This is a genomic window from Streptomyces atratus (assembly GCF_040655115.1).
In the GTDB taxonomy this organism is placed as follows: Bacteria; Actinomycetota; Actinomycetes; order Streptomycetales; family Streptomycetaceae; genus Streptomyces; species Streptomyces atratus_D.
Window position 1 is genome coordinate 45801 of record NZ_JBFAJH010000004.1, and the last position, 55790, is coordinate 101590.

Consider the following 55790-nt stretch of genomic DNA (forward strand, 5'->3'; position numbering starts at 1 on the left):
GCCCCGCCCGCCCGGGCTTGTGCCCGGGACCGGGCGGGGCGCGCTCACCCGGGCGCCCCCCCCGCTCCCGGAACCGGCCGCTCCGGCCTCATGAGGTGAGACGGGAACCCGGCGCAGCTGCGGTGCCGTGCATGCCGACATCCGGCGCCCCGGCCCGCAGGACCTGAACGACAAACCCGCCGAAGAGGCCGGCTGTCCTCCACGACACGGCGGGCCGAACGCAGGCTGCCGGTCGGCGTCAGCGGGGCCCGGGTCTCCCCTGACCCAGACCACGTGTCGCGTCGTGGACCGACCCACGGGCGCGGCAGGATTCCCGCAGGTCCGCGCGCCCACGCGTCAGCCCGATGCCGCCACGAACACGATCGTGGCAGCCTTTCACGGTCCCCGCCCCTGTACGGCGTCCGATGCGCGCGATCGCACGATGAAGAATCACCCTCGTACGGAACGTACCTGGTGATCCCGGCCGCGCAGAGCGTGTGTCTGCCGGACGCCGCGGCGCACACGTCAGCCGGGCTGGCTGTTCTCCTTGAGCGTGCCCCAGCCGTGCCAGCGGTCGATCTCGATCCAGGCACTGACCCGGCCGCGGTCCCGCTGGGGGTACGGCTTGCCGAGGTACTGCTGGGCCAGCCGGTCGATGCCGGTGAAGTCCTTGTCCTCACGCAGTTCGGCGATGCGTCCGATGATGCTGATGTGGGTGTACCAGTTCTCCTCGTCGAGTACGGTGAGCGTGACCCGGGGGTCGTTCCGGATGTGTTCGAGCCGCTTGCGGCCCTCATCCATGTTGACCAGGATCCGGCCGTCGTCCCAGAGGTACCAGGTGGCCGTGGACACTGGTTGGCCGTCGGGCCGAAGCGTCGCGATGACGGCTGGGTTGGGCTTCTTCAGCATGGCGACCGCGGTCTCGGGAAGCGGTGGATTCGACACGGAATCTCCTTCTCGGTGATCCATTCTCGGTGATCCATTGACAGCATGTTCACCGTGCCACATCCCGGCGTCGCGTACGCCTCACGCCCTGTCGGACCGGTCGCGCGCCGCGGGAGGCTTCGGCTCAACGGATGGCGGATCGCCGCGCACCCATGGGACGTCGGCGGCGAGCAGATCGCAGTCGGCGCGGGCCAGCCGCATGAGCTCGAAGGAACGCGCCCACCACGCGGTAGGGACGTGCGCGTTCCTCTTCGCGGTGCGGCCGGGCGGGGGTCCGGTACCGAAAGGGGCAGCAGGGTGCCCGGACCGGCCGCCGAACTTGACCACACGCATGGGGGCACCCCGCCGGTCCTCTGGACCCGGCAGGAGTACGGCCCGTGATCGGAGGCAGGAGGAAAAGTGGTAGCAAAGGGTGTCCGTACCCCGGGGGATCCGCTGCCTCCCCCGGCGCCGCCAGGCCGCGCCGTGCCTGACCACGTCCACCGGAGACCAGCGTGCCCAGCAAGACCGCACCCACTGCCTCAGGACGCGTCCCCCGCCAGGGCGCGCCCTCGGGGCGGGCGGCCCACTACCGGGCCGCCCTGCGCCGCACCCCCGTCTCCCTGTGGAACGACGACCTCTCGGACTGGGCCGCCGCCCTGACGTACTACGCCATCCTCGCCCTGCTCCCCGCGCTGCTGGTCACCGTCGCCCTCATCGGCGTGGCCAGCCCCCGGGCGACCGGCGCGCTGATCGCCGACATCACGGCCATCGCCCCCGCGGAGTCCGGCGCCGCGCTGCGCGGACCCCTGGAGGCCGCGACCCAGGAACGCGGCGCCGTGTGGCTGCTGGTCGCGACGGGGACCGTCAGCGCCGTCTGGTCCGCCTCCAGCTATCTGGCCGTCTTCCGCCGTGCTCTGCACGCCCTGTACCACGTACGCGACACACGGCCCGCGCTGCGCAGGGCGCACATCATCGTGACCACCGCCGTCGGACTGCTCCTGCTGCTGATGACCAGCGCGTTCGCGCTCGTGCTGACCGGGCCGTTGGCCCACTGGCTGGGACACCGGATGGGCCTCGCGCACGCAAGTGACACGGTGTGGACAGTGCTCAAGTGGCCCATCCTGCTGTTCCTCGTCGCCTGTCTGATCACGGTGCTGTTCCGTACCGGTCCGGCGGCGGCCAGGGGCCTGCGGCGCGGGCTGCCCGGAGGGGTGCTCGCCGCGTCCCTGTGGCTCGTGGCATCGGCCGGGTTCACCTTGTACGCCACCCACATCGGTTCCTACAGCCGGTTGTACGGATCGCTCGCCGGGCTCGTCGTCTTCCTGATCTGGGTCTGGTTCACCAATCTCGCTCTGCTGGCCGGGGCCCAGTTCAATGTCGAATTGGAACGGCCGGTCCAGACCCTCCGCACCAGTGTCACCGCGACGGTGGGCCGGTAGCGGCGTCGCAGGGCCGCCGTCCGCAGTCAGCGCCGTCCGGCCGGGCCAGTTCGGCATCGGCTCGTTCTTCGCCTCGGACAACGCCTGCCCGATCTGCCAGGCGGGTTACCAGACCTCTTGCCGGCACCGCGAGTTCATCAACGGCTGTCAGGCAGAGTACGTCCGCGTCCCGCTGGCCGACGACACGCTGGTCGCCACCCCCGGGCAGCCGGACGAGGCGCTGCTCCCCAGCCTGCTTCGAGCGAGGCGGGTCACTCCACCGGCGGGGGCCGCGGCACCCGTATTCCCTCGATGCCGAGTCCGGCCCGCAGTCGGCGGAGCACGGCGTCGCCGATGCGGTGCTCGTCGCGGCGGCGGACGATGGCGCGATTGCGGGCGAGGGGGCGTGGTGCAGGGCCGCGTACTCCTCGGGGTGCCGCAGCGCGGGGTCGTCGTCGGCCGCGTCGTAGCCCGCACGCACGAACATGAGGTGCGTCTCGTGCTCGGTGCGCAGCCGTTCCACGACGCCGGGAACGGCGCAGGTTCCCGCAGAACATGCACGACAGGTCGGTCGTCGTGCCCCGTCTGATCACCCAGCCGGGCCGCATCCCTTCCGGGGGCCACAGCGACGCCCCGCTGTCGCAGTCAACCGGCACCGGCAGGCACTTCCCGACCCAGCGGACCGCGGGCTCACCGCCCGGGAAGGCGGGTGCGTCACCGGCCCTTTCCAGCGGTGGGACGGCAAGCGGGTGGCCGACAGCTGCCTTCTGCCCTGAGACGGATCTTCGCGGTCAGTCCGCCGCGGGACGGGCCGCGGGCGTGATCCCTTGCCGGACGGGGCTTTTTTGCGAGCCCCCGGCCGGGATCCGCACGATCGTGGGGCTCCGCCGCGACGACCCGATTCAGGTCCTCATCCGCGTCGGCCCGGGGCGTCTGCGCGGTGCCCAGGTGCTCCCAGGTGCCGTCGACGGCCCGCTCCGCAGCCGGTTGTGGCTGCCCCTCGAGTTGCCGTACGTCTCCGGCAGATGGACCCACCGAGAGGCTTTGCGCAAGGGCAGCACATGGTGACCTCGCCGCGGCGAGTCGTGCGCGGCTACGGCGCCGGCGCCGGCCCGGCACGCTCAGCAGGCGACCATTTCGGCCGCGTCCGCGGTGAAGACAGCCTGCCCGGCGGCGATCCGTCGGTCCCGCTCGGGGCCGGCGCGCAGCAGCCGGTCCAGTGAGCGGAGCAGCGCGGTCTCGTCTGCAGCATGTTCGGTGAGGCCTGCGGTGGCCATCTCAACGACGCCGTCGGCGCCGTGGCCGGGGATCGGCCGGTATCCGACGACCGGTACACCGGCGGCGAGGGCCTGCACGGCCGTCTGTCCCGCTGCGTTGTCCACCAGGGCGCTCGATGCTGCCATGAGGTCGGGCAGGTCCTCGACCCAGCCCAGCGCCAGGACGCCGGGGAGCATCGCAGCGCGGGCCCGCAGCCGTTCGTCCTTGCCGCACAGCAGCACCGGTAGCCGGCCGGTACCGGCGAGCAGGAGCGCGGTGGCCGTCAGCCCCTGGCCCACACCCCAGGCGCCGGCCGAAAGCAGCACAGCCGGACGGCCGGAGCCGCGCCGCGCGAACTCCCGCGCCCAGCGGGACGGCCGCCCGCCCGGGTTCTCCTGCGCGGCGGCGGCGAAGGCCGGGGGCACGACGGGGCCGCACACCTCCGCCGGGCGTCCGGTCCTCGCGCGGACTCGTGCGGCGGCGGCCTCGGTCAGGCACAGGTGCAGGTCGTTGCTCGGATGGAGCCACTGCCGGTGCACGGCGAAGTCGGTGACCACAACCGTGCTGGGCGGGCAGTCACCGCCCCGGGCGCGTAGCCGCCCCGCGACCTGAGCAGCCTGGTGGAAGGTGGAGACGAGCGCGTCCGGGCGCCAGCGTTCGACGACGTCGCGCAGGCGTGGCTCCAGGGCTGCGGCCAGCGGCCCGGTGCTCGGCGCCCAGCTGTTCCGGTCGCCCTGGTCTCCGCGATCGCGGAAGAATGCCGAGTAGACCGCCGCGTACGCCCATGGGCAGCGGCGGAGAGTCGTACGGTACCCGGCACGCAGCCCGCGCCCGGCGCCGGGGGGCAGCATGTCGAGGAGGTCCACGCGAGCGGTCAGATGGCCGTCGGCCCGCAGCCGTCCGGCCAGTTCGGCGGCCACCGCGTCGTGTCCGGCGCCCATGCTCGCACTGACGATCAGAATCCGGCGTCCCATTCTTGGATATTCCTCTTCCTGGATATCCCTCGCATTGCGGCCGGTGCGCCACCCCGGACGGGCAGGCCGTTAGCCCAGGTGCGGCCGAGCGCGTTTGCCGCTGCGCTGGTTGCATGAAGGATGACTCGGTAAGGGCCGGTACAGGCAGTGCTTCACCAGGATGTCGGCGGCCCCGGAGGACGGAAGCCCATGCGCAAGAGCCCCCCACCCCACGCCACCCCCGCAGCCAAGGCTGACGTGACGCAGTCGTCTGCGCCCGGTCCGCCTGCCAACAGCCCGCGGCCGGTCGTGCTGATCACCGGGGCCTCCTCCGGTATCGGCGCCGAAATCGCGTCACGGCTCGCGGCCGACGGGCGATGGGAACTGCTGCTCAACGGGCGGGACGAGGGCCGGCTCGGCAGTGTCGCCGCCCGGACCACCGGTGCCGCGCTGCCGATGGATCTGGCCTCCGAGGAGGGCTGCCGGAAGCTGGCCGGGGCGGCACTGGCGCACAGCGGCAGGGTCGACGCGCTCGTCGCCGGAGCAGGGCTCGGCTGGGCGGGCGCGTACACCGACATGCCGCCGGCCACGGTGGACCGCCTGGTCAGTGTCAACCTCAGCGCCGTACTCCACCTCGTCCGCCTGGTGCTGCCGCAGATGGTGGCCCGTGGGTCGGGCCGGCTGGTGCTGATCGGCTCTGTCGCCGGCCGGTTCGGTGTTCGGGACGAGGCGGTGTACGCGGCGACGAAGGGCGCGCTGATCGCGTTCGCGGAGAGCCTGCGCTACGAACTCCGGGGCACCGGCGTCCGCCTCTGCCTGGTGCTGCCGGGTCCCGTGGACACGCCGTTCTTCACCCGTCGCGGCACCCCGTACACCCGGTCCTGGCCACGACCGGTACCCGCCGAGCGGGTGGCGGCGGCGGTCGAGAAGGCGCTGGTCGGTGGCCCGGACGAGATCACCGTGCCGCGCTGGCTGGCCATGCCGGGCCGACTGCAGGGCATGGCCCCGCAGCTCTTCCGCAAGCTGGCCATGCGCTTTGGCTGAGCGGGCCTCCGGCCACGGACACGCGCGGAGGGTGGGTGACACGTGATCACCGTCTCCGTGGTGGTGGCGCTGATCGCCGCGCTCGGGAACGCCGCAGCTTCCGTGCTGCAGCGCCACGCCGCGACGGCGGACCTGCCCGGTCTCACGGGCAGCCATCGCCTCGGGAGGCTGGGCTTTGTCCGCCGCCCGGCCTGGCGCTGGGGTGCGGGACTGCTGATCGTCTCCGGGCTGGCGCAGGCCCTCGCTCTGGCGACCGGGCCACTGGCTGTGGTGCAGCCGGTGATGACGACGGAGCTGCTGTTCACGCTGGTGCTGGCTGCGGCCCTTTTCCGGCGGCCGCCCGGGGCGCGGACCTGGGCAGCGTTCCTCGGAATGGCGCTGGGCCTGACGGTCTTCCTCCTGCTGGCCAGTCCGACCGGCGGCGTGGACACCGTGGAGCCGCACAAGTGGCTGGTCAGCGCTGTGCCGACCGCCGCTGTGTCGATCGTGCTGATCATGGTGGGAATGCGACTGCGGAGCTCCGCCCGTGCGGCGGTACTGGGGTCAGCGACCGCCATCGGCTTCTCCTTCACGGCGGCGCTCATCAAGGACTCGCTCGGCTCGGTGTCCGGCGGAGTCGGGGTGCTGTTCGCAACGTGGCAGATCTACACGGCGGCGGCCGTCGGCCTGAGCTCCTTCCTGATGCTGCAAGCCACGTTGCGGGCGGGCTCGCTGGCCGCGTCGCAGCCCGCGCTGACTCTCGGCGACTCATTGCTGAGCGTCATTCTGGGCGTCTTGCTGTTCGAGGAGCGGATCGAACTGGGCTGGCGGGTGCTGCCGGAGGCTGCGGCGCTCGGGCTCATCGCATGCGCCAGTGTGCATCTGAGCAGTTCACCCGTGGTCTCCGGAAAGGACGGGCAGCGATGGTAAGACCCTCCGGCGCAGGGCGGACAGCACTGTCAACCGGCACGGCGGCCCGCGTTCTGGGTGTGGCCGCGGGTGCGGCTGCCGCGTGGCACATGGGACCCGCCGCCACCTGGCTGCCGCCCGTTCGGAGGATCCTCAGCCCCGCGCTGGACGGCCGCGGTCATTCTTCCCACGTGGCACTGACCTTCGACGACGGGCCGGACCCGGCCAGCACCCCGCACTTTCTGCGGGTCCTGGACGAGTACCGGGTGCGGGCCACCTTCTTCGTCGTCGGCGAGTCGCTGGAACGTCATCCAGCCCTCGGCCGGGCGCTGGTGGCGGGCGGTCACGAGGTTGCGGTGCACGGCTGGCATCACGAGCGCCCCTGGTTCCCCACACCGCTGCGCGACGTACGGGAGGTGACGCGAACCGCCGGCGCGGTACGGCAGATCTGCGGGACCGTCCCGCAGTGGTACCGGCCGCCCTACGGCATCCTCACCGGCGGCCGCCTGGCTGCTGCCCGCCGTGCCGGGCTGCGACCGGTGCTGTGGTCGGCATGGGGCCGGGACTGGACGGCGCATGCCGATGCCCGCTCCGTAAGGGCATCGGTCCTCGCAGATCTGACCGGCGGTGGCACCGTGCTGCTGCACGACGCGGACGGATGGAGCACGCCGGGCGCGTGGCGAGCCACGCTCAGTGCGCTGCCCGGCCTGCTCTCCGAGTGCCGTCGCCTCGGTCTGAGTGCCGGCCCGCTGGCCGAGCACGGCATCGGACACGCCGACACCGGCACACACCTTCGCCGGACACCACATCACCGGTGACGGCGCCATCCGGTGCGGCGTGAGCCGCGTCCGAGATGAGCCGGACCCGTCGGATGTGCGAAGCCGGGCCGCTCGGTGCCGCGTGGAGTACCGCTGACGTGCTGGCAGCTGCGCTGGTGCACCGGTACGCACCGTGCGCAACCCGTCATCGACCGAGGGCTCGCGGTACCGCCTCTCCGGATCATCCAACCGGCGTACGCGAGCCGCGGGCGCTTGCCGATCAGGTCGCCGAGGCGGCCGACGACCGGCACACGGACGGCCGCCACCAGAAGGGTGGCGGTGATCACCCAGGTGGTGTTCGACGCGGTGTGCAGGATCTGCAGCTCCGCGATGAGCGGCGCGATGCCGGTCAGCCTGCCGATCGGGTCCACGACTCACCCGAAAGAGATCCCTCTCGTTCCACGGACGGTCGGAACATGACGAGGGCGAGCCGCTGCGCAGGGTGAGGCTCAGCTCACTGCCACGCCGTAGGGGCTTGCGCCGACGATGACAGTCGCGATGACCTTGTTGGAGGTCGGATCGATGACCGTGAGGGTGCCCGCTCCCTGGTTCGTGACGTAGACAGCCTTGCTGGTGACTTCCAGGTTGAACGGGTCGGTGCCCGGCGGCCCCAGGGCAATGGTCGTCGAGACACGGTGACGGCCTGTGTCGATCACGGAAACGTTGCCCGGGCCGAGATCGGCGGAGTAGGCGAAGCGGCCGTCGGGCCCGACGGCCACGTCAAAGGGGCCATCGCCGACCTGCACGGCAGTCGCCTTGCCGGTACGGGTTGCGACGACAAGGACCTGCTTTCCCACTTCGTCGGCGACGTAGGCCGACTCCCCGTCCGGCGTGATGGCAACGCCCACCGGGGAGCGCCCCGCGGAGAGGTGCCGGGCGACCCGACGCGTGCGGGTGTCGATGACCGACAGGTTGCCCGACCCGGCGTTCGCCACGTAGGCCCTGCCACCGTCACGACTGAACGCCACGCTCACCGGAGACTTACCGACCGGAATGGTCGCGGCCACCCGGCTGGTTCGGGTGTCGATCACCGAGACGGTGTTGGAACTGCCGTTGGTGACATAGAGGGACCTGCCATCGGGGCTGAGGCCGATACCGGTCGGGCTCTTCCCGACCGGCACGGTTGTGACGATCTTGTTGTTCCGGGCGTCGACGACCGAGACCCGGGCCGAGCCGCTGTTGGCGATGTACACGTGCTTGCCGTCCTTGGCGACCGCGACGCCTTCCGGCGCCGCACCCGCCGGCACGGTTGCGACGACCTTGTAGGTAGCGGCGTCCACCACCGAGAGCGTGTTGTCCTGCTGGTTCGTGACATACACGCGGCCACCGGTACCGGAACCCGTACCGGTACTGGCACCGGTACTGGTACTGGCACTGGCACTGGCACCGGTACCGGGCACGGCCGGCGCGTGGGCAGAGACCTTTTTGGCTGGGGCGCTGGGCGTGCAGGAGATCAACAGGATCCCGATGCCCGCGGCGAGTGCCGGCCGGAGCGTCCTACCGGGTCGCCGGCGGCCGCTGCCGACTCGGGTCCGCAGGGCAGAGAACATCTCGCCTCCTGTGCGCATTGCGATGGATCGGTCCGGGATCGGGCGAGTTCCCGCCGACGGCTGCCCGGCGGCGGGGGTCGGCTCAGGTCAGGCCAGGAGCCCGCGGGCGTAGTAGTCCTTCTCGTCCCGGACGCCAGGAAGTGCGAAGAAGTAGCCCCCGCCCCGTGGGCTGATGAACGGCACCAGCGCTTCCCCTTCCAACCGGGTCTGCATGGCGATGTAGGAGTTGAGTTCTTGCTGGAAGCAGACGAACGCATGCCCCATGTCGAGTTCCGGCAGGTTGGGGCTCCGGTCGTAGTCGTAACTGCGACGCAGGATGGTGCTGGTCGCCGCGGTCTGCGGAGTCTGGGGATTGGCAAGGCGGATGTGAGAGTTCAGCGGGGTGATCACGCCCAACGGGTCGTTGGTGTAGATGGGGTCGAAAAGATCCGTGTCGTCCTGGCCCACGCCGTACATGGGGGCACCGCTCGCCTTGCGGCGGCCGAAGATCCGCTCTTGTTGGGCAACGGGCACCTTCTGCCACGCCTCGATGAAGAAATGTACGATACGCACCACGTGGTATGTGCCACCCGCGGTCCAGGCGGGTTCGGCGCTCTTCGGCTGGACCCAGACCACCTGATTCATCTGGGCGTCGTCGGAGACGGATGGGTTGGAGATGCCGTCCTTGAAGCCGAACCAGTCGCGCCTGACACCGAACGGACGCTCCGGATTGCGCTGGCCGTCGATGCGCCAGCGCAGCTTCATCGCGGACTTGGTGTGAATCAAGATGTCGATCAGTGCGTGCACCGTCGTGTCGCGGTGATCGGCGCAGATCTGGATCAGCAGGTCACCCTGGCTCAGCGCGGGGTCCAGGTCGTCATGGCGGAAGGGAGTCATCGTGACGAGCTGGACCGGCTTGCGCGCGCTCAGTCCATAACGGTTGTCGAAGAGGGATGCGCCCACTCCGACTGTCAGAGTGAGACCATCCGCCACGACCGTGGGTCCCAGGATGCCATTGTCCGTCGGCGGTGCGGTCGGGGGCACCTTCGGTGGCCTGCCGCCCGCCGTGAGGAAACGGGCTCGCGAGGTCAGCGTGCGGAACAGGTTGGTGAGTGCCGCACGGTCGGAGGCGGTGACGTCGAACGAGACGAAAATCGCGTCCTGTTGGGGCAGAGTGGCGATGCCTGCCTGGTGATAGCCGTGGAAGGGGATCACACGAGATTCCGGTTGCGCCCTGGGGACAGCCACCGTGTCGGCGCGCGCCGCGCCGCTGCCCAAGGCGGCCCCGCCCGCCGCTCCGGCCAGGCCCGCGGCAGCACCGTGAAGAAACGACCGCCGAGCAAACGCACTCGCCGGGCACCCTTCGCCGCTCCACCCTTCATCCAGGGTCGCGACTGTCTCGTCAGTCATGGTTCCCCTCAGGCAGGAGCCAGGTGGCAAGCCGTACGGCTCTGGCGCGATCGGATTCCGTGTGCCGGCCGACCCAGCAGGGCACGACCGTAGGCGGCAGTTCCCAACCAACGCTTGGAGGACCGCCGGCTGCATAGCCGCCCATAGAACGGAATATATTCGACATTTCCGCTCGCGCCACCGGGAAGTGCGGCGCGGGTCAAAGGGAGTGACGGGGTTTGGAGCGGCCGGCGGCGGAATCGGCCGTGCCCGTGCAATGCCACTGCGAGAACAGCGGCACGGCGGCTTCCCGGCAACCGGATCGCAAGCCGTCGGCCGTCCGGGGGAAGCCGCCCCAGACCCGTGATCACCGTCGGCCGGATCGCCGGTTTGTCCGATTTCCGGCGTCCGGCACGTCCGATCCCGCTTGACGCGATCTGGCGGCGGGACCGAGAGATCCTTGAATCAGCAGTGGACTCGAAGGCGAGAGGATCGGCCATGGATACACCGGCGAGCACGCCTCGTGACCCCCGCACCTCCGCCGCGGCTCTGGCCGTGGTGACTCCGGATGGGATGCTGACCAGCTGGAGCACCGGTGCGGAACAGTTGCTCGGCTACTCCGCCGGTGAGGCCGTCGGCCAGGCCGCGACGGCGCTGCTTGCATCGCCCCTCCCCACTGGTGTCCGTGAGCGTTTCGATCGGCAGGAGGATTGGACCGGTCGGGTGGTACTCCGCCACCGGAACGGCAGCGCGGTCGAGTGCCGGTTGCGGGCGCGTCCGCTGCCCACGGGTGACGGGCGAGCCGATTGGCTGCTGGAGGGCGTCCAGGTGCGGGAGGAGGTGAACCGCGACATGGACCCACTGCTCTGCTGGTCGTTCGACCAGTCCCCGTTCTCCCTGGCGATCTGCGACACCGAGGGCCGGTTCCTGCGGGTCAACGAGCCGATGGCAAAGCAGCTCGCCGCCTCGGAGCAGGATCTTCGCGGGCTCCGGATCACCGAGCACATGTCCGATCCTGCCTTCCGGGCCCCCGAGCGGTCCGTCGATCGCGTGTTGCGTACCGGTGAGCCCGAGCAGATCGAGAACTACGTCAAGGTGCCGGGAGAGCCCCATGCGCACGCCTGGGTCATCCACTTCACCCCGCTCAAGGACCCCCTCGGGCTGGTACACGGCGTGCAGTTGGCCGCTCTCGACTTCTCCGAGCAGCACGCGGCCCGCGAACGTCTGGCGCTGCTCGATGAGGCCAGCAGGCGTATCGGCAGCAGCCTGGACGTGGCCCGCACCGCCCGGGAACTGGCCGACGTAGCCGTGCCGGCCCTCGCGGACTTCGTCTCGGTCGATCTTCTCGACGCCGTGCTGCACGGCGACGAGCCTCCGGCTGTTCCCACCGACGGTCCCTTGCTGCTGCGGCGTGCGGCCGCCCGCCCCGACGTGAAGGCTGTCGTCGCGGACGGCGAGTTGGCCCGCTACCCGGATTTTTCGCCGGTTGCTCGCTGCCTGGCCACCGGTCGTGGCACCGTGCTCCAGGTCGACGATCCCGACATCACCCGCTGGCTGGCCCACGACCCGGACTGGACCGCCTGGGTGGGGCGGCACCGCGCGCACTCCCTGATGGTGGTGCCGCTGCGCGGCCGCGACACCAACCTCGGCGTCGTGCTCTTCGCCCGTTTGGGTCCGTCCACCGCGCCGTACGCGCAGGACGACCTGCAGATCGCCAAGGAACTTTCAGCGCGCGCCGCAGTCTGCCTGGACAACGCCCGCTGCTACACGCGCGAACACACCACGAGTCTGGGCCTCCAGCACAGCCTTCTGCCGCAGGGGATTGCCGAGCAGGCGGCTGTCGACGTCGCCAGCCGCTATTTGCCCGCCGACTCGAAGGTCGGTGTCGGCGGTGACTGGTTCGACGTGATCCCGCTCTCCGGCGCCCGCGTCGCCCTCGTTGTCGGCGATGTGGTCGGTCACGGGATCCACGCCTCCGCCGCCATGGGGCGCCTTCGCACTGCCGTACGGGCCCTCGCTGACGTCGATCTGGCCCCGGACGAGCTGCTCGCGCATCTGGACGACCTGGTCGTCCGGCTCGGATCCGGGCCCGATTCGGGAGCTGAGGCGCCCTTCGGAGAACTCGGAGCCACCTGCCTGTACGCGGTCTACGACCCCATCTCCCGCAGGTGCTCGCTCGCCAGCGCCGGCCATCTCTGGCCCGCTCTGGTGACCCCTGACGGCAGGGTGGACTTCCTGGAACTGCCCACCGGCCCGCCACTTGGCCTGGGCGGCGGGCTCCCATTCGAGTCCGTTGAACGCGAACTGCCCGAAGGCAGCCTCCTGTGCCTCTATACCGACGGACTTGTCGAGGCACAGGATCGTGATGTCGACTCCGGCCTGCACGCTCTGCGCACGGCCCTCGCCGACGCGGCTCCGTCGTTGGACACCACCTGTGACCGCGTGCTCAATGCTCTGCTCGCCGAGCAGCCCGCCGATGATGTCGCGCTGCTCATCGCCCGTACCCGCGCCCTGGACGGCGGGCACGTCGCCGTCTGGGATCTTCCCGTCGATCCGGCCATTGTGGCCGCGGCCCGCTCTCAGGCGACCGCCCAACTGCACGCCTGGGGGCTGGACGACCTGGCCTACGTCACCGAACTCGTGGTCAGCGAGCTGGTGACCAACGCGATCCGCTACGCTGCCGCGCCCGTTCAGCTGCGGCTGATCAAGGAGAGGACACTGATCTGCGAGGTCTCCGACGCCAGCAGCACCGCACCGCACCTGCGCCGTGCCCGCATCTTCGACGAGGGCGGACGCGGCCTCATGCTGGTCGCCCAGCTCACCGAGCGCTGGGGAATGCGGCATACCGGTGCGGGCAAGACCATCTGGGCCGAGCAACCCCTTCCCGTGTAGGTGGGCGGAGCCAGTGAGGGGGTACGCCAATGGGCCCGGAGACACGGGCCCCGCACAGCGACTCGCCGCAGACAGAGCCCTTCTCGGAGACCACTACAGCATCGAAACCGTCGCCTTCTCGCCCCGGGCGACCAGCTACTGCTCTGCACCGACGGCGTCACGGAGACCCGGGACCGTACCGGCTGCGGCGGCAAGGCCCGGAAAGTGCGTCAGGGCGCACCCTTCTTGGCCGCGTCGAGAATCTTCACCACGGTGTGGAAGTAGCGCGTCGTCGCGTCGCGGCCCAGCGCGCGTTCCTGGAAGCCCTTGGCCGCGGGTGCCCTGCCGTTGATCAGATACCAGACGACAAAGGCGTCGTACGCGGTGCTGCCGATGATCTCCATGTCCTTCTTCGGAGAGATCTGCGGCAGAGCCAGGTCCGGATCGATCCGCTCGGTCGTGAACACGACACAGCAGCGCATGTCGTTGGTGACCGTGACGTCCTTGAACGGGTCGAGCGCGATCAGCGCCTCCAGTTCCGGGACCGTACGCAGACATACCGCGACCTCGTAGCCGAGCATCCCTCTGAGATGGTCACCGATCTGGGCACTGAGCACGGCACGGTCGGTCTCGTCGGAGGCGAAGAAGACGTTCCCGCTCTGGATGTAGCTGCGCACGGAGCCGAATCCCATGTCCGTGAACAGGCTGCGCAGGTACTCCATCTTCACCGAACGGCCCGGCACATTCATCCCGCGCAAGAACGCGATGTACAGCAAATCCAACCACCTCTCCGCAAGACAAGGAGAATCCTCGGCGTGCGCCGGACAGCGTAACGGCAACGGACGGGCCCCCCGGGAGACGACTGCGGCGTACGGCCTGCGCACGGTGCGCCTCGGGGTGCGCGCTCAACTTTGGGCAGCGGGGAGCCCGGGCTCTTCAGACAGGCTGCGCGGCGCGACGGACTCACGCCGGAAAGGACCAGACGTGCGCTTGAAACGGACGATCGCCGCCCTGGATGTCGCGGCCACCACTCCTCTCGTCACCGCGTTCGCCCTGACCCGACCCTCCACCGGGGCACATGCAGGAGCACGCGCCGGCGGACGGGTACCGCACCGTACTGACCGGACTCTGACCGGCGCCCGCACAACGAACACGACGAAGGGCCGGGACGACGCGTCCCGCCCACCGCCGTGCGCACGGATCCCGCGTGCGAGTGGATTCCGGTCCGTCGATGCGGCGCCGTTCGGTCCCAGGTGACCTCGACGTATCCGAGTCGCCGGCCGAAGAAGCAGAAGCACACCGTCGACCGGATTCCCGGAGCGGCCGGCGGCCGAGCGGGATTTCGAGGGCTCGACGTCGTCGGGTCGCCATAGTCTCTGCCGAGTCGGAATGGCTTGAGTGGTGGCATCCCGTCAGAAAGTCGGTTGAGTCGGCATTGGGTTGAGCCGACTTGACCACAGATTGCCACACCTGGGTAGCGCAGCCCCTTCGACAGAGGGGGCTGGGGCCCCGCACCCACCCCGGTTGGCGGTGACACCGAAGAGTTGGCCCAGGATGTCCATCGTGGCGGGCGAGTCCGCGCCGGTGGGGCACGGTGGCCTGGATCCGGTCAGCCACGGCGAGCTCGACCGGCTCTGAGCGCTCAGCCGAGGGCGCGGGTGCGCGCGAGCGAGGGCGTCGGACGAACGTGCCAGACACGTGCCGGCGGGACGTTGGCCCAGACGGTGCGTCCTACCGCACTGCCGCGCTGCCGGTAGCCGGCGAGCACGGTCTCGACGGCCCGGTGACGGGCCGCTTCGCCCGCAGAGGCGACGAGTCTGCGGGCCGGGGCGGTGCCCAGGTACGCGAAGTACGTCAACGACCCGCCGGGGCGCAGCAGTTCGATATATCGGTCCATCAGTGAAGTCACCGTGTCCGGGACGAAATTGGTGAAGGGCAGGCCGGAGACGATGACGTCGTAGGACTGCCGTGTGTTCAGGTACTCAATCCGCGTTTCGTGGATCCTGACCCGGACACCGTCCTCGCTCCGCACTGGCACGAGCGCCTCGCCGGGGTGGTCGTCCCGCACCTTCGTATGCGTCGTGTGGCGGTCCCGCATCTGCGCGTGCGTCGCGTGTTCGTCCCGGCCCGGTCGGTGTTCACGAACGGCGTTCCGCAGTGCGGCGGCGAAGCGCGGGTTCGCCTCGACCACGTCCAGAGTGCTTCCCGGGGCGAGCAGCGCCAGCAGACAGCGGGTGACGGGGCCGGTTCCGGCGCCCACCTCCAGTACATCCAGCGGTTGTCCGGCCCGCTCGGTGACCGGTGTGGCGAGGGCGGCGGCGAGTCGGCGGCTGCTGGGTGCGACCGCCCCGGTGATACGGAAACCACGCGCGGCCTCGGTGACGAAGAGCCGGGTGTCGGTGAAACGGGGCCATGAAGTCATGCCAGTGACGCTAGGTAGTGGGCGCTCTTCGGGAATCGGCCGTTGTGTCCGGGGGAACCGGTACGAACGTCATCACCGAGGCGTACGCGACCCCGACGAAAGTAGGGGGTGACAGCGACCCGAGGCCGATGGGCCCCGGCCCCCGCAACGGCCTACGATCGGTCGGTGGAACACAACTACCCCCACCGGGGTCCGGTGTGGACGGAGTGGTTGCTGGCCGGCGGGGTGGTGCTGCTCGTCGCGCAAGGGCTGGTCAAAGCCCGTTTCGAGATGCAACTGTTCTCCGTGGGACCGATAGTGGCTGTCGCCGCCGCGCTGGTGCTGCCGCTTCGCTGGCGCAGTCCGCTCGCCGTGGTCCTTCTCGCCGGGGCGGCACTGGGTGCGCAGGGCGCGTACGAACCCATGACGGTGATGGTTTTCCACCTGGCCGCACAGGGCCGGGTGCGGGTGGCGGTGGCGGCGGGTGTGATCGCCGGTGCGCTGCCCTGGGTGTGCGCGCCGCCGCTCAGCGGAGGCATGACGCCGGCGTACGGCGCCGGGCTGCTGTTCGCGCTGGCGTTGACGGCCGGATTGTGGTGGCACAGCCGTCGGCGGCTCATCGATTCGCTGAGCGAACAGGTCGAACTCCGTTCCGAACAGGTCAGGTTGGCGGAGCGGGCGCGGATCGCGGCCGAGATGCACGATGTGCTGGCTCATCGGCTGAGCCTGTTGGCGCTGCACACCGGGGTACTCGCACTGCGTGCGGAATCGCTGCCGCCGCAGATCGGTGAGCGGGTCGCCCTGCTGCGTGCCACCTCTGCCCAGGCGTTGGCCGATCTGCGGGATGTGCTGGGTGCCTTGCGTGCGGAGGACGATGCGGCGCGGGAGAACGGGATGGATCCCGTGCAGAGAAGGGTGCCTGCTCCTGCGTTACGGAACCTGTCCGAGCTGCTCGACGAGGTAGGGACCATCGGTCAGGATGTCGCGGCCGAACTGACGGGGGAACCCGGTGCCGCACCCGCGACTCACCTCCTGGCGGTGCACCGGCTCGTTCAGGAAGGTCTCACCAACGCCCGTAAACACGCACCGGGCTCGGCGGTGCGACTGCGGGTGCACTACGGCGCACCGGCCACGGAGGTGGAGTTGGTCAACTCGCCGCCCTCAGTGCCCGCTTCACGGGCCGATGGAGGCGTCGGCCGGGGCTTCGGCCTGATCGGGCTCGCCGAACGGGTGGCCGGGCTGCACGGCTCTCTCGCCTGCGGTCCGGAGCCGGATGGGGGATGGCGGCTCGCGGCCTGTCTGCCGATGAGTGCTCCCGACGGTGAGCCGAACCGAAGAGCCTTCCAGGAAGACAGCGCGACCCGCACGGCCGGACCGGTCGGCGGACGAGCGGGTAGGACCGTCGGCAAAGGAGTGGCCAAGGCCATGAGCAAGGGTGTGGTGAAGAGGATCGGAAAGCGGTCCGTGAATCGTATCGGGCAGACATGAGCGGGGCTCGGATCATCAGCACGATGGTGGTGGACGACGACGCGTTGGTCCGATTGGCCCTGACCGACCTGCTGGCGACCGACGCCGGCATCGAGGTCGTCGCCCAGGCGTCGGACGGCCTCCAGGCCGTGGAGGAGGCTGCCGCCCATCGGGTGGACGTCGCCCTGATGGATGTGCGGATGCCGAGGCTGGACGGCATCGCGGCCATCGCGCGACTACGGACACTGCCGCATGCCCCGCGCATCATCACCCTGACCACCTTCGACCTGGACGAGTATGTGTACGAAGCATTGGCAGCGGGCGCCGACGGGTTTCTGCTCAAGGATTCGGACCCTGCGGAGATCCTGCGGGCCGTACATGTCGTGGCCGCCGGTTCGGCGATGCTGCATCCGTCCGCCGCTCGTCGGCTGATCGACCGCTACCATCGCGGCGCCCGGCCGGGGACCTCAGCTGTGCGCAGACGGGTGAGCCGGCTGACACCGCGTGAGCGCGATGTCCTGGCATTGCTCGCGGAAGGGGCAACCAACTCGGAGATCGCCGGGCGGCTGCGGATGAGCGAGAGCACGGTGAAAGCCCATGTCAGTCGCATCCTGACGACACTGGAAGTCGGAAATCGGGTCCAGGCGGCACTGGCCGCCCGGGACGCCGGTTCATCGGACAGGGTGCGGGACTGCCCTACCTCCTGCCGTTGGCCGTGACGGTGCTGCGGGACAACCCGATGGCGGAAGGCGATATGTATGCAGGTGAGCTGCTCTCTGCCGTCGTGGCGAGAACCCCGTCGGCCTGGAAGGCGTCACCCGGACTCGTACATGAACTCCGTGCGATCGCATCGCAGGCAGCCGGCTGGCACCCGAACTGCGGCACAGGAACGAGCAGTTCCTCGACTGCGCGTCGGGCACGTCGGCCGTGATCACCTCTCGCAACGCCCGCAGACCGGAGTCGTACCGCTCCCGCGCTGCTTCCGGATCAGCTGAGGGTCCCTCGGGCCACTCTTTCACCGACACCCTCCGTTGGGGTCGAACCGACCCTCGTCCTCCCACCGTCGCGGCGGTCAGCGCAGCGACTCGGGCAGTTCCTCCCGGTGGACGATGCCCAGGCGCTGCGTCGCACGGGTCAGCGCCACGTACAGGTCACTGGTCCCGAACCGACCCGGCTCCACGACCAGGACATGGTCGAATTCGAGCCCCTTGGCCTCACGCGGGCCGAGCAGCACCACGGGACGGGTGAGGTCGGGTTCGGCGCCGGCCGTGACTCCGTCGAGCGGGGCCGCGATCTCCTCGTGCAGAGCACGCGGGGCGATCACCGCGAGGCGCCCCTCCTTCGGCGTCAGCTCAACGACGGCCCGTGCCACCGCGCCGGCCAGATCCGCGCCGGCATCCCGCGTCCACGGCGTCTCGCCGGTGGACCGCACCGACCCGGGCGGCTCGAACGACGGGTCGTGGGCCCGTACGACCCTGGCGGCCAGCTCCATGATCTCCGCAGGCGTACGGTAGTTGACTCCCAGCCTCACATGCTCGAAACGGTCGCCGACGTACGGCTCCAGGATCCTCTCCCACGAGCCGACGCCCGCCTCCTCGGAGGTCTGCGCCGGATCACCGACCAGGGTCAGCGAGCGGGTCGGTGACCGGCGCATCAGCAGCCGCCATGCCATCGGCGACAGTTCCTGCGCCTCGTCGACAATGATGTGCCCGAACGCCCAGGTCCGGTCGGCGGCGGCCCGCTCGGCCGCGCTCCGGTGATCGGCCTCCTCCTGCCGCTCAGCCATCCGTTCGGCGTCGATGATGTCGTGGGCGGCCAGGAATTCGGACTCCTCGTCCTCGAACTCGTATGTCTCCGACCCCCGGGACAGCTCCAGGACGCCCTGCGCATAGGCGACCCGTTCCTGGCGCTCGGCCTCGGCGGCGGCCCGCTCGGCACTGTCGTCGGCCCCGAGCAGTTCGGCCGCCTCGTCGAGGAGCGGCACATCGGCCGGGGTCCACTCCCCGTCGCCGGGAACACGACGGATGGCCTCGGCGTCCTCGTCCGGTACGTACACCGGCTCGGCCAGATAGTCGGCGAGGAATTCCTCGGGGGTGAGCACCGGCCACAACTCTCCGACGGCGGCGTGCACCTCCTCGCTCGCGGCGACGCTCTTGCCGAGCTGGGAGATGTCGTCGGGACCGAGGAAGTTGGGGCCGCCGTACGGGTCCGCGCCGATGCGTTCGGTGAGCTGTGCGGTGAGGGCGTCGATGACGTGGAACGTGAAGTACGGACGGGCGAGGTTGTGCGGCAGACGGGTCTCGCGGGCCGCCTGCCGGGCCTCGTGGGCGATCTCCCAGTCCAGGACGAGGTCCCCGTCGTCGTGCGGGATGACCACCGGCGCGCCGGGCTCGGGCAGCCCCTGCCGGTCGCGTACGGCGAGGGCGAGCGCCTCGGCCAACCCCGCGCCGCCCTTGACGGCTGCCGCGCGGGGGGTATCGGTGCCGCGGGCGTGGACACCGGGGAAGAGCTCGGCCTGCGTGGCGAGCATGACCCCGGTCTCGCCGAGGGCGGGCAGCACCTCGCCGATGTAGCGCAGGAAGGCCGGGTTGGGGCCCACGACCAGGACCGCGCGCTTGGCCAGAAGCTCACGGTGCTCGTACAGCAGGAAGGCCGCACGGTGCAGCGCGACCGCCGTCTTGCCCGTGCCGGGGCCGCCCTCGACGACGAGGACACCACGGTGCGGAGCACGGATGATGCGGTCCTGTTCCGCCTGGATGGTCCGCACGATCTCGCCCATGCGGCCGGTGCGGGCGGAGCTGAGCGCGGCGAGCAGCACGGCATCGCCGCTCGGGTCCTCGAAACCGCTGCGTTCGCGGTCTCCGAGATCGAGGATCTCGTCGTGCAGCTCGGTCACCGTGCGGCCCTCGGTGGTGATGTGCCTGCGCCGGCGCAGCCCCATGGGCGTATGCCCGGTGGCGAGATAGAAGGGGCGGGCGACCGGTGCCCGCCAGTCGATCAGCAGGGGCGTGTGTTCGGTGTCGTCCTCACGAATTCCGATACGGCCGATATGGTGCGCGGCACCCTCGCGGAGATCGATTCGGCCGAAGCACAGCGAGCCGTCCACCGCGTTCAGGGCTGCCAGCAGACCGGAACGCTCGGCGACGAGCACATCGCGTTCGAGACGGGCCTGCAGGCCATTCCCTACCGGGGTCAACGCGTCCTCGACACGCTGGGTGGTGACCCCGCGCAGCGTGTCGACACGGTCGTAGAGCCGGTCGATGAATTCCTGCTCCTTCTGCAATTCGACGTTTTCGCGAGTTGACAAAGTCGCTCCCTGCCGGATATGGTGATTCTCAGAGCCCCCGTTTGAGGGGCTTTTTCTGTGGGCACACAGAAACACTCAATATACGTGAGGAAATCCCCGTACTGCAATTGCGCTACGGGGATTTCCTGTGCTCGGAGGCCATGACCTTGGATCTGAGGTCACGACAGACGCGGTCGCGCGCGAATCGGGAGCACGTCCGCAACGCACCCGAATCCCTGGCCGCGGCGCCGCCTGTGCCGCGGGGCCCCTCCGGGGAGCAGGCGCCCAAGCGATCAGCGATCGCCGTCCCCCTCACCAGGCAAAGCGTGAACGGGGTAGAGCCTTCGCCCAAGCGCACGCCAATCCGGCACTCCCCCCCGACATGACTGCACCGTCCCTCATCCCCGGGTTGGAGCTGTCCCGCCGCTTACCTCGAAGCCGTGCGGCCCCTGCTGGACGAGGCAGCCCCGGGGTCACTCACTCCGCCGCCCGCCTCGGTAGCGGCTCGCAAGTACTGGTTCCTCCGCCCGCTCCCGGGGCAGGTAGAGCTGCCGGCACCGGGTCCTGGCTCGGCCGATGCCATCAGGGCCACGGACTCGGCACGCAGATGCGCGCCATCGTCCTCCATCCGGCGTTCGCCTTCCTCGGCGCCGAACAGGTCTCCTCCACCGCGTTCGCCGGCAACGCCACCTCGGCGGCACAGGGCCACACCCACCGCGCTCGCGTTCAGTGCAGGTCGGCCTGCGGCGCTGAGGTGTCGTCGAGGAAGCCGCCCGACTGGTGCTGCCACAGCTTCGCGTAGGCACCGTCCGACGCGAGCAGCTCCTGGTGCGTGCCCTGCTCGACGATCCGTCCGCGGTCCAGGACTACGAGCCGGTCCATGGTGGCGACCGTGCTCAGCCGGTGCGCCACCACGAGTGCCGTCCGCCCGTCCATGAGCCGCCACAGCGCCTCCTGGACGAGGATCTCGCTCTCGGAATCCAGGGCGCTGGTCGCCTCGTCGAGCAGCAGGATCGGCGCGTCGCGCAGGATCGCCCTGGCGAGGGCGACCCGCTGGCGCTGTCCGCCGGAGAGCTTGACACCGCGCTCGCCCACCATGGTGTCGAAGCCATCCGGCAGTGCGTCGGCGAACTCCGTGACGTGCGCCGCCTCGGCCGCGCGGCGGATCTCGGCGTCGGTGGCGTCCGGCCGGGCGAAGGCGATGTTGTCCCGCAGCGTGCGGTGGAACATCGCCGGGTCCTGCGGCACGTAGGCGATCAGACTCCGCACATCGGCCTGGCGCAGCCTGCTGATGTCCTGACCCCCGATCAGGATCTGGCCGGCGTCGATGTCCGTCATCCGCAGCAGCAGCCGGGTGAGCGTGGTCTTGCCACCGCCGGACCGGCCGACGAGGCCGATCTTCGCCCCGCTGTGGACGGTCAGGTCGAGGCGGTCGAAGAGTGGCTCCGCACCCCCATGGGCGAAGGTCACCTGCTCGAAGCGGACATCGGCGTCCCGGGACTCCAGCGGCTCCGGCGACGCCGGGTCGAGCACGGTCGGCGGCGCCAGCAGTAGTTCGGTGAACTGCGCGGCCTCCGTCATCGAGCTCTCCAGGCGGCGGTAGATCTGGTTGAACTCGAACATGATGCGCGTCGCGTTGGTGTAGTACGTGAAGGCGACTACGACTGCCTCCACGCTGTGACCACCCCCGCCGAGAGCGACCGCGAGCAGCAGGCCCAGCGCGTTGGTCAGCACGGACATCGGCGCGACCAGCGTGTCGATGCGCAGGTTGCCGTAGTCCCACGACCGCAACGTGAGCCGCCGCGATGCCGCGACGCGGGACCGGTGCTCTGCGGCCTCGCGTTCCTCGGCGGCGAACGCCCTGACCGTGTCCATGTTCATCAAGCTGTCGGCGACGTGGCCCGACACCCGGGCGATCGCCTCCTCGCGCTGTTCGACGAGCGCCTGGCGGCGACGGATGAGGGGCGCCACGCACAGCGCCGTCAATGCGATCATCGCCAAGAGCCCGACGACGAGCAGCGGTTCGTAGCGCCACAGCACCACCGACCCGAACACCAGCGGCACGAAGCTGCCCACGACCGAGAACGTCAGTGTGTCGACGAACTCCTCGAAGCGGGAGGCGAAGCTCAGGACCCGCTTGGTCAGCGCCCCGGCGAAGTTGTCGTGGAAGAACGTGGCGTCCTTGGCGAACAGCTCGTCCATGCCGATCACGTACAGGTGCTCGATGCTGAGGGCGGCAACGCGGTTCAGGCAGTGGAAGCCGATGCGCCACAGCGTCTCCGCGAGCAGCAGAACGCCGGCGAAGCCGAGAACGTAGGGCAGCGCGGAGCCGATGGTGATACCGGCGTCGTCGGCGATCCGGCCGACAAGCTTGGCGACGATCAGCGGCGCAATGTAGCTGATGCCGATGTTGCCCAGCGCCGGCATCAGCATCGCGGGCGCCGTCAGCCACCGGCGCCGGGCCAACTCCCGTCCGTAGTAACGAAGTGCGAGGAGCACCGGGCCCCTGCCCGGCGCCTCGTGAGATTCAGGCGATCCCATACCACCCCTGTGTGGTCGTGCGGCAGCCCGCCACGTGCTTCTGCGGGGAGAAGCCGTTGCCTCACTGACCGCGCGGAGCTTCAGTTCGAGTGAGTGCGTCGCTCGGTTCGTCGTGCGACAGGCGGAGCACGGCGGCAGAGCCCCCGCGCAGCTCGTGGCGACGCATACGTGCGAGTGCGGGGAGGCCAGGCCAGGAACCTCAGTGTCCCGCGACGGTGCCCGCGGAGTCCAAGCGTTTTTCTCAGCCGGTGACAACTCCGCATACAGGTAAGAGCCCGCCCGCGGCGCCTCGTCGGGGACCCCAGCGCGGTCGGCACCTCCAGCCGGTCCTGCCGCCCGCGGGCATCCTCCTGCGGCAGCAGGGACAGCGCCGTCACCAGCCCGGCAAGCTTTGCCCCGTCGCGTCGCCCAGCACGCACGCTCGCCGCGTTGGCCAAAAGCCCTGGTAGCTCCTTCCCCAAGTTCTCAACTCCGTTCGAGCAGAGGAGACCCCGTCCAAGGACTTCCGGCCGCCTTGCGATCGCACGCACCGGACGACACTCCTTCCGGGCAAACATTGCCGGTCACGGCATTAGACTGTGAGACGTGGTCCGGACCAACGAGGAGGTCGAGGCACTCCTTCAGGAGTACGCAGACCTCATCGCCATCACCGGAGGCGACGCGTTCAAGGCGCGCGCCTACGAAAAGGCCGCCCGCGCGATCGGCGGCCACCCCGCCGATGTCTCCCACCTCGACGTCGCGGGTCTGAAAGAAATCCCGGGCGTGGGCAAGTCGATCGCCGAGAAGGTCATCGAATACTTCCACACCGGCAAGGTCACGGTGGTCGAAGAGAGACGGGCCAGGATTCCCGCGGGGGTACGGCAACTCATCACCATCCCCACCCTCGGCCCCAAGAAGGCAATGGCACTCTACGAGGATCTGCACATCTCCTCCGTGAGTGAGCTGGCCGACGCCATCGAGGCGGAGAAACTACGCGACCTCAAGGGATTCGGGAAGAAGACCGAAGAGAACATCCTGCACGGCATCTCCCTCATGCAACAGGCAGGACAGCGGATCCCGTTGAACACCGCCATGGAATCCGCCGAGGACATCGTCACGGAACTCTCCCGGATCACGGGCTGTGACCACTGCGCATACGCCGGATCGCTGCGCCGCATGAAGGAAACCATCGGCGACATCGACATCCTCGTCGCCGCCGACCGATCGGCCCCCTTCATGGACGCACTCACCGAACTGCCCTCCACCGCCGAGGTCATCGCACACGGCGAGAAGAAGACCTCGATCCGCACCGTCAACGGCGTCCAGGTCGACCTGCGCGTGGTACGACCAGACTCGTGGGGCGCCGGCCTGCAGTACTTCACCGGCTCGAAGGCGCACAACATCCGCACCCGCACGATCGCCGGGCACCTGGGACTGAAGCTCTCCGAGTACGGCCTGTTCGAAACCGAGGGCGGAAAGCGGGTCGCCTCCCGGTCCGAGGACGAGGTGTACGCCAGACTCGGCCTGCCCTGGATCCCACCCACGCTGCGTGAGGACCGAGGAGAGATCCAAGCCGGCCTGCGCGGCGAACTGCCCGACGTGGTGACCGAACAGGACATCCGCGGTGACCTGCACACCCACACCGACCTCACCGACGGCCTCGCCCCACTGGAGGAAATGGTGGCAGCGGCCGCCGAGCGGGGCTACGCGTACTACGCCGTCACCGACCACGCACCGAACCTGTACATGCAGCGCATGACCGACGAGAAGATCCTCGCCCAGCGCGAACACGTGCGGTCACTGGACGGCCGGCACCGCCGGATGCGGCTGCTTCACGGCACCGAGCTCAACATCGGCCCGGACGGGGAAGTGGACTGGCCCGACGACTTCCTCCACGACTTCGACATCTGCGTGGCCTCGGTGCACTCCCACTTCGGCCTCAGCCGAGCGGCGATGACCCGGCGGATCGTACGCGCCTGCGAAAACCCCCACATCAACATCATCGGCCACCCCACCACCCGCCTGATCGGCAAACGGCCAGGCATCGAAGCCGACCTCGACGAGGTGTTCGCCGCCTGCGCCCGCACAGGCACAGCCCTGGAGATCAACGCCCAGCCCGAACGGCTCGACCTGGGCGACGAGGACATCCTCCGGGCCAGGAGCCACGGAGCGAAGTTCGCCATCGACACCGATGCCCACTCGATTCCGCAGCTCGCGTACCTCCGCTACGGAATCGGCACGGCACAACGCGGATGGCTCACCCCGGACGATGTGATCAACACGTGGCCACTGCGACGGCTGCGCCGATTCCTGTGCAAAGACCGGGCGGACTGAGGTCCCACGCGCCTCCCGGCAGGCATCGCACACCTCTCCACCGGGGACCCTGCCACCGGTGTTCAGACCCGTTGAAGCGAGTCGACGTCCGATATCCGTCCCGTGAGCTCCACCACTCCGTCATGGACCTGTACCGCGACGGCGTCACGGCCGACCGGGGAGCAGAAGTGGCGTGAACCCCCACTTACCCCGGGCTACTCGGGATCTTCCTCCCGGACCCGATACGTCTTGGTCCAGGTGGCCCCGCAACGGCAGCAGAAGTGCTCCACGAGCTCACCATTCTCAGTGACTCCCAACACCTGGTTGATGCGCACATGCACATGCTCAGACATGGACAGACCTCCATTCCACGAGCCTGCCGATCCAGCAACAGAGTGAAAGGACATATTCTCCACATACGGGACAAGGTTGCGTAGGAGCCACGTCACAGTGCGGCAAGGCACGCGGGGCTGTCACACTGCCGGTCGCGGGTGTCGACGACCGGTGTCCGCAGTCCGGCGCCGAAAACGCAGACCATGCGCTGTGCTGATGGCCTCGTCCGCTGCCCGTGCCCGCGGCGTGCCTGGGCGCTCGGTTCGCGATGCGGTGCTGGCAGCCGGTACTCGATGCCACCGGATGCGCGGAAGCGGATTGTGCCGCGATCGAGGCACCGCCGCCGGGCCCGGCATGCCCTGATCGGCGCCACCTCGCACGACGTGTTCGTCGCCCTGGCTCCGGGCGGCCTCGACGCCGGGGAACTCGTGGACGCGGTCTACGTTCTGCGCAGCCGCCTGAACGACGTGGCCTGCGCCGACCGGATGCTGCGCATCGACGCGGGCGGGGTGCTGCTCGACGTCGTACTGGGCAGGCGCCAGGCGCACTTCGGCGCCTGGCGCCTGGACATGGAGCCGCCCGAGCAGGAGGCTGTGGGACGGCTGCGGATGGCCGCCTGAGAACCCAAACCGCGCAGGTCACCGGCTCGACGCTGGTGGCGGATCAACCCGAAGCGGCAAGGCCGGCCTCCGCACCGCGTGCGGGGTGCTCTCGCGTAGCCACGGACTGTCGCCGGCTTCCTTGCAGGCCGCGGTGTGGACGTCGCGGATGAGGTTGCGCTTCGGGCCCGCATGGTGCTGCGGGTCCGGAGGTAATCGCCCTGGCCTGAAAAGGGCTGCACAGCAAAGCGCGCGCGTTCGGCTGTGGAGGGACGAGGAGGAGCCGGCAGTCGGGCCGGAGACGGCTGCGGGCCGCCCACATGCTCGCCAGGTTCGCCGCGGCGCAGGTCTTCCTCTCCCGGAACGCAGCCGCCGCCGCACCGCCGAGCGGCAAGCGATGGTAAGCGAACTGATGCTCACCGGCTCCCCGTTCCCGAGGAAGAAGGCGGCGAGGTGGCGATGCTGTACGCGATTGCCGCCCGCCTGAAGGACACACTCACGGTGCTGTCCGCAGACGCACTACGGGATGACCCGCCGCGCAGCGTGCCCCGCCTGGTGCTCCCGGCGATGCAGGCCGCAGCGCTCGTCGCGGAGCTGCTGTCGGTGGCCGACGAGGACGAGCCCGGCACCGACGAGGACGAGCGGGCGACCGGTGGTCGCGATCGCGGTGGAATGGGGCCCGGTCAGGCCGTCGACTGCAGGAGCAACGCGCGGATTTCGTGCGGGAGTTGTTCCAGTGCCGTCTCCAGGTGCCCGGGCGAGCCGTGCTCGCGCACGACGGCGGTGACCGCGGCGGTGATTCGGGGTACGTCTTCAGCCGCGACCTTGGCTTCCTGGACGAAGCGGTTCACATAGCGGCACGGTGGCGTCCCGCATGCGCATCAAGGGATGCACGCGACGGCTTCCCTCTTTCCCTGCCCAGGGATCCATGCCAGACGAACGGAAGCGGTTGGCAGCCGCACACCTCACAACATCACGGGCGCCCCTGCGCTGAGGGCCACGGGGCCGGTCAACGAGGTGCGCCGCCGGGGGGAAGCCAGTCGAGATATCCCGGTGGCGGACTACGGCTTCCACCTGTTCACCCACATCGGCACCGACGAGGACAGCGTGCTGCACCGGTCCGGCCCGACGGGCTACCGCAACGCGCGGCGCTCGCCCGGTCCGCCGACGCGGCGGACCGGCGCCGCCTTCCGCTGCTGCTGGTCCTCGCGCAGAATCTGCCCATCCCCGGGTGCCGGCCGACAGACGGGCGACCGTCGGGGGAGGCGAGGGCGATCCCCCACACCTGATTGCACCGGTCCGGGTCGTTCCGCCTCCACAGGGGCGAGCGGGCCGCCGCGCCGCACCACCTCCAGTTCCTCCAGCGCGCCGGTCTCCGGGTGCGCCACGCGGTGCACAGGGGCGGCGGCGTACGGAATGTCCGGCGCGTGCTGGACCGCGAGCGGCATCACATCGGGCTACGCGCCGAACTGCGCAGCGTCGTGCGCCGGCGGGTCGGGCAGTTCCTCCACCAAGGCCAGATGGCCGTGGCTCGCAAAGATGGCCTGCCCGTGCCGCCCGGAAACGTCCCCGTCCGGGCCCGCCACATCGCTGACGACCGCCACGGTGGCCTTGTCGGCCCCCCTGCTGGGCCAGATCCTCACGCGGATGCCGGCGCCGCGGCCTGATCGCCGGCTCCGGGTCGCGGACGTCAGGCGAGGTGTCCAGGTAGGCGCAGGCATAGGGGCCCGGTCGTGCGTACACAGGGTCGAGAAACGTCAGCTCCACGGTCGCTCCTCATTACGGGGGCCCTTCGAACCACCCCGAACCGCTCCTCCTCCACATCACGCCACCCAGCCACCGCTTGCGGTGACCACTCCAGCCCGCCTCGCTCTTGATCGCATCGGAGGGCGAGAGGCCCGCCGCGACCGACCGTCCATGGGCGTCGGCCGATCGGTCAGCGGCTGAGGCGGGCTGTCCAAGGTTTTAGGACGCGGCGGGGATCCAACGGCTCGCCGAGTCGTCGGGCGGCGGTGTACCAGGCTCGGGTCAGCGCGCGGCGCGCCAGCGCGAGGGCCTGGGGCTGTTCGCCGTGGAGACGCAGGGGTGCACCGACGTGTACGTGCAGTCTCGGGCGGCGCAGCGGAGCGGCGAGCAGCCTCGCCACCTGTTCGACGGGGCTGCCCGATGCCAGTGCGCGGGCTCCGGCTTGACCGAGGGGCACGACCGGGGCGCCGGTCGCGTGCGCGAGATGGACGAGACCCGGGTGGAAGGGCCGGGGCGGGGCTTCGCTGGTGCCCTTGCGGTGCGGGAGCCCGCCTTCGGGGTAGAGCAGGACAGACCGGCCCGCGGCCAGTGCGGCCTGGGCGTATTGCAGTGCTTGCGAGGCTCGGGGGTCGTTGCGGTGGACCGGGATGTGGCCTTCCCGAGTGAGGACGCGGCCGAGCAGGGGGACGCGCCACAGCCCCGCGGCGGCCATGACGATGGGTTCGGTGCCGAGGCGGCGCAGTGCGGCAAGGACGATCGCGGGGTCGCTGAGGGAGGTGTGGTTGGCGATGATGATGCTGCCCGCGGACGGTGCGTCGGCCTTGTCCGTGGTGACATTCAGACGGCCGAAGACGGACACCACGATGCCTGCGATACGACTGAGCACGACACCACCTCCATTGTGGTGACAACCAGTAGTGGCCCTTCAGTCGAGCGGGTCAGCAGCGTGTGGCGGCGGTCGGAAGGGTGAGCGTCACCGAGAGCAACCGTCCGTCGTCGTACGCCGGTTCGAGCGTGCCGCCCATCGCCTCGGTGAGGTCCCGGGAGAGCCGCAAAGTCAGGCTGTCGGCACGCGGGGCGCCGTCGGGACCGCCGGTGAGCCGGATGCGAAGCCGGCCGTCGAGGGCTTCGGCTGTCAGCGTCGGCGGCCGCCCAGCCGGGCTGTCGCGCAGGGCGTCGGCCGTGAGGGCGGTCAGGACCCGAGTGAGCAGGGCAGCGTCGGCGATCACGTCCGGCTGCCGCACCGGCAGCCGGACCTGGATGGTGCGGCCGCCGGGCCCCAGGTCGTCCAGCACGGCCGTCAGCACCTCGTCCAGGCCGACCGGGCGCAGGTAGAGGTCAAGGGCCCCGCCCTGCAACCGGTCGAGATCGGCGAGGTCCGTGACGACCTGTGCGGCGCGGCGGACCGAAGCCCGGGCCGTGACCATGTCCTGGCGGGCGAGGGCTTCTTCCGTCGCGCGCAGCCGCTCCCGCAGGTCGCGGTCGGCCGCCCGGATCAGGGAGGCGCGCGTGCGTTCGGCGGCGGCAAAGGTGTCCGTCTCGGCGGCGCGCCGGGCGAGCCTGCCATGCAGGTGAGCCATGCCGAGTTGGGCCGCGCACGCGCCGAGGATCTGCTGGTCGTCGGTGGCCAGAACGCCCCGGGCCGCCAGTGTGAGGGTGTCGCTGACCGGACTCTCGACGTCGGCTTCGTACGGCTGCTCCGGCGGGTGTGCACCGGCGCTGGCAACCACGTACCAGCGTGGGCCCGGTATTGCCTCGGGGGCGCGTTCGAGAAGGCTGACGCCGGTCAGCCCGAAGCTCTCCCGCACCTGTTCGACGAGGCTCGGCAGGTCCTGGCCGTGCATCATGGCGCTCGCCAGCCGACTCAACACCCGCGCCTCCCATGTCGCGCGGACGGCCTGCCGGGTGCGCCGGGTAGCCGCGTCGGCGGCCGCTCCCACCAGGGCGGCGGCGATGACGAAGCCCGCCAGGGCGAGGGCGTCGCCGCCGTGCTCGACCCGCAGCGAGTGAAGGGGCGCGGTGAAGTAGTAGTCAGCGAGCAGCGAAGCCGCGAGGGCTGCGGCCAGCGCCGGAACCAGCCCGCCGACCAGGGCGGTGCCGACGGCGGCGAGCAGGTAGACCACCAGCACTCCGGACAGGGCGAGCCGGTGGGTGGGCGCGGTCAGAAGCAAGGTCAGTACCGGCAGTAGCAGTGCGGTCCCCGCCGTTGCTGCCCAGAACCGGCGCGGCCCGGTACCGCGGCCTGGGCGCGGTCGCCGCGTCGTGAAGGCGGGGCCGGCGGCCGCCTCGTGGGTGACCACATGGACGTCGATGGGGCCCGAGCCGCAGATCGTGCGGTGCCCCACCCCGGCATCCAGCAGCAGGGACAGTCGGCTGCGGCGGCTGGCGCCGAGCACGATCTGGGTGACGTTCTCCGCCCGTGCGAACTGCAGCAGCGCCTCGACCACCGACTCGCCCGTCGTCTGGTGGTAGGTGCCGCCCAGGGACTCCATCAAGGTGCGCTGGGCCGCGAGGGCCGTCGGATCGGCATGGGTGAGCCCGTCGGTCGGCACGACGTGCAGCGCCAGCAGTTCGCTGCCCGGAGTACGCGCGGCAATCCGGGCGGCCCGGCGGATCAGCGTCTCGCCCTCCGCGCCGCCGGCCAGCCCCACCATGATCCGCTCACGGGTCTCCCAGGGGATGGCGATGCCGTGCTCGGCGCGGTAACGCTGCAGTCCCTCCTCCACCCGGTCGGCGAGCCACAACAGCGCCAGCTCGCGCAGCGCGATGAGATTACCCACCCGGAAGTAGTGGGTGAGAGCCGCCTCGATCCGGTCCGGCGGGTAGATGTCACCATGCGCCAGACGACGGCGCAGCACCTCGGGCGGCAGGTCGACCAGCTCGATCTGATCGGCTCGGCGGGCCACCTCGTCCGGCAGCGTCTCGCGCTGGCGCACCCCCGTGATCTGCCGGACGACATCGTTCAGGGACTCCAGGTGCTGGACGTTGAGCGTGGTGACGACGTCGATCCCGGCCTCCAGCAACTCCTCCACGTCCTGCCACCGCTTGGCGTTGCGGGTGCCGGTGCCGGGCGCATTGGTATGGGCGAGCTCGTCCACCAGCGCAACCTGGGGACGGCGGGCCAGCACCGCGTCGAAGTCCATCTCGGTGAACTCCGCTCCCCGGTGGGTCACCGTACGCCGCGGCACCGTCTCCAAGCCCTCGGCCATGGCCGCAGTCGGCCGCCGCCCGTGCGGCTCGACGAAACCCGCGACCACGTCGGCACCGGAAGCCTGCATCCGCTGGCCCTCTTCGAGCATGGCGTACGTCTTCCCCACACCCGGGGCTGCCCCCAGGTAGATCCGCAACCGTCCACGCGCCATCCCCGGGCTCCCGCCGACTCGTCGCGCCGTTCGCCGCGCGCCTCCCTCCATGGTGTACCCGGAGCAACAGCTCGCAGCGCGGCGCCACCGGCCCCCCGGTGATCGCCGATGCGAACCAGACGTATCGGCTCAGCGGTCGTGACAGGTGGGCATCTCACGAGCCTGGCGCCGGTGACAGTGAACAGCTGGTGCGGCGAGGCCGGGGTCCTCGTCGTCGGGGCGAACCGAGCGGCTCGTGCCCCCTTCGGGAGGCCCAGACCCAGTCGTCTCGTGCAGCTCCGGGAAGCCAGGAATGCCGGCATTGTGGGGGCGCCACAACGCCGCATCTCCCGTAGATGGCATCCCCCACCGCCGTGGAGCAGGCGCAGTCACCGGCACGGCCACTCCACCACGACAAGCCAGCGCGGGTCCCGACTCCGTGGAGCCGACCCTCTCATCACAGTCAGCCAGCCGGAACCCGAGCCGCCGGTACCTGACGCACCGTCAGTAAAGTCGGCACTGGGTCAGCATCATGTCTACCAAAGTTGCTTACGCACGACCACACCGTGGAATCCTGGGCGCGTGCGACGGAAGCCTCCACCGCAACGAGGGACCGATTCCGCTTACGCGCAGGGGGCCCAGCTGCCGCGGCCAAGGAACGCACGGGACCCAGCCCACAACACTGCAGCTCAGAGCACCCTTCCCCGCGGTTTCAGCGCCACAGGCGGCAGTTCGGGAGCAGGAAGCCGGCCTCCGCCATAGCCCTCCACCTCCCCGAACCGAGCGCCGGCCGTCCAGTCCGAACGCGCCTGCGCGATGTCCTCGTGGGAGCGCCCGACGAAGTTCCACCACATGACGATCTCCTCCTCGAAGGGCTCGCCCCCGAGGAGCATCAGCCCGGCGCCGGAGTCGGCGCGCAGTGGGAGTTCGGTGCGGCCGCAGCCGAGGTAGAGCATCGATCCGGGCAGCAGAGGTACGCCGTCGACCTCCGCCTCGCCGGACATCGACAGCACGGCGCACTCGAAGTCCGGATCGAGGGGCAGGCGCGCCTCGGTGCCGCGGTTCAGAGCGATGTCGGCGCCGACGATCGGGGTGTATGCGGTGCCGGGTGAGGTGGCGCCGTCGAGCTTGCCAAGGATCACCGTGGCGGTAAGGCCGGGGGCGGTGACGGTCGGCAGGTCGGTGTGGTACTGGAAGTGCGGCTCGACCTGGCGGTGGGCGTCGGGCAGAGCAACCCAGAGCTGGGCGCCGTGCAGAAGACGGGCGTGCGGCTTCGGGCTCTCCTCGGAGTGGCTGATGGCCCGGCCGGAGGTCATCAGTCCCAGCTCGCGCGGGCGGATCGTCTGCAGACTCCCCAGGCTGTCGCGATGGAGCACCTCGCCGTCGTGGAGCCAGCTCACCGTCTGCAGGCCCATGTGGGGATGGGGCGGTACCTGCATCCCCGGTTCGTCGGCGATGTCGTCGGGACCGTAGTGATCGACGAACGCCCAGGCTCCGACCATCCGGCGGCCGAGGTTGGGCAGCAGCCTGCGAACCTCGGTGGACTCGCCGAGCTGTACGTGGCGCGGAGTGAGGAGCTCACGCACCGGGTCGGCGACGACAAAGCCCCGGCCGCCGCAGACGGAGAGCGCGGCCTGGCGATCGAGATTGCTCATGGCGCTCAACCTATTCCTGCGCAGGCGTGGACAGTCGGCACCCACGCAGAAAGTTTAGTGGAATGTTCAACCATGATGGGGTGTTGTGAGAGCTGAAAGCGGGCTGCGCGGACGACGGGACGCGTGGCCGGACGGATCGTCGAGTGCCGCGATCGAGGAGGGCAAGTGAACGACACCTATTACGAGTTCGGCACAGCAGCCGACCGCTGGGACCGTGCCCGGATGTTCTTCGAGGCGAAGGAGTACCTGACCGCGGCCCGGATCCTGGGCGGACTGGTCGAGGAAGCGCCGGAGCAGGTCGCGCCGCGGCTGCTGCTGGCACGCGCCTACTACCACTCGGCTCGGCTCGGCAAGGCCGAAACCGAACTGCGGGCGGTACTGGAGCGCGACCCGGTGGAGCACTATGCACGGCTGATGCTCGGCCGCACCCTGGAGCGGCAGGGCCGGCAGGAGGAGGCGACGCCTCATCTTCGGATGGCTGCGGCGATGTCCGGGGACTTCGGGGAGGACGTGGGCAGCTGAGACGACGGGGCTTGGGGGCGGACGCCGTCCGACGGAGAAGGCCCGCCCTCCTTCCCGGCCGCCGCGGGTGCAAGGCGGTGGGCCCGGTCGGCGTAAGCATGTCGGCCGGGCCCACAGCTGCGGCGCCGACCTGCGCCCGCGTGCGCCGGCCCGGGCTGTGCCACGCGCGTCGGCCGGGGCCCGCGTCGGCGGAAGTCCGCCACGTGGTCCTCCGCCCACTGCGCGAAGGTCAGGGCCGACGCCCCAGCACGGTCAGCACGTCGTCATGGATCTTTCCCGGGTGCCCGTCGCTCTGCGCCTGAGTAGGACAGGACCGCGTCGGCATGCGCGGCGGGAAGGAACCTCACCAGCTCGTCACGGTGCTCCTCCGGGGTGACCGGCAGGACCTCGACCGCCACGCCCAGGGCTTGACCGATCAGCAGGTGACTCCCGTTCATCGGAGGTTTCCGGTACCCGCTCGGCACCCCAAGAACCCTTGTTCAAGCGGGAGTTGACCGATCGCGTTCCTGGGGGCCGGCGACGGCGACCGTCTTCCGGCCATCAGGAGGGCCTCAGCCGGGGCGAGCGCTCCCGTCGTCGCCCTCGATCCGGCCCCTCGGAGCGTTCGAGACCCGGTCCAGCCATTCGGTCATCAGGGCTGCTTCGGCCCTGCTGAGTCCGGCGTCGGGCGAGCGGCGCAGCAATGCGCTCAGCCGGGTGGCGACCGAGGGCACCTGCGCCTCTCCCGCGTCGACCGGCTTGCCTGCCCTCGCCTCGGGTACGAATACGGCGGCGTGCACCGCGTCGCGCACACGCCTGGACATGGTGCTGTCGTTGAACGTCGCCGGACGGGCGACCAGCATCAGCGCGACCCCGACATTGGCAGACATGATCATCTGTGCGGCCAGTTCGGGCGATATCAGCAGCTTCCCCTGCGCCGCGGCCCGCTCCAGGTCCCGGGTGAGGATCCGATGCGCCTCGAGCGCGGCGGACGGCGGTGTCCGCATCGCCGGAGAGTTCATCAGCCGGTACAGGTTCGGATTCCGCAGGGCGAATTCCACGTGACTGTCCCAGCCGTCGCGCAGGTCCTGGACGGGATCCGCGGTGTGGCTGCGCTCCCGCTTCGTCGCCAGGTAGGCGTCGAAGCCGTGATCGACAACGGCTGAGAGCAGCCCTTCCTTGTCACCGAAGTACCGGTAGAGGGCCGGCGCTCCCACCTGCGCGGCCTCGCACACGGCCCGGGTGGAGATGTCCCCGTCCGGCGACTTCGCAACCAGTTCGGCCGCCACTTCCAGGATGCGTGCTCGCGTGCTCATCGAAGTGACGCTATCAAGCGGAGTCCGCGGGCGGTCAGTGGGCGACATGGGGAGTGAGCAGGTCGTCCAGACCGATCCGGGTGAGGAATTCGGCGCGTATGCGGTCGGCGACCGCGCTGACCGTTTCGCTGCCGTCGTCAGCGGGGTCGATGTGGACCCGGAACGGGCGCTTGCCGTGCTCCGTCCCGACGACCCGGACGATGGCGTCGGCGACCTGGGAGACGTTCGCGTCGGCGGGTGCGAGGTCGGCCAGCCGCTCGGAGACCTGGTCCATCAGACCGGCGTAGCGCTCCTCGTACGCGGGGACGACGGTCAGGTCGGAGGGATGGCCGCCGGTGACGAAGTGGTTGGTGCCGGAGGTGAAGGAGCCGGGCACGACGATGGTGGTCTCGATGTTGAAGCGGGCCAGCTCGGCCGCGTACGAGACGGCCAGCGCGTCCATGGCGGACTTGGCGGCGAAGTACGGGGCGAGATAGGGCGGAGTGCCGCCCCTGGTGGACGTGGAACCGATCCATACGACCAGGCCGTTCTCCTGGGCGCGCAGGTGCGGAAGGGCGGCCCGGTTGACCCGCTGGGTACCGAGCACATTGGTGTCGTAGACCCTCGCGAGTTCCTCGGGGGTGAACGCCTCGGTGGGGCCTGTGACCATGTGTCCGGCGTTGTGGATGATCACGTCCAGGCGGCCGGCCTCGGCGAGGACGGTGGCGACGGCGGCGTCCGCCGACTCCTGCGACAGCACGTCGAGCTCGACGGTGCGCAGGTCCACCTGGTGCTCGGAGGCGTACGTCGCGGCGTCGGCGACCCGCACTGCGTTGCGTGTCGTGGTGTTGCGCATGGCCGCGTAGACGGTGTGGCCCATATCGGCCAGGGCGCGGGCGGCCAGGGCGCCGAAACCGGATCCTGCTCCGGTGATGACGATGGTCTTGCTCATGACGTGCTCCTCGGTCTCTCGGTCGACGACGAAGGCGTGGCGTGGTGGTGGGTCAGTGGTGGGACGGTGCTGGGGAGAGGGCCCGGGAAGAGACCGGCGGGGCAGGTTCGGTCAGACGATGCCGCCGTTGGCGCGCACGACCTGGCCGTTGACCCAGCGGGCGGGACCGGCGAGGAAGGCGACGACCTCCGCGATGTCCTGCGGGGTGCCGAGGCGCTCCAGCGGCGCCTGCCCGGCGAGCTTCGCGATGGTCTCCTCGTCCTTGCCGTCCAGGAAGAGAGCGGTGGCGGTCGGCCCCGGGGCAACGGCGTTGACCGTGATGTCCCGGCCGCGCAGTTCACGGGCCAGGATCAGCGTCATCGCCTCGACCGCCCCCTTGGTGGCGGCGTACGCGCTGTACCCGGGGAGGGCCAGCGCCAGCACGGAGCTGGAGAAGTTGATGACCGCCCCGCCGTCGCGCACGCGGCGCGCCGCCTGCTGGTCGACGACGAAGATGCCGCGGACGTTGGTGCGGTACAGGCGGTCCAGACCGTCCAGATCCAGGTCGACGAGCGGCGCGAGCTCCATGACACCCGCGGCGTGGACGACGACGTCGATCCCGCCGAAGGCCTCCTCCGCCGCGTCGAAGAGCGCCGCGACGGCATCCTCATCGGCAACGTCCGCCCGGTGCGCGATCGCCTCGCCGCCCGCGGCGGCAACAGCCGCGACGGCGGCGTCGGCCTCGGTCCGGTTGCCCGCGTAGTTGATGACGACGGCGAACCCGTCCGCGGCGAGGCGCTCGGCGCTCGCCCGGCCGATTCCCCTGGACCCTCCGGTGACGATGGCGACCCGGCGGGGGGTGGTGGCGATCCGATCAGTCATGGCGATGCTCCTGGTTCGAGGGGTTCGGTGACTCCGTTCCCCTGGCAAGAACAACGCTAACACCCCAACGTTAGCGACGCTATCTCTCTCGCGTACCAACGCTACCCAGCACCGCTATCACTCATGCGGGCAGCAAAAAATCCGATAATTCCAGTGCGCCGAAGCTCGCTGCCGTGATACTTCGACGAGTTATGAGAGATCTTGTGACGCCTCGACTCGTACTCCACCCGTTGAGTCCCGCCGAGGCGGAGAACGTAGTGGCACGCCGTCCGGGGCCGGGCGGTCTATGGGCACCGGAGTACCCCACCGACGGCGACGCGAACGGGGCCAGGCACTTCTTGGAACACTGCGCCGACACCGGCAACCCCCAGCCGTTCGGCCCCTATGAGATCCGCCTCCGCCAGAACGGACACGCCGTCGGCGGAGTGGGCTTCCACGGCGCTCCGAACGCGGAGGGGCAGGTCACCATCGGCTACGGCCTGACCTCTGCGGTGCGCGGCAAGGGGTACGCCTCCGAGGCACTGCGGGCCCTGCTGGAGTTCGCCCGCGACGAGGGCATCGCCGCCGTGAACGGCGATGCCGACCTCGACAACACGGCGTCCCACCACGTCATGGTGGCGGCGGGCATGCACTTCGTCAGGGAGGACGACCGGGTGAAGCACTTCCGGATCGACTGGTCGGAGGCGACGGAAGCGACGTACCTGACCCGAGCGACCGACGCGACGGATGCCGCATAAACGGCGTAACCCGCCGGATGCCCAGGCGGGTTCTGCCGTCCGACGTCCGACGAGTCGGCCGAGGGCTCAGCCGGCAGCGGCGGCCGCGCGGGACGCGGTACCGCCCCCGGCCGTCACCCTGTTGGTCTTCGGCACCAGCAGCCGCTCGGTCAGATAGCCGAAGACCAGACCGAAAGTGGTCCACAGCGTGGCCTGAACGGCGAGGGTGGCGAGGCGGAACTCCCACAGCAGACTCGCCGGGAAGTCCTTGCCGACCTCATTGAACGAAGGCAGGAACGCGTACGCGAACCCGATGACGAGTACATAGGCGGCGGACGCGGCAATGGACGCGTTCCAGTTGCCCAGGCGTAGAGCCAGCCGCTTGCCGAAGATGACGGCAGCGACGGCCAGCAGCACGCTGAGGGCGACCATCAGGAAGAACAGGGTGGTGCGTCGACCGATCGTGTCGGGATTTCCGACAGCCGGCGGATTGGCCGGGTATTTGAGGAACGGCACGACATACACGGTCAACAGGGCGCCGAACGCGATCAATGCGGCCGTGGCCCGCGGGCCGAACCTGCCGATGCGGCCGAGGGCGTAGCAGAAGACGAGCGCGGCGATGCCACCGATGGCCACACCGAAGACCAGGACACCGGTGGCGAGGCCCGCCGTGGACTGCATGGTGCGGCTGACGAGTTCCTCGCCGCCGCCGTGGTCGTGGCTGTGAGCCTCTTCGAGGGCGATCGCCGCGTCCACCCGGGATTCACCGAGGAAGTAGGCGGCAGCAAGAGCGAAGGCGCCCGCGACGAGTCCGGCCAGCATGCCGCGGACGAGCAGGGCCCTGACGGATATGGAGTTCATGAGGAGTTCCCCTGAGGTACGCAGTGCGTCAGTGGCAGGGGAAACCGAGCAGGTGGCGACCGTCGTGAACCCACTCGTGGACACCCTCGCCGGAGATGACCGCGGTGGCACCCTGCTCGGCGCCGACGAAGTACAGCAGGACGAGCATGAGAATGCCGAGGAAGACCGCCCACGGGGCAATGGCCTTCAGCGAGATGGGGGTGATGGCGGGTGTTGCGACGGTTGCGGGGGCAGCAGTCTGTGCCATGGCAGAACCTCCTGAGGGAACACGCGTCCCGATCGTGGTGCCTGAGACGACGGTGCCGGGTCTGACTTCCCGTACGGGTACGGGTTCACAGTGGCGCGACCGTGCCGGATTCTCACCGGACTTCCATCACACCGTCGTCATGTTCGTCGCGACCATACCGCCTGCGGGCATACGCCGCCATGGCGCCATCCGCTGGGCCGGGAGGCCCGGATGCCATGGTGTGCTTACCCGCGAGGCCACAGATCAGGGAGTTGACACCGGTGTTGGCGGTACAGGTGATGTTGATCTCACCGGCGCTCAATGCGGCGCTGCGTGAAGCCCGTTTCGACGGCGACGCCCCGCTCGACGCGTCCGGTGTCCGGCGGGCGCGTGCGGCCGCGGCCACGGTGCCTGCCGCCGATCACCGGGTGTGCGGCTCGGACGAGCGGTGCGCCGGGACCGCCGAGGCGTTGGGGCTGCGGCCCGAGCCCGAACCTGCCCTTCGTGGCTGGGACTTGGGGCGCTGGAGCGGGCAAAGGCTGGCGGAGGTGAGCGAGACCGAGCCAGAAGCGGTGTCGGCCTGGCTGTCCGGACCTTCGGCGACCCCGCACGGCGGCGAGTCGCTGCTGGAGCTGTGTGCGCGGGTAGGCAACTGGCTGGACTCGCTACGTCGGGACGGCGCCGGCGACGGCCGCGTGATCGCCGTGGTCGAACCCGCCGTGGTGCGCGCCGCGATCGTGCATGCGCTGAGCCTTCCGCCGCAGGCGTTCTGGCGGTTGGATGTCGCCCCGTTGACGCTGACAGAGCTCAGCGGCCGGTCCGGCCGCTGGAACCTGCGCTGCGGGTGGTCCCTGAGCGCCGGAACCGACGTCCCGTAACCCGGCGCGGGCCTCCCCCGCCCGACCGGCCCGCCCCGCGGGTGACGTCCGGTCACAGACCGCTCTCGCGGGCACACCGCTGCTCCTGCCGGGCAACGTCTTGCTCACGGCGGCCGGGAACCAGACCGCGCTGATCGCCGCGCGCGTCATCAATCGCCCGCGTCCTCGCCCCCGAGCCGGGGTTCCGGTCTGCGACGAACCGATGTCGGCGCTCGACGCGTCCGTACCGGCGTAGATCCTGGACCTGCTGGCCAGCCTCCAACAACGCCTGGACACCGCGCTGTCGTTCGTCGCACACGACGTGTGGGCCGTCCGGCGCATTCAGCGACCGGGTGCCGGTGATGAAGGAGGGTGCGGCCGAGTACGTCTTCACCGCACCCAGCCCACCCCTGCACCAGGTCCCTCCCGGTGGCCGTAACGAAGCGCACAGTCGCTACTGGTCCCGGTACGTCTCCGGCAACCACCGCAGCGGACAGACAGTAGTCGGGTGAGTCACCTCCGTGACGCGTCACGGAATCACGTGTGCCGACCCCAGCGGGCATCACGGCGGACTCCGGTTCCCCCGACCGGACCGGAGGGCGCACACCCGGGGTCGGACTCCCCGCAAACGCCGCCACTCACCCGGCACCGGGCCCAGAGAGAACGATGAAGGGGCAAACCGCCAGCCTGCTCATCCCCTCCGCACACGGCCCGCCCGCAGGTCCGCCCGCACACCCCTGCCGCGCAAGCAATGCGGACAAATACTACGTAAACTGGCCAAGCGTTTCGAACCCACCCTCTCTTCGGAAGGGCGACCGACCATGACCGATCAGACGCTGACGAACCGGCCCGAGACCACGACAGGCCCGAAATCCGAGGCCACGCACGGAGTAGGACCGCACGGCGGAAACCGCCGAACGGAACCTGGATCACGGGGACGGACCACGATCGCCGACGGCGTGGTGGCGAAGATCGCCGGGCTGGCGGCCCGGGGCGTGCCCGGAGTCCAGGGCATGGGAGGGGGATTCGCCCGCGGTTTCGGGGCCGTGCGGGAGCGGGTGCCCGGGGCGGGAAGTCAGTCCGTCACCAGCGGCGTCAAGGTCGAAGTCGGCGAGGTCCAGACGGCGATCGACCTGTCGATCATCGTCGAATACGGCTTCGCGATCGTCGAGCTCGCGGGCGACGTCCGGACCGAGGTGATCGCCGCCATCGAGCGAATGACCGGACTGGAGGTCGTGGAGGTCAACATCATGGTGAGCGACGTGAAGCTGCCCGACGAGGAGGAGGAGCAGCAGCAGCAGGTGCCGGAGAGGCGGGTCGCGTAGCGGTTCACCGGACCGGATCGCGCCTGGTCAAGGAGGGATGACCATCGACCGTGTGGTCGGCCCGAAGCCTCGGCGGCCTCCCTCGATCCGTCGAGTACCTGTTTGCCGTAGGACCCCTGGGGCAGCCGCACATGACAGGGATACGGCTGGCCTCGATCGGAGGACCAGATGTCCACAGGAATCATCATTGCCATCGTCGTCGTCGTGGTCCTCGCCGCCCTCGCGATGATTCTCCGGCTCGCCAATCGGCGGCGGCGTCTACGGGAACGCTTCGGGCCCGAGTACGAGCGCACCGTGGCAGCCGAGGACAGTCGCATGGCGGCAGAGCGCGATCTGCGCGCCCGCGAGCAACGGCACGACGAGCTCGATCTGAAGCCGCTGGCCTCGACTGCCCGTCAGCAGTACACGCAGGACTGGAGCAGCGTGCAGGAGCACTTCGTGGACCGTCCGGAGGAGGCGGTCGGTGAGGCGGACCAGCTGGTGACCCGGCTCATGAAGGAACGCGGCTACCCGACCGAGGGCTACGAGCAGCAGCTGAAGGACCTGTCGGTCGAACACGGCCGCACGCTGGAGCATTATCGTGCCGCCCACGAGGTCAATGCACGAGCCGGCGGTCACCGGACGACCACCGAGGAACTGCGGGGAGCGATGGTGCACTACCGCGCGCTCTTCGACGACCTGCTCACCAACGGCGAAAGGCCGGGGCAGCAACGCGCCTGACCCTGCGTCCACATGCAACGGCGGTTACGCATCGAAAGCCCGGCGAAACCTATGGGGGCCGGGAGAGGAGGTCCACACCGAGGATCTGCGCACAGCGCTTCAGCGTTACCGTTCGTTCTTTCAACCGCCTGCTCAGCACATGACCGTGGAGCAGAGGTCGGCGCGTGTGATCGATTGCGGTCGGGGCCACGGATTCCCGGCCCTGGACGGCAGTACGCGCGACGGCAGTCACCGGCCACGCGGAGACACGCCCTCCGGCGCATACTCGAAGGTGGCCCCGAAAGATTGGGGGACGCGATGATCGTCCTCGGAGTCATTCTGCTCGTGATCGGGATGGTGGCCGGCATTTCCATCCTGTGGACCATCGGCGTCGCCCTCGTGGTGATCGGTGCGGTCCTCTGGATTCTCGGTGCTGTCGGGCACGGAATCGGTGGGCGGCGCCACTACTGGTGAGAACCGGAGAAACGCTTCGCCCTATGAGCTCACCGGCACGTCGTCGGCGCCTCGGGGACGTAGTTGCAGCGTACATCTGTGCGAGACGACGGACCCCGGCAACGCGGAACCCCTGTGTCCCGTCCCTCGGAGGGACGGGACACAGGGGGATCCTTCGCCGACGCACCGACTCACCGTCCGGGCTCAGCCGCGATATGCCTCCAGCAGGCGCAGCCACACCTCGCTGATGGTCGGATAGGCGGGGACCGCGTGCCAGAGCCGGTCGATGGGGACCTCGCCCGCGACGGCGACCGTCGCCGAGTGCAGCAGTTCGCCGATGCCGGGACCGACAAAGGTGACGCCGAGCACGATCTCGCGGTCGAGGTCGACGATCATGCGGGCGCGGCCCCGGTAGCCGTCCGCGTACAGTCCGGAGCCGGCGACGGCAGCGAGGTCGTGGTCGACGGCGCGGACCCGGTGCCCGGCGCGTTCGGCCGCGGCGAGGGTGAGCCCGACGGATGCGGCCTCCGGGTCGGTGAAGACGACCTGGGGGACGGCCGCGTGGTCGGCGGTGGCGGCGTGTGCGCCCCAGCGGCCGGTCGCCGGCGGCGCGGCGCCCTGCGCGCGGGCGGCGATCGCGGCACCCGCGATGCGGGCCTGGTACTTGCCCTGGTGGGTGAGGAGCGCCCGGTGATTGACGTCGCCGACGGCGTAGAGCCAGTTGCTGCCCTCGACGCGGCAGCTGTCATCGACCTTCAGCCAGGATCCGGACTTCAGTTCCACCGTCTCCAGGCCGAGGTCGTCGGTGCGTGGGGCACGGCCGGTGGCGAAGAGGATCTCGTCGGTCTCGATGCGCTCGCCGTTGTCCAGTTCCACGGTGACCGGTCCGTCGGGGCCGGCACGCCGCACGGAGGTGGCGGAGACGCCCGTACGGACGACGGCTCCGGCCTCGGTGAGGGCCTCGGCGACCAGCTCGCCCGCGAACGGCTCCATCTTCGGCAACAGCCCCTTGCCACGGATCAGCATCGTCACGTGCGCGCCGAGAGCCTGCCAGACGGTGGCCATCTCCACGCCGACGACTCCCCCGCCGACAATCACCAGTCGGCCCGGCACCTCCTTGGCGCTGGTCGCCTCGCGGCTGGTCCAGGGGCGGGCGTCGGCGACTCCGGGAAGGTCGGGAACGACGGCGCGGCTGCCGGTGCAGACGGCGACGGCGTGCCGGGCGGTCAGCCGGTGTTCGGAGCCGTCGGGGCCCGTGACAGAGACCTCCTTCGTACCGGTCAGACGTCCCCGCCCCCGGTAGACGTCCGCGCCGATCCCCTCCAGCCAGGCGACCTGTCCGTCGTCCTTCCAGTGCGAGGCGTACTCGTCACGGTGGGCGAGGACGGCCGCCGTGTCCAGGGGTCCCTGAACCGCCGCGCTGAGTCCGGGGACCCTGCGCGCGTCGGCGCGGGCCACGACCGGGCGCAGCAGCGCCTTGCTGGGCATGCACGCCCAGTACGAGCACTCGCCGCCGACGAGCTCCGTCTCGACGACCGCCGTGGACAGTCCGGCGGCCCGGGTCCGGTCCGCCACGTTCTCACCCACCGGGCCCGCACCGATCACCACGACGTCGTACACGGCGTTCTCCACAGCATCTGTCATGGGGGACAGTCTGGCGGTGGGTGTGTGCCGTGGCCACATGGGCAGGCGGAATAGCGCAGAACGGGGCACTGTTGTGCCGGACACGTCCGAAACGGGCACAGGAAGAGGTAACGAGAGCATGAGCACCGTAGAGCTCACCAAGGAAAACTTCGATCAGGTCGTCAGCGAGAACGAGTTCGTCCTGATCGACTTCTGGGCTTCCTGGTGCGGCCCGTGTCGGCAGTTCGCGCCGGTGTACGACGCGGCGTCCGAGCGCCACGCCGACCTGGTCTTCGCCAAGGTCGACACAGAGGCGCAGCAGGAGCTGGCGGCGGCCTTCGAGATCCGGTCCATTCCGACCCTGATGATCGTCCGGGACAATGTGGCGGTGTTCTCCCAGCCGGGGGCCCTGCCGGAGACGGCTCTGGAGGATGTCATCGGGCAGGCCCGGAAGCTGGACATGGACGAGGTCCGCAAGTCCATCGAGGACCAGCAGAAGGAACAGACGCAGTAGGCAGCGCGAGCGAGCGTCGGCGAAGGGGCCCGGCCGGGCCCCTTCGCCGTGCCCGATATTCCGTCAGAAGGGGTGGCCCGCCGGTTCGCGGCGGACTGTCGTCCAGCGCAGGTCGGTGAAGGCCTCCAGGTTGGCCTCGCCCCCGAAGCGCGCGCCGGTGCCTGACGCGGCGATGCCGCCGAAGGGTGCGACCGCCTCGTCGTTCACTGTCTGGTCGTTGATGTGGGCGATGCCGGTCGGGATCCGGTCGGCGAGTTCCAGCCCGAGGGCGGTGTCGCGGGTGACGACGCCCAGCGAGAGTCCGTACGGGCTGTCGGCGGCCAGCGCCGCGGCCTCGTCGAGGGTGTCGAAGGACCGCACGGGGGCGACCGGACCGAAGACCTCCTCGGCGTAGGCGGGCGAGTGGTCGTCGACGTGGGTGAGGACGGTGGGCCGGTAGAAGAGGTCGCGGTGGGTGCCGCCCGCCGCGAGCTTCGCGCCCCGTGCGGTGCTCGACTCGACCAGGCGGTGGATTTTGCCGAGCTGGCCGCGGTCGATGATCGGGCCGAGGTGGACCTGCTCACGGTGCGGGTCGCCGACCACCAGCGCGTCCGCCTTGGCGACGAGCCGCTCGACGTACTCGTCGTGCAGCGAGGCGTGGACGAGGTGGCGGCCGGCGGTCATGCAGATCTGGCCCTGGTGGAAGAAGGAGCCCCAGGTCGCCTGGGTCACAGCGCCCTCCAGGTCGGCGTCCTCCATGACGACGAGGGCGGAGTTGCCGCCGAGCTCGAGGTGTACGCGCTTGAGGAGCCGTCCGGCAGCCTCGCCGACGGCGCGGCCCGCCGCGGTGGAGCCGGTGAAGGAGATGACCGGGACGCGAGGTTCGGCGACGAGCGCCTGTCCGGCCTCGGCGTCGCCGGGCAGGACGTGCAGCAGGTTTTCGTCGAGTCCGGCCTCGGCGAAGACCGCGGCGAGTGAGAGCCCGCCGCAGACCGCGGTGCGCGGGTCGGGCTTGAGGAGAACGGCGTTGCCGAGGGCGAGCGCGGGCGCGACGGACCGGATGGAGAGGATCAGTGGCGCGTTGAACGGGGCGATGACCCCGACGACGCCGACCGGGACCCTGCGGGTGTAGGAGAGCCGCCGGTCCTCGCTGGGGAGAACCTGACCGGCCGGCCGGGAGGCGAGCGCGGCGGCTTCGTAGCACTCCTGGGCGGCGACATGGAGCTCGAAGTCGGCCTTGCCGGGGATTGATCCCGACTCCCGTACGAGCCATTCGCGCAGCTCGTCGGCGTGGGCGGTGAACAGGTCACCGGCCCGGCGCAGAACGGCCGCGCGCACGAAGTGCGGAGTGCGGGCCCAGGCGGACTGGGCGTCGACCGCGGCCTCGGCGGCTGCCGCGATGTCCTCGGGCGCGGTGAGGGTGACGTGTCCGAGCACCTCGCCGGTGGCGGGCTCGACGACATCCGACTCACCTCCCGCGAGCGTGCGGGACTGCCAGGCTTTGGGGTCGAGCAGGGACATGAAGACTCTCCAGTCGATCGGTTCGAGGGGTGGTCCCATGCGGTGGGGCGCGCGGAGCACGCGGCCGCGGCCCCTCGGGACTACGCGATCCGGCGCAGCCGTGCGAGCTGCGTTCGGCCATCGAACGCGATCTCGCCCGGTTGAACGTGCAACATCGTAGTCACGCCGCACTGATCGAAAAGGGAATTGATCGAACTGCCGTTCCCTGTCGCGCGCGGAACCGTGCGGACGTCACGCACGAGCGGATTGGCTCAACTCCACATCTCTGCATGGCAGTTATCACCGCCTCGGGTCAGCTGTCGGCGGTCCGCTCAGCGATCCTGACCGAGAGCCCGTAGTCCAGTTCGGCACCGTCGACCAGCAGGGCCTCCACGGTGTGAGTCGCCGGATCGATGTCCGCCACCATGCCCTCCCCGGCGTACCGGGGGTAGCCCGACGCCCCCGTCTCGCCGGTGGCCTCCACGACGGCGGAACGGATAGGGGCGTCGGCGGATCGGACATCGCCGGTATCGGCGGTCCCAGAAGTTCCGGAGGCCCCGGGGGCGTCCGGGGCCTTCGGGGCCTCAGTGGTGGGCCCGGTGGCCCCTTCGGTGAACTCGGGGACCAACAGGATCTCGTAACTCTGCGGATAGCTCATGGTCATGACGCTAAGCAAGCAACGCGTGAGGTGCACGTTGCCGCGCTCGACCCGCCTCAGCTGGACTCTCGGGGGATCGCCCGCGCCCTCAGCAGATCATGGCGCTCCGGCACACCTCCCGGGTGCCGCACCAGCCGGTCGACGAGGTCCGCGAGCGGCTGCGACGTGGCCAGTTCCATCCGCACACTGCTCAGCCGGGGCCTCAGCAGCCTGCCGAGGAGCAGGTCGTCGGCGCCCACCACAGCCGTCTCGGCAGGTATCTCGATGCCCGCGTCCTGGAGGGCCCGCATCAGGAGCATCGCGTAGGCGTCGTCGTACGCGAACACGCCGTCGAGTCCGAGCCTGCGCCACCGGGCGGCGAGCGCGCCGGCCGACTCCTCGTCGTACCGCAGGGGCAGCGGTTCGATACGGGCTCCGCCACCGGCCGCCACCCGGCGGGCTCCGGACAGCCTCGGTTCGGCCAAGAGGGCGAGGCCCGGTTCCTCGGGCATGACGACGCCGATCCGGCGTCGTCCGCGTTCCAGCAGATGTCCGGTCGCGCAACTGCCGACCTTCCGCTGGTCCATGACCAGGGCGTGGGCCCCGTCCACCGGCTGCGGGCCGAGGGTGATCACCGCCTTGGCGCCGGAACGTCGCAGTACGGCTATGCCCTGTGCAGTGAGCGAGACCCCACCGGGTGCGATCACGGCGACAGGGCGGAGTTCGGCCCAAGTCCGGGCGGCGTCGTCGGCGTCCAGACCGAGGCTGCCGTGCTGGACGACGGTGTAGTCGAGGCGGCGAAGCCCGGATTCGAGTTCATGGAGGAAGCGGTGGTGGAGCGGACCGACCGGATGATCCCCGGTGGGCATCAAGACCGTCCGGGTGTGTCCGGCGCGCAGGCTCCGGGCCGCCGCGTGCGGCACATAGCCGAGTTCGGAGGCCGCCTCCCTGACCCGGCGGCGGGTGGGCTCGCTGATCCGGACGGTCGAGTTGTTGTTGAGTACGTACGACACGGTGGCCCGTGAGACTCCGGCGAGCCGCGCCACGTCGGCGCTGGTCGGGACGGGGCCTTCGGTGGGCTGCTTGGGTAACTGGCTCATGGCGTCGGGCAGTCTTCCAGACCGGATGGAGGTGGGTACGCTCCGGGGCATGGATGACTCGTCGATGGTGGGGCTGCTCGGCAGGGTGACCGGGACGGTGGGGCCGGGACTGGTCGGTGAGGTGATCGTTCGGATCCGTGGGGGCGCCGAGCACTTCCTTGCCCATTCCGCATCGCCGGGGGTCCGCATGGAGCTGGGGACGGTGGTGACCGTGATCGAGTATCTGCCACCGCGAACCGTCTATGTGGCTCCTGCTTACGACAGTTGAGGTGTGTGAGGGACCGGCGTCCGGTGTGCGGCAGTCAAGATTGCGGCAAGGTTGCGCACACCTCTTCTCCGCCGTCGCGCACAGGAGAAGACTCCGTCTGTTCAGCAGTGCCGACGGGGCACTGCGATAAGGGGGCGCATGCCGATGGTCATCGGCGTCACGGCGGGTCTCGTACTCGCTGCCATCATGGTGTTGATCGGCCTTTTCAAGCTCATGTGGCGGGTGGCCGAGCCGAACGAAGCACTCGTCATCTCAGGTTCCAAGCACAAGACCGAGGGCCTCGGACAGGGCATGGGGTTCCGCATCGTCACCGGGCACGGCACGCTCGTCCTGCCCGGGGTGCAGGCGGTACGAAAGATGTCGCTGGATCTCAACGAAACGGAACTGTCCGTCGATTGCGTCACACATCAGGGGATTCCCCTGCGGGTGCGCGGCGTTGTCATCTTCAAGGTGGGCGACGACTTCGTGTCGATCGCCAATGCGGCCCGCCGTTTCCTCGACCAGCAGAAGATGATGTCGGAGCGGGTGCACAACGTGTTCGCCGGTCATCTCCGGTCCATAGTCGGTGGGTTGACCGTCGAGGACATGATCCGGGACCGGGAGAAGCTCACCGGTCAGACCCGGGCGGCGTGCGGCACCGAGATGGAGAAGCTCGGGCTGATCGTCGACTCGCTACAGATCCATGAGATCGAGGACCCGACCGGGTACATCAAGAATCTCGCCATGCCGCATGCCGCGGCGGTGCAGCGGGACGCCCGGATCGCACAGGCCGAGGCCAACCGGCGGGCCACCGAGGCGGAGCAGCAGGCAGCCGCCCGGATGTCGGAGGCGACCCGCGACAGCGAGATCCTGCAGGCCGGGTATCAGGCCGAGCGGGACAAGGCCGCGGCCAAGTCGCGACAGGCGGGTCCCCTCGCCGACGCGGCGGCCAGGCAGGAGGTCGTGGTCCAGGAGACCCGGGTCGCCGAACTGGAGGCCCGGCGGCGCGAGCAGCAGCTGCAGGCGGACGTTCGGAAGCCCGCGGATGCCCAGGCGTACGAGAAGCGGACGCTGGCGGAGGGCGAGCGCGACGCCCGGATCTCGGCCGCCGAGGCGCATGCGAAGGAGACGGAGCTCGCCGCGATCGCCGAGGCCAACCGGGTCAAGACGGCGGCGATCGCGGAGGCCGAGGCCACGAAGGCGCGCGGCGCCGCCGCCGCGTCGGCGACCCGGGCGACCGGTGAGGCGGAGGCAGCGGCGGCGCAGGCCAAGGGGCTGGCGCTGGCCGAGTCGACCCGGGCGAAGGGCCTGGCCGAGGCCGAGGCGATCAAGGCGCGCGCAGCAGCCCTGGCGGAAAATCAGGAAGCCGTGGTCGCACAGCAGTTGGCAGAGAAGTGGCCGGAGATCGTCGAGGCGGGCGCGGGCGCCTTCAGCAGCGTGGACCACATGGTGCTGCTGAACGGCGCCGACGGGATGTCGGAGATGTTCGCGAAGGCGCTGACGATGGGGGGCACGGGGCTTGGTCTGGCTCGGCAGCTGCTGTCCACGATGAGCGAGAAGGGTGAGACGGCAGGGTCCTCGGCGGCGGTCGACGGTGTCACGCCCGCCGTGCCGCCGTCGCCGCGCAAGGAGCGCATTCCGGTGACGGACGGTCAGGAGGGGAACGTACCCTCCTGACGGCGGCCATGCGTCAGGAACGTCGGCGCAGGGCCTGCGAGGGGTGCGCGTGTGCGTCCGGGGGACGGGTGCCCGATGACCATGGTCCGAAACCGCTGCCCGTTCGGCGGACCCGCTCCACGGAATGGGCCGGACAGCCCCTACGGTGTTCCGATGACCATCGCTCACCGTTCAGACAGCACGTATCTCTCGGACTCCACCCGCGCCGCCGACGGCTCGGCCGACTTCCCCGGGCGCTCCGGCCCCTCCGCGACCGCCGAGGCGAACCCTCACGACGTGGGCCCGGTCCGCACCTCGTACGCCCCCGACCGCGACGGGGACCCCGACCCCGGCGAGATCGTCTGGACCTGGGTGCCCTTCGAGGAGAGCGACGGGCGCGGCAAGGACCGCCCGGTGCTGGTGGTGGCCCGGGAGGCGGCGGGCACGCTGCTCGCCGTGCAGCTCACCAGCAAGCAGCACGACCGGGAGCGCGAGTGGGTGGCTCTCGGCGCCGGGCCGTGGGACAGCTCGGGCCGGCCGTCCTGGGTCGATCTGGACCGGGTGCTGCGGGTGCATGAGGACGGGATGCGGCGCGAGGCGTGCGCGCTGGACCGGGACCGGTTCGACCTGGTCGCCGGCCGGCTGCGGGAGCGTTACGGCTGGAACTGACCGGCGGGGCCGGGAGGCCGCCCTTACGGCGGACGTTGACCCCTCTGGCTCAACGTCGCCGTGTCGGCCGGTGTCCACCCCTCTGGCTCAACTGCAGGGTGAGGGGGGTGTCCGGCGGATCACGGCCGGGGTCGCAGCCCCCTGTCGAACGCGTGGGCGAATGCAGCACGAGTGGCCGATTCAGGGCCGCGGTCGAGGATGCCGAAGACGATCTGCTCGAAATGCCCGGCGAACCGGCCCCCGTCGACGAGCAGCGTCCGGAAGGCACCTGCCACCTGCGCCGGATCGTTGCGGAACACGCCGCAGCCCCAGGCGCCGAGCACCAGCCTGCGGTACCCGCGCACCGCCGCGACCTCCAGCACCCGTTCGGCGCGGGACGCGAGCGCGGCGGGGATGCGAGGGGCGTCCTCTGGGGTCCGGCTGCGGATCACTCCGGCGTTGGGTGCGGGCGAGGTGAGGAAGCCCACGGTGTACGGGGTGTCCAGCAGGCGCCCCCGGTCGTCGCGGAACACCGGTACGCCGGGTGAGTGGATGACCCGGTCGGTGTAGAAGGCGCTGCGTTCGACGCGGTGATGGGCGTAGTGGTCGGGGGCGCGCAGCAGGGTGGCGTAGAGCGCCGAGCCGCGGCAGAGCGCCTCCTCCTGGGCCTGCGCACCGTTGAGGTAGCCGCCGCCGGGATTGCGGGCGGAGGCGTAGTTCAGGACGGCGACCTTGCCGGGCCCTTCGCCCGTCATCCGGGCGGCCGCCTGCAGACTGCTCTCACCGGTGACCTCCACGACCGTGGTGCGGTCGGAGTCCAGGGCGGCGACGGGCACCGGCCCGGGCCCGTACAGCCGGGTACCGGAGAGCGCGGCGGCCAGAGCACGCTCGATACTGACCTCACGCCCCGCGGGCGTGCGGTAGAAGCCTTCCTCGACGATGGACTCGGTCTCTCTTGCGATGGCGCGCAGCCGTGCGCTCATCGATACTCCCCCATGTAGTGCATACGGGACATGGTCGGTGCTTCCGAGGCCCGGATGCAACCGAATTCCTGCCGCACAAGGGCACCCTTGTGCGGTCTCCCGGCACGGGTTTGGGTGGGACGGACGCACCGAAGAAGGAGGCCCCGGAATGTCACCGGACGCACCTGTCGGCCACGGTCCAGCCGAGTACGACCAGCCCCTCGGCGAGGGCGAGGCGGAGGATCTACTGCGATGCATCTGCTTCAAGACGGGCCCGCCTCGCACGGTCGGTGTCGAGCTCGAATGGCTCATACACGACCGTGACCACCCCCGGACCTTGGTCCCTCACGACCGTCTCCACGCGGCTGTCGCCGCTGTACGCGCGCTGCCACTGAGTGCGGCACTCACCTTCGAACCCGGCGGCCAGCTGGAGCTCAGCTCGCGCCCCGCCGGCTCCCTCACGGCCTGCATCGATGCCATGACCACCGATCTGGCCGCCGTACGTGCCGCCCTCGACGCGGAGGACCTCGCACCGGTCGGTTTCGGCGTCGACCCCTGGCATCCGCCGCGCCGTCTGCTGCACGAGCCCCGCTACGACGCCATGGAGGTCTCGCTCGACCGGTCGGGGACGGCCGGCCGCGCCATGATGTGCACCACCGCATCCGTCCAGGTCTGTCTGGACGCCGGCGAGGAGGAGCCGGGGCCACTCGGCTACGGGCGGCGCTGGCAGCTGTCGCATCTGCTGGGTGCGGTACTGGTGGCGGTGTTCGCCAACTCGCCGTACCGGCTGGGCCGGCCGACAGGACTGCGGTCCACCCGCCAGTCGATCTGGGCGGATCTCGATCCGGTACGCAGTCTGGCGCCGCCGGGCCATCTGGCCCCGCGCGACGCCTGGGCCACGCATGTGCTCGACGCCCCCGTCATGTGCATCCGGGGCGGCGAGGGGCCGTGGGCCGTCCCGGAGGGTCTGACCTTCCGCGACTGGATCCGTACGGGCGCGCCACGGCCGCCGGTGTGCGCCGATCTCCGCTACCACATCAGCACGCTCTTTCCGCCGGTGCGCCCGCGCGGACATCTCGAACTGCGCATGATCGACGCGCAGCCCGGTGACGACGGATGGCTTGTGCCGCTCGCCGTCACCACCGCCCTCTTCGACGACCCGGAGGCTGCCGAGACCGTGTACCGCACCGTCAAACCGCTGGCCGAGACGGCGGGACCGCTGTCGGCACCGCGCAACCCGCTCTGGACCGGCGCTGCCCGTGACGGCCTGGCCGACCCCGAACTGCGGGCGGTGGCCACCGTCTGCTTCGGCCTGGCCCGCGAAGCGCTGCCCCGGATGGGTGCGAGCGAGGCTGTGCAGGAGGCGGTGGCGAACTTCCACGACCGTTATGTCGCCCGGGGGCGATGTCCGGCCGATGATCTGTCCGGACTGCTGTCGAGGGAAGCGGTGCATGCGATGCCCACGGCCGTGCTCCGTCCGGAACCGGGAAAGAAGGCAGGCTCATGACCCACTCCCCCACCCCCTCGGCCGCCGGCCTGGACGCCGAGGCGCTCCGCCGGCGCGCTCTTGCGGCGCTCCTCACCGCCAGGGAACGCACCACGCTCCTCACCGACAGCGTGGACGATCACGAACTGACCGCCCAGCATTCACCGTTGATGTCGCCGTTGGTGTGGGACCTCGCGCACATCGGCAATCAGGAGGAGCTGTGGCTGCTGCGGGGCGTCGCCGGGCTGGAGGCGATGCGGCCCGAGATCGACGGGCTGTACGACGCCTTCGAGCATCCGCGGGCGAGCCGCCCGTCCCTGCCGCTGCTGCCTCCCGCCGAGGCCCGCTCCTACGCCGCGGAGGTGCGGGGCCGGGCCCTGGACATCCTCGACAGCACCGCCCTGACCGGTGGCCGCCGGCTCGTGGATGCGGGTTTCGCCTTCGGGATGATCGCCCAGCATGAACAGCAGCACGACGAGACGATGCTGATCACCCATCAACTGAGGTCGGGTCCGGCCGTACTCACCGCACCAGAACCGCCGCGGCCCACCGACGCGGCCTCCTTGCCCTCCGAAGTCCTGGTGACGGGCGGACCGTTCACCATGGGAACGTCCACCGAACCCTGGGCCCTCGACAACGAGCGGCCCGCCCATGTGCGTGACGTCCCCGCCTTCTTCATCGACACGACACCGGTCACCTGCGGCGCGTACGAGCCTTTCGTCGAGGACGGCGGCTACACCGAACGGCGCTGGTGGGCGCCGGAGGGGTGGGCCATGGTCCGCGAGCACGAGCTGACCGCCCCGCTGTTCTGGCACCGGGACGCAGGGCAGTGGCTGCGCCGCCGGTTCGGGGTGACCGAACCGGTGCCGGCCGACGAGCCGGTGCTCCATGTCAGCTGGTACGAGGCGGATGCCTACGCCCGTTGGGCGGGGCGCAGGCTGCCCACCGAGGTCGAGTGGGAGAAGGCGGCACGCCACGACCCGGGCTCGGGCCGCTCGCGCCGCTACCCGTGGGGCGACGAGGACCCGACCGCGGACCGGGCCAATCTGGGCCAGCGCCATCTGCGTCCGGCGCAGGCAGGCGCGTACGCTGCGGGCGAATCACCGCTCGGCGTACGCCAGTTGATCGGCGATGTGTGGGAGTGGACGTCGAGCGAGTTCCTCCCCTATCCGGGTTTCGCGGCGTTCCCGTACCGGGAGTACTCGGAGGTGTTCTTCGGGCCCGACCACAAGGTCCTGCGCGGTGGTTCGTTCGCGGTGGACGCGGTGGCCTGCCGGGGCACGTTCCGCAACTGGGACCTACCGGTGCGGCGCCAGATCTTCGCCGGATTCCGTACTGCGAGGGATCTCTGATGTGTCGTCACATTGCCTATGTCGGGCCACCGGTTACGCTCGGCACCGTGCTGGCACGGCCGACCCACGCGTTGGTGCGCCAGTCCTGGCAGCCCCGGCAGCAGAAGTACGGGACCGTCAACGCGGACGGTTTCGGGGTCGGCTGGTACGCGGACGGCGACCCGGTGCCGGGCCGCTACCGGCGCCAGGGGCCCATCTGGGCCGACCAGTCCTTCGCCGATCTGGCCCGGGTGGTGCGGAGCACGGCACTGCTGGCCGCCGTACGCGACGCCACCGAGGTGGGGGCGGACGGTGAGGCGGCAGCCGCGCCGTTCGCCTCGGGACGGCTGCTGTTCAGCCATAACGGTGCCGTGAAGGGCTGGCCCGGATCGCTGGCCCCGCTCGCCGCCACGCTGCCCCCGGCCGAACTCCTCACCCTCACCGCCCGCTGCGACTCCGCCCTGGCCTGGGCGCTCGTGCAGCACCGGATCGCCCTGGGGGACGACGTGCCGCAGGCCGTCGCCGACACCGTGGGCGAGATCGCGGAGGCGGCGCCCGGTTCGCGGCTGAACCTGCTGCTGACGGACGGCACCACGATCGTGGCGACCGCCTGGGGGGACACCCTCTGGTACCTCACCAAGCCGGGCCGCAGCGCGGTCGTCGCCTCGGAGCCGTACGACGACGATCCGCGCTGGCGCGCGGTCCCCGACCGCACTCTGCTCGTCGCGACCTGCACCGACGTTCTGCTCACCCCGCTCAAGGAGCCGACCGAGTGAGTCCCCTTCTGCTGACCCGCACCCTGCCGGTGGACGCGACGGACGCGGCGCTGCGCGCCGATGTGCTGCACGGTCTGACCCGGCACCCGAAGACCCTGCCGCCCAAGTGGTTCTACGACACGAGCGGCAGTGAGCTGTTCGAGGAGATCACCCAGCTGCCCGAGTACTACCCGACCCGCGCCGAGCGGGAGATCCTGGTCGCCCGCGCGTCCGGGATCGCCACGGCATCCGGGGCACGGACCCTGGTCGAACTGGGTTCCGGCTCGTCGGAGAAGACCCGGCATCTGCTGGACGCGCTGCCCGCGCTGCACAGCTATGTGCCGGTCGATGTGAGCGAGAGCGCTCTGCGCGGCGCGGCCGAGGCCCTGCTCACGGAGCGGCCGGACCTGTCGATCCATGCGCTGATCGCCGACTTCACCCAGGGGCTCGCGCTGCCCGACACACCGGGCCCGCGGCTCGTCGCCTTCCTGGGCGGCACGATCGGCAATCTGCTGCCGGACGAGCGGGCGGTGTTCCTGAAGTCGGTACGGTCGCTGCTCTCGCCCGGTGACGCGCTGCTGCTCGGCACGGATCTGGTGAAGGACGAGGAGACACTCGTCGCGGCGTACGACGACGCGGCCGGGGTGACGGCGGCGTTCAACAAGAACGTACTGAAGGTCGTCGACCGGGAGTTGGGAGCCGACTTCGACGCGGCGGACTTCGACCATGTGGCGCTGTGGGACCCGCAGCGGGAGTGGATCGAGATGCGTCTGCGGGCCCGCAGAGCGCTCACGGTGAAGATCCCGGAACTGGATCTGGTGGTGCCGTTCACGGCAGGCGAGGAGCTGCGTACGGAGATCTCGGCGAAGTTCCGCAAGGACGGGATCCGGAGCGAACTCGCTTCGGCCGGGCTCACGTTGACTCAGTGGTGGACGGACTCCGCGGACCGGTTCGCGGTGTCGCTGGCCACGGCGGTCTGAGCGATACGGGCAAGAGCACGGCGGCCGGGCCGGGTGCCCGCGGGGATCGGCGGCAGGACGCGGATCTCGGCGGTCAGCCCGGCCGCCGTGACCACCCGCCACAGTGAGGCGGCGAGCGGATCGTCACCGACGAACGCGGCGGCGCCGGCCGCCGGCCCGTCCGTCCGCGCGGTGCGGTAAGTGATGCGTACCGGGCGGACCTCGGCGTCCGCGTCGATCGCCGCCTGGAACACAGCGGGCCGGAACCGGCCACCGGATCCGCGCCCGCACCAGGTGCTGCCTTCGGGGAAGACCACCACCCGTGACCCGCCACGAAGCGCCCCCGCGATGGAGCGCACGGTCGCGGGCAGAGCCCGGAGCCGGTCGCGCTCGACGAACAGGGTGCCGCCGAGCGCGGCGAGCGGGCCGAGTACCGGCCAGCGCCTGATCTCGCTCTTGGCGAGCATCCGGCCAGGGAACACGGCGGCGACGAGCGGGATGTCCAGCCATGAGATGTGGTTGGCGACGACCAGTGCACCGCGAGCGCCGGCACGATCCGCCCCGGCCGGCGGCGCCGGATCGCCGAGCACCTGTATCCGTACTCCGAACGCCCGCACGACCCCGTACGCCCACCATCGGATCAGCCGGTCGCGCTGGCCCGCGCCGAGGAACAGCACAGGAGCGGCACATACCGCGCCGACGAGGACGAGGGTGCACCCGGCGAGCAGCAGGACCGTGGCCGGGAGGGCGCCGCGTACCGGGCCGTCGTGACGGGCGCAGGTGTGCGGGGTGCAGGGCGCGGTGGGCAGCCAGGCGCTCATGTCAGCGGGGCGAGAGACAGGAAGTGGCGCAGGTAGCGCGGGTCGGTGCGGCGCAGCGACAGCAGTACGTAGAGGTCGGCGACGTTGAAGTC

At 70.3% G+C, this 55790-nt stretch carries 53 protein-coding genes, 1 pseudogene and 1 riboswitch (1 of these 55 only partly in view); of the genes and pseudogenes, 25 read left to right on the forward strand and 29 right to left on the reverse strand.

Annotated features, from left to right (window positions below; all coding sequences use genetic code 11):
- Positions 1 to 504: 504 nt before the first annotated feature.
- The gene (locus tag AB0I23_RS07000) at positions 505 to 924 is read right to left on the reverse strand and encodes a PPOX class F420-dependent oxidoreductase (protein ID WP_359107587.1); all 420 of its coding nucleotides are present in this window, start codon (positions 922 to 924) and stop codon (positions 505 to 507) included.
- A 494-nt stretch (positions 925 to 1418) separates the two neighbouring features.
- Between AB0I23_RS07000 and AB0I23_RS07005 the strand changes: the two genes are divergently transcribed.
- The gene (locus AB0I23_RS07005; protein ID WP_359107589.1) at positions 1419 to 2345 is read left to right on the forward strand and encodes a YihY/virulence factor BrkB family protein; all 927 of its coding nucleotides are present in this window, start codon (positions 1419 to 1421) and stop codon (positions 2343 to 2345) included.
- A gap of 25 nt (positions 2346 to 2370) precedes the next feature.
- Positions 2371 to 2598 (forward strand): annotated as a pseudogene (locus AB0I23_RS07010) (IMP dehydrogenase); the annotation flags it as partial.
- 847 nt (positions 2599 to 3445) lie between these two features.
- On the opposite strand, the gene AB0I23_RS07015 reads toward AB0I23_RS07010, so the two are convergent.
- Positions 3446 to 4555 (reverse strand): MGDG synthase family glycosyltransferase, encoded by a 1110-nt coding sequence (locus AB0I23_RS07015; RefSeq protein ID WP_359107590.1) that lies wholly within the window; start codon positions 4553 to 4555, stop codon positions 3446 to 3448.
- A 189-nt stretch (positions 4556 to 4744) separates the two neighbouring features.
- Here AB0I23_RS07015 and AB0I23_RS07020 point away from each other — a divergent pair, with 189 nt between their 5' ends.
- Genes AB0I23_RS07020 through AB0I23_RS07030 form a run of 3 tightly spaced genes read left to right on the forward strand, consistent with a single transcriptional unit; the run spans position 4745 to position 7284 of the window.
- Positions 4745 to 5578 (forward strand): SDR family NAD(P)-dependent oxidoreductase, encoded by an 834-nt coding sequence (locus tag AB0I23_RS07020; protein WP_359107592.1) that lies wholly within the window; start codon positions 4745 to 4747, stop codon positions 5576 to 5578.
- A 42-nt stretch (positions 5579 to 5620) separates the two neighbouring features.
- Positions 5621 to 6487, forward strand: a complete 867-nt coding sequence (locus AB0I23_RS07025; RefSeq protein WP_359107594.1) for a DMT family transporter — start codon at positions 5621 to 5623, stop codon at positions 6485 to 6487.
- On the forward strand, positions 6481 to 7284 hold the full coding sequence (locus AB0I23_RS07030) for a polysaccharide deacetylase family protein (protein WP_436846888.1): 804 nt from the start codon (positions 6481 to 6483) through the stop codon (positions 7282 to 7284). The genes AB0I23_RS07025 and AB0I23_RS07030 overlap by 7 nt, the downstream gene beginning before the upstream one ends.
- Here the strand turns inward: AB0I23_RS07030 and AB0I23_RS07035 are convergent.
- The 3 genes from AB0I23_RS07035 to AB0I23_RS07045 all read right to left on the reverse strand — a co-directional run bounded on the left by AB0I23_RS07035 (position 7275) and on the right by AB0I23_RS07045 (position 10028).
- On the reverse strand, positions 7275 to 7655 hold the full coding sequence (locus AB0I23_RS07035) for a hypothetical protein (protein WP_359108047.1): 381 nt from the start codon (positions 7653 to 7655) through the stop codon (positions 7275 to 7277). The genes AB0I23_RS07030 and AB0I23_RS07035 overlap by 10 nt on opposite strands.
- A gap of 78 nt (positions 7656 to 7733) precedes the next feature.
- A complete protein-coding gene (locus tag AB0I23_RS07040) occupies positions 7734 to 8852 on the reverse strand; it encodes a beta-propeller fold lactonase family protein (RefSeq protein ID WP_359107598.1) in 1119 nt (372 codons plus the stop codon).
- 69 nt (positions 8853 to 8921) lie between these two features.
- The gene (locus AB0I23_RS07045; protein WP_359107600.1) at positions 8922 to 10028 is read right to left on the reverse strand and encodes a Dyp-type peroxidase; all 1107 of its coding nucleotides are present in this window, start codon (positions 10026 to 10028) and stop codon (positions 8922 to 8924) included.
- A 672-nt stretch (positions 10029 to 10700) separates the two neighbouring features.
- Here AB0I23_RS07045 and AB0I23_RS07050 point away from each other — a divergent pair.
- A complete protein-coding gene (locus AB0I23_RS07050) occupies positions 10701 to 13094 on the forward strand; it encodes a SpoIIE family protein phosphatase (protein ID WP_359107602.1) in 2394 nt (797 codons plus the stop codon).
- Positions 13095 to 13303: 209 nt separating this feature from the next.
- Here AB0I23_RS07050 and AB0I23_RS07055 read toward each other — a convergent pair whose 3' ends face one another.
- Positions 13304 to 13855: a DUF1697 domain-containing protein gene (locus AB0I23_RS07055; protein ID WP_359107604.1), complete on the reverse strand. Its 552-nt coding sequence runs from the start codon at positions 13853 to 13855 to the stop codon at positions 13304 to 13306.
- A gap of 860 nt (positions 13856 to 14715) precedes the next feature.
- Positions 14716 to 15495 (reverse strand): class I SAM-dependent methyltransferase, encoded by a 780-nt coding sequence (locus tag AB0I23_RS07060; protein ID WP_359107606.1) that lies wholly within the window; start codon positions 15493 to 15495, stop codon positions 14716 to 14718.
- A 165-nt stretch (positions 15496 to 15660) separates the two neighbouring features.
- Between AB0I23_RS07060 and AB0I23_RS07065 the strand changes: the two genes are divergently transcribed.
- Genes AB0I23_RS07065 through AB0I23_RS07075 form a run of 3 tightly spaced genes read left to right on the forward strand, consistent with a single transcriptional unit; the run spans position 15661 to position 17872 of the window.
- Entirely contained in the window at positions 15661 to 16962 is a 1302-nt protein-coding gene (locus AB0I23_RS07065) for a sensor histidine kinase (protein WP_359107608.1), read from the forward strand.
- Between the two features lie 11 nt (positions 16963 to 16973).
- Complete coding sequence (locus tag AB0I23_RS07070; RefSeq protein ID WP_359108009.1) at positions 16974 to 17660, forward strand: response regulator transcription factor; 687 nt, start codon at positions 16974 to 16976, stop codon at positions 17658 to 17660.
- 2 nt (positions 17661 to 17662) lie between these two features.
- Positions 17663 to 17872: a contact-dependent growth inhibition system immunity protein gene (locus AB0I23_RS07075; RefSeq protein ID WP_359108010.1), complete on the forward strand. Its 210-nt coding sequence runs from the start codon at positions 17663 to 17665 to the stop codon at positions 17870 to 17872.
- Positions 17873 to 18013: 141 nt separating this feature from the next.
- On the opposite strand, the gene AB0I23_RS07080 is transcribed toward AB0I23_RS07075, so the two are convergent.
- Positions 18014 to 20224 carry a HelD family protein gene (locus tag AB0I23_RS07080; RefSeq protein WP_359108012.1) on the reverse strand — a complete coding sequence of 737 codons (2211 nt, stop codon included), beginning with the start codon at positions 20222 to 20224 and terminating at the stop codon, positions 18014 to 18016.
- A 729-nt stretch (positions 20225 to 20953) separates the two neighbouring features.
- Entirely contained in the window at positions 20954 to 22768 is a 1815-nt protein-coding gene (locus tag AB0I23_RS07090; RefSeq protein WP_359107610.1) for an ABC transporter ATP-binding protein, read from the reverse strand.
- Between the two features lie 585 nt (positions 22769 to 23353).
- Between AB0I23_RS07090 and polX the strand changes: the two genes are divergently transcribed.
- Positions 23354 to 25081 carry a DNA polymerase/3'-5' exonuclease PolX gene (gene polX / locus AB0I23_RS07095; protein WP_359107612.1) on the forward strand — a complete coding sequence of 576 codons (1728 nt, stop codon included), beginning with the start codon at positions 23354 to 23356 and terminating at the stop codon, positions 25079 to 25081.
- Between the two features lie 194 nt (positions 25082 to 25275).
- On the opposite strand, the gene AB0I23_RS07100 is transcribed toward polX, so the two are convergent.
- The gene (locus tag AB0I23_RS07100) at positions 25276 to 25413 is read right to left on the reverse strand and encodes a hypothetical protein (protein ID WP_359107614.1); all 138 of its coding nucleotides are present in this window, start codon (positions 25411 to 25413) and stop codon (positions 25276 to 25278) included.
- Positions 25414 to 25713: 300 nt separating this feature from the next.
- Here AB0I23_RS07100 and AB0I23_RS07105 point away from each other — a divergent pair, with 300 nt between their 5' ends.
- The gene (locus AB0I23_RS07105; RefSeq protein WP_359107615.1) at positions 25714 to 26013 is read left to right on the forward strand and encodes a hypothetical protein; all 300 of its coding nucleotides are present in this window, start codon (positions 25714 to 25716) and stop codon (positions 26011 to 26013) included.
- Between the two features lie 662 nt (positions 26014 to 26675).
- On the opposite strand, the gene AB0I23_RS07110 is transcribed toward AB0I23_RS07105, so the two are convergent.
- The 6 genes from AB0I23_RS07110 to AB0I23_RS07135 form a co-directional block, all read right to left on the reverse strand.
- Positions 26676 to 26843, reverse strand: coding sequence for a DUF2267 domain-containing protein (locus AB0I23_RS07110; protein ID WP_359107617.1), 168 nt, complete (start codon positions 26841 to 26843; stop codon positions 26676 to 26678).
- A 282-nt stretch (positions 26844 to 27125) separates the two neighbouring features.
- Positions 27126 to 27440: a hypothetical protein gene (locus AB0I23_RS07115; protein ID WP_359107619.1), complete on the reverse strand. Its 315-nt coding sequence runs from the start codon at positions 27438 to 27440 to the stop codon at positions 27126 to 27128.
- Positions 27441 to 27449: 9 nt separating this feature from the next.
- Positions 27450 to 27635 carry a hypothetical protein gene (locus AB0I23_RS07120; RefSeq protein WP_359107621.1) on the reverse strand — a complete coding sequence of 62 codons (186 nt, stop codon included), beginning with the start codon at positions 27633 to 27635 and terminating at the stop codon, positions 27450 to 27452.
- A 293-nt stretch (positions 27636 to 27928) separates the two neighbouring features.
- Positions 27929 to 28624 (reverse strand): lysophospholipid acyltransferase family protein, encoded by a 696-nt coding sequence (locus tag AB0I23_RS07125; RefSeq protein ID WP_359107622.1) that lies wholly within the window; start codon positions 28622 to 28624, stop codon positions 27929 to 27931.
- A 52-nt stretch (positions 28625 to 28676) separates the two neighbouring features.
- Positions 28677 to 31100 carry a sensor histidine kinase gene (locus AB0I23_RS07130; protein WP_359107624.1) on the reverse strand — a complete coding sequence of 808 codons (2424 nt, stop codon included), beginning with the start codon at positions 31098 to 31100 and terminating at the stop codon, positions 28677 to 28679.
- A gap of 668 nt (positions 31101 to 31768) precedes the next feature.
- Entirely contained in the window at positions 31769 to 32734 is a 966-nt protein-coding gene (locus AB0I23_RS07135; protein WP_359107626.1) for a pirin family protein, read from the reverse strand.
- 165 nt (positions 32735 to 32899) lie between these two features.
- Here AB0I23_RS07135 and AB0I23_RS07140 point away from each other — a divergent pair, with 165 nt between their 5' ends.
- Complete coding sequence (locus AB0I23_RS07140) at positions 32900 to 33256, forward strand: tetratricopeptide repeat protein (protein WP_359107628.1); 357 nt, start codon at positions 32900 to 32902, stop codon at positions 33254 to 33256.
- 263 nt (positions 33257 to 33519) lie between these two features.
- Here the strand turns inward: AB0I23_RS07140 and AB0I23_RS07145 are convergent, their stop codons facing one another.
- The 4 genes from AB0I23_RS07145 to AB0I23_RS07160 form a co-directional block, all read right to left on the reverse strand.
- Positions 33520 to 33693 (reverse strand): hypothetical protein, encoded by a 174-nt coding sequence (locus tag AB0I23_RS07145; RefSeq protein ID WP_359107630.1) that lies wholly within the window; start codon positions 33691 to 33693, stop codon positions 33520 to 33522.
- Positions 33694 to 33807: 114 nt separating this feature from the next.
- Positions 33808 to 34551, reverse strand: a complete 744-nt coding sequence (locus AB0I23_RS07150) for a TetR/AcrR family transcriptional regulator (protein ID WP_359107632.1) — start codon at positions 34549 to 34551, stop codon at positions 33808 to 33810.
- A 34-nt stretch (positions 34552 to 34585) separates the two neighbouring features.
- A complete protein-coding gene (locus AB0I23_RS07155; RefSeq protein WP_359107634.1) occupies positions 34586 to 35482 on the reverse strand; it encodes an SDR family oxidoreductase in 897 nt (298 codons plus the stop codon).
- Positions 35483 to 35593: 111 nt separating this feature from the next.
- Positions 35594 to 36343, reverse strand: coding sequence for an SDR family oxidoreductase (locus tag AB0I23_RS07160; RefSeq protein ID WP_359107636.1), 750 nt, complete (start codon positions 36341 to 36343; stop codon positions 35594 to 35596).
- Between the two features lie 191 nt (positions 36344 to 36534).
- On the opposite strand from AB0I23_RS07160, the gene AB0I23_RS07165 reads away from it, so the two are divergent.
- Positions 36535 to 37080 (forward strand): GNAT family N-acetyltransferase, encoded by a 546-nt coding sequence (locus AB0I23_RS07165; RefSeq protein WP_359107638.1) that lies wholly within the window; start codon positions 36535 to 36537, stop codon positions 37078 to 37080.
- A 66-nt stretch (positions 37081 to 37146) separates the two neighbouring features.
- Here the strand turns inward: AB0I23_RS07165 and AB0I23_RS07170 are convergent, their stop codons facing one another.
- Both AB0I23_RS07170 and AB0I23_RS07175 read right to left on the reverse strand, forming a co-directional pair.
- Positions 37147 to 37920, reverse strand: coding sequence for a CbtA family protein (locus AB0I23_RS07170; RefSeq protein WP_359107640.1), 774 nt, complete (start codon positions 37918 to 37920; stop codon positions 37147 to 37149).
- 28 nt (positions 37921 to 37948) lie between these two features.
- Positions 37949 to 38167 (reverse strand): CbtB domain-containing protein, encoded by a 219-nt coding sequence (locus AB0I23_RS07175; protein WP_359107642.1) that lies wholly within the window; start codon positions 38165 to 38167, stop codon positions 37949 to 37951.
- A 3-nt stretch (positions 38168 to 38170) separates the two neighbouring features.
- Positions 38171 to 38319: riboswitch (adenosylcobalamin (AdoCbl) riboswitch) on the reverse strand.
- A 126-nt stretch (positions 38320 to 38445) separates the two neighbouring features.
- On the opposite strand from AB0I23_RS07175, the gene AB0I23_RS07180 reads away from it, so the two are divergent.
- The 4 genes from AB0I23_RS07180 to AB0I23_RS07195 all read left to right on the forward strand — a co-directional run bounded on the left by AB0I23_RS07180 (position 38446) and on the right by AB0I23_RS07195 (position 41501).
- On the forward strand, positions 38446 to 39024 hold the full coding sequence (locus AB0I23_RS07180; protein ID WP_359107644.1) for a histidine phosphatase family protein: 579 nt from the start codon (positions 38446 to 38448) through the stop codon (positions 39022 to 39024).
- Between the two features lie 800 nt (positions 39025 to 39824).
- Positions 39825 to 40328 carry an Asp23/Gls24 family envelope stress response protein gene (locus AB0I23_RS07185; RefSeq protein ID WP_359107646.1) on the forward strand — a complete coding sequence of 168 codons (504 nt, stop codon included), beginning with the start codon at positions 39825 to 39827 and terminating at the stop codon, positions 40326 to 40328.
- Positions 40329 to 40496: 168 nt separating this feature from the next.
- On the forward strand, positions 40497 to 41048 hold the full coding sequence (locus tag AB0I23_RS07190; protein WP_359107648.1) for a hypothetical protein: 552 nt from the start codon (positions 40497 to 40499) through the stop codon (positions 41046 to 41048).
- Positions 41049 to 41345: 297 nt separating this feature from the next.
- Complete coding sequence (locus AB0I23_RS07195; protein ID WP_359108014.1) at positions 41346 to 41501, forward strand: DUF6131 family protein; 156 nt, start codon at positions 41346 to 41348, stop codon at positions 41499 to 41501.
- A gap of 183 nt (positions 41502 to 41684) precedes the next feature.
- Here AB0I23_RS07195 and AB0I23_RS07200 read toward each other — a convergent pair whose 3' ends face one another.
- Complete coding sequence (locus AB0I23_RS07200; protein WP_359107650.1) at positions 41685 to 43124, reverse strand: dihydrolipoyl dehydrogenase family protein; 1440 nt, start codon at positions 43122 to 43124, stop codon at positions 41685 to 41687.
- Positions 43125 to 43242: 118 nt separating this feature from the next.
- Between AB0I23_RS07200 and trxA the strand changes: the two genes are divergently transcribed.
- Complete coding sequence (gene trxA, locus AB0I23_RS07205; RefSeq protein ID WP_359107652.1) at positions 43243 to 43617, forward strand: thioredoxin; 375 nt, start codon at positions 43243 to 43245, stop codon at positions 43615 to 43617.
- Between the two features lie 63 nt (positions 43618 to 43680).
- Here the strand turns inward: trxA and AB0I23_RS07210 are convergent, their stop codons facing one another.
- The 3 genes from AB0I23_RS07210 to AB0I23_RS07220 all read right to left on the reverse strand — a co-directional run bounded on the left by AB0I23_RS07210 (position 43681) and on the right by AB0I23_RS07220 (position 46833).
- Positions 43681 to 45117 carry an aldehyde dehydrogenase family protein gene (locus AB0I23_RS07210; protein WP_359107654.1) on the reverse strand — a complete coding sequence of 479 codons (1437 nt, stop codon included), beginning with the start codon at positions 45115 to 45117 and terminating at the stop codon, positions 43681 to 43683.
- Positions 45118 to 45409: 292 nt separating this feature from the next.
- Positions 45410 to 45754 carry a hypothetical protein gene (locus AB0I23_RS07215; RefSeq protein ID WP_359107656.1) on the reverse strand — a complete coding sequence of 115 codons (345 nt, stop codon included), beginning with the start codon at positions 45752 to 45754 and terminating at the stop codon, positions 45410 to 45412.
- A gap of 56 nt (positions 45755 to 45810) precedes the next feature.
- Positions 45811 to 46833 (reverse strand): LacI family DNA-binding transcriptional regulator, encoded by a 1023-nt coding sequence (locus AB0I23_RS07220; RefSeq protein WP_359107658.1) that lies wholly within the window; start codon positions 46831 to 46833, stop codon positions 45811 to 45813.
- 49 nt (positions 46834 to 46882) lie between these two features.
- Between AB0I23_RS07220 and AB0I23_RS07225 the strand changes: the two genes are divergently transcribed.
- The 3 genes from AB0I23_RS07225 (at position 46883) to AB0I23_RS07235 (ending at position 49405) form a co-directional block, all read left to right on the forward strand.
- Positions 46883 to 47101, forward strand: a complete 219-nt coding sequence (locus tag AB0I23_RS07225) for a hypothetical protein (protein ID WP_359107660.1) — start codon at positions 46883 to 46885, stop codon at positions 47099 to 47101.
- A gap of 138 nt (positions 47102 to 47239) precedes the next feature.
- A complete protein-coding gene (locus tag AB0I23_RS07230; protein ID WP_359107662.1) occupies positions 47240 to 48757 on the forward strand; it encodes a flotillin family protein in 1518 nt (505 codons plus the stop codon).
- 153 nt (positions 48758 to 48910) lie between these two features.
- Complete coding sequence (locus AB0I23_RS07235; RefSeq protein WP_359107664.1) at positions 48911 to 49405, forward strand: type II toxin-antitoxin system PemK/MazF family toxin; 495 nt, start codon at positions 48911 to 48913, stop codon at positions 49403 to 49405.
- A 119-nt stretch (positions 49406 to 49524) separates the two neighbouring features.
- Here AB0I23_RS07235 and AB0I23_RS07240 read toward each other — a convergent pair whose 3' ends face one another.
- A complete protein-coding gene (locus AB0I23_RS07240) occupies positions 49525 to 50367 on the reverse strand; it encodes a TIGR02452 family protein (RefSeq protein ID WP_359107666.1) in 843 nt (280 codons plus the stop codon).
- A 148-nt stretch (positions 50368 to 50515) separates the two neighbouring features.
- Here AB0I23_RS07240 and egtA point away from each other — a divergent pair, with 148 nt between their 5' ends.
- The 4 genes from egtA to egtD are packed head-to-tail and all read left to right on the forward strand — an operon-like array spanning position 50516 to position 54898.
- Complete coding sequence (gene egtA, locus AB0I23_RS07245) at positions 50516 to 51853, forward strand: ergothioneine biosynthesis glutamate--cysteine ligase EgtA (RefSeq protein WP_359107668.1); 1338 nt, start codon at positions 50516 to 50518, stop codon at positions 51851 to 51853.
- The gene (gene egtB / locus AB0I23_RS07250) at positions 51850 to 53184 is read left to right on the forward strand and encodes an ergothioneine biosynthesis protein EgtB (protein ID WP_359107670.1); all 1335 of its coding nucleotides are present in this window, start codon (positions 51850 to 51852) and stop codon (positions 53182 to 53184) included. Before egtA ends, egtB begins: the two co-directional genes overlap by 4 nt.
- Entirely contained in the window at positions 53184 to 53939 is a 756-nt protein-coding gene (gene egtC, locus AB0I23_RS07255) for an ergothioneine biosynthesis protein EgtC (RefSeq protein WP_359107672.1), read from the forward strand. Before egtB ends, egtC begins: the two co-directional genes overlap by 1 nt.
- On the forward strand, positions 53936 to 54898 hold the full coding sequence (gene egtD / locus AB0I23_RS07260; RefSeq protein ID WP_359107674.1) for an L-histidine N(alpha)-methyltransferase: 963 nt from the start codon (positions 53936 to 53938) through the stop codon (positions 54896 to 54898). The genes egtC and egtD overlap by 4 nt, the downstream gene beginning before the upstream one ends.
- Here the strand turns inward: egtD and AB0I23_RS07265 are convergent.
- Positions 54841 to 55698, reverse strand: coding sequence for a lysophospholipid acyltransferase family protein (locus tag AB0I23_RS07265; protein WP_359107676.1), 858 nt, complete (start codon positions 55696 to 55698; stop codon positions 54841 to 54843). The genes egtD and AB0I23_RS07265 overlap by 58 nt on opposite strands.
- On the reverse strand, positions 55695 to 55790 hold the final stretch of the coding sequence (locus AB0I23_RS07270) for a GNAT family N-acetyltransferase (protein WP_359107678.1). The gene runs 777 nt beyond the window's last position; only the last 96 of its 873 coding nucleotides appear in the window; its start codon lies beyond the right edge, outside the window — the gene reads right to left on this strand; it ends in the stop codon at positions 55695 to 55697. Before AB0I23_RS07270 ends, AB0I23_RS07265 begins: the two co-directional genes overlap by 4 nt.

What these genes read in the sequence shown, in the direction of transcription:
- AB0I23_RS07015 (WP_359107590.1), bottom strand. Translation starts at nt 4,555, where the DNA reads ATGGGACGCCGGATTCTGATCGTCAGTGCGAGCATGGGCGCCGGACAC.
- AB0I23_RS07020 (WP_359107592.1), top strand. Translation starts at nt 4,745, where the DNA reads ATGCGCAAGAGCCCCCCACCCCACGCCACCCCCGCAGCCAAGGCTGAC.
- AB0I23_RS07030 (WP_436846888.1), top strand. Translation starts at nt 6,481, where the DNA reads ATGGTAAGACCCTCCGGCGCAGGGCGGACAGCACTGTCAACCGGCACG.
- AB0I23_RS07040 (WP_359107598.1), bottom strand. Translation starts at nt 8,852, where the DNA reads ATGCGCACAGGAGGCGAGATGTTCTCTGCCCTGCGGACCCGAGTCGGC.
- AB0I23_RS07050 (WP_359107602.1), top strand. Translation starts at nt 10,701, where the DNA reads ATGGATACACCGGCGAGCACGCCTCGTGACCCCCGCACCTCCGCCGCG.
- AB0I23_RS07060 (WP_359107606.1), bottom strand. Translation starts at nt 15,495, where the DNA reads ATGACTTCATGGCCCCGTTTCACCGACACCCGGCTCTTCGTCACCGAG.
- AB0I23_RS07090 (WP_359107610.1), bottom strand. Translation starts at nt 22,768, where the DNA reads ATGGGATCGCCTGAATCTCACGAGGCGCCGGGCAGGGGCCCGGTGCTC.
- AB0I23_RS07100 (WP_359107614.1), bottom strand. Translation starts at nt 25,413, where the DNA reads ATGTCTGAGCATGTGCATGTGCGCATCAACCAGGTGTTGGGAGTCACT.
- AB0I23_RS07115 (WP_359107619.1), bottom strand. Translation starts at nt 27,440, where the DNA reads ATGCCGCTCGCGGTCCAGCACGCGCCGGACATTCCGTACGCCGCCGCC.
- AB0I23_RS07130 (WP_359107624.1), bottom strand. Translation starts at nt 31,100, where the DNA reads ATGGCGCGTGGACGGTTGCGGATCTACCTGGGGGCAGCCCCGGGTGTG.
- AB0I23_RS07135 (WP_359107626.1), bottom strand. Translation starts at nt 32,734, where the DNA reads ATGAGCAATCTCGATCGCCAGGCCGCGCTCTCCGTCTGCGGCGGCCGG.
- AB0I23_RS07145 (WP_359107630.1), bottom strand. Translation starts at nt 33,693, where the DNA reads ATGAACGGGAGTCACCTGCTGATCGGTCAAGCCCTGGGCGTGGCGGTC.
- AB0I23_RS07150 (WP_359107632.1), bottom strand. Translation starts at nt 34,551, where the DNA reads ATGAGCACGCGAGCACGCATCCTGGAAGTGGCGGCCGAACTGGTTGCG.
- AB0I23_RS07155 (WP_359107634.1), bottom strand. Translation starts at nt 35,482, where the DNA reads ATGAGCAAGACCATCGTCATCACCGGAGCAGGATCCGGTTTCGGCGCC.
- AB0I23_RS07160 (WP_359107636.1), bottom strand. Translation starts at nt 36,343, where the DNA reads ATGACTGATCGGATCGCCACCACCCCCCGCCGGGTCGCCATCGTCACC.
- AB0I23_RS07165 (WP_359107638.1), top strand. Translation starts at nt 36,535, where the DNA reads ATGAGAGATCTTGTGACGCCTCGACTCGTACTCCACCCGTTGAGTCCC.
- AB0I23_RS07170 (WP_359107640.1), bottom strand. Translation starts at nt 37,920, where the DNA reads ATGAACTCCATATCCGTCAGGGCCCTGCTCGTCCGCGGCATGCTGGCC.
- AB0I23_RS07175 (WP_359107642.1), bottom strand. Translation starts at nt 38,167, where the DNA reads ATGGCACAGACTGCTGCCCCCGCAACCGTCGCAACACCCGCCATCACC.
- AB0I23_RS07180 (WP_359107644.1), top strand. Translation starts at nt 38,446, where the DNA reads ATGTTGATCTCACCGGCGCTCAATGCGGCGCTGCGTGAAGCCCGTTTC.
- AB0I23_RS07185 (WP_359107646.1), top strand. Translation starts at nt 39,825, where the DNA reads ATGACCGATCAGACGCTGACGAACCGGCCCGAGACCACGACAGGCCCG.
- AB0I23_RS07190 (WP_359107648.1), top strand. Translation starts at nt 40,497, where the DNA reads ATGTCCACAGGAATCATCATTGCCATCGTCGTCGTCGTGGTCCTCGCC.
- AB0I23_RS07195 (WP_359108014.1), top strand. Translation starts at nt 41,346, where the DNA reads ATGATCGTCCTCGGAGTCATTCTGCTCGTGATCGGGATGGTGGCCGGC.
- AB0I23_RS07200 (WP_359107650.1), bottom strand. Translation starts at nt 43,124, where the DNA reads ATGACAGATGCTGTGGAGAACGCCGTGTACGACGTCGTGGTGATCGGT.
- trxA (WP_359107652.1), top strand. Translation starts at nt 43,243, where the DNA reads ATGAGCACCGTAGAGCTCACCAAGGAAAACTTCGATCAGGTCGTCAGC.
- AB0I23_RS07210 (WP_359107654.1), bottom strand. Translation starts at nt 45,117, where the DNA reads ATGTCCCTGCTCGACCCCAAAGCCTGGCAGTCCCGCACGCTCGCGGGA.
- AB0I23_RS07215 (WP_359107656.1), bottom strand. Translation starts at nt 45,754, where the DNA reads ATGAGCTATCCGCAGAGTTACGAGATCCTGTTGGTCCCCGAGTTCACC.
- AB0I23_RS07220 (WP_359107658.1), bottom strand. Translation starts at nt 46,833, where the DNA reads ATGAGCCAGTTACCCAAGCAGCCCACCGAAGGCCCCGTCCCGACCAGC.
- AB0I23_RS07225 (WP_359107660.1), top strand. Translation starts at nt 46,883, where the DNA reads ATGGATGACTCGTCGATGGTGGGGCTGCTCGGCAGGGTGACCGGGACG.
- AB0I23_RS07230 (WP_359107662.1), top strand. Translation starts at nt 47,240, where the DNA reads ATGCCGATGGTCATCGGCGTCACGGCGGGTCTCGTACTCGCTGCCATC.
- AB0I23_RS07235 (WP_359107664.1), top strand. Translation starts at nt 48,911, where the DNA reads ATGACCATCGCTCACCGTTCAGACAGCACGTATCTCTCGGACTCCACC.
- AB0I23_RS07240 (WP_359107666.1), bottom strand. Translation starts at nt 50,367, where the DNA reads ATGAGCGCACGGCTGCGCGCCATCGCAAGAGAGACCGAGTCCATCGTC.
- egtA (WP_359107668.1), top strand. Translation starts at nt 50,516, where the DNA reads ATGTCACCGGACGCACCTGTCGGCCACGGTCCAGCCGAGTACGACCAG.
- egtB (WP_359107670.1), top strand. Translation starts at nt 51,850, where the DNA reads ATGACCCACTCCCCCACCCCCTCGGCCGCCGGCCTGGACGCCGAGGCG.
- egtC (WP_359107672.1), top strand. Translation starts at nt 53,184, where the DNA reads ATGTGTCGTCACATTGCCTATGTCGGGCCACCGGTTACGCTCGGCACC.
- AB0I23_RS07265 (WP_359107676.1), bottom strand. Translation starts at nt 55,698, where the DNA reads ATGAGCGCCTGGCTGCCCACCGCGCCCTGCACCCCGCACACCTGCGCC.